At 66.0% G+C, this 43,078-nt stretch carries 43 protein-coding genes and 1 tRNA gene; 25 read left to right on the top strand and 19 right to left on the bottom strand.

Translation table 11 applies throughout. The features are described 5' to 3' along the window. Positions 1-159: 159 nt before the first annotated feature. Together dhaM and AC5RTT_RS08965 are read left to right on the top strand one after the other, a co-directional pair. Positions 160-855: a dihydroxyacetone kinase phosphoryl donor subunit DhaM gene (gene dhaM, locus AC5RTT_RS08970; RefSeq protein ID WP_494011862.1), complete on the top strand. Its 696-nt coding sequence runs from the start codon at positions 160-162 to the stop codon at positions 853-855. Between the two features lie 77 nt (positions 856-932). Further along, positions 933-1,094: a hypothetical protein gene (locus AC5RTT_RS08965; RefSeq protein ID WP_494144893.1), complete on the top strand. Its 162-nt coding sequence runs from the start codon at positions 933-935 to the stop codon at positions 1,092-1,094. 16 nt (positions 1,095-1,110) lie between these two features. On the opposite strand, the gene AC5RTT_RS08960 is transcribed toward AC5RTT_RS08965, so the two are convergent. From AC5RTT_RS08960 to AC5RTT_RS08950, 3 genes are all read right to left on the bottom strand, one after another. Next, positions 1,111-1,596, bottom strand: coding sequence for a hypothetical protein (locus AC5RTT_RS08960; protein ID WP_494144892.1), 486 nt, complete (start codon positions 1,594-1,596; stop codon positions 1,111-1,113). Positions 1,597-1,705: 109 nt separating this feature from the next. Beyond that, positions 1,706-2,137, bottom strand: coding sequence for a DUF3592 domain-containing protein (locus AC5RTT_RS08955; protein ID WP_494144891.1), 432 nt, complete (start codon positions 2,135-2,137; stop codon positions 1,706-1,708). Positions 2,138-2,210: 73 nt separating this feature from the next. Further along, on the bottom strand, positions 2,211-3,029 hold the full coding sequence (locus AC5RTT_RS08950; RefSeq protein WP_494144895.1) for an A/G-specific adenine glycosylase: 819 nt from the start codon (positions 3,027-3,029) through the stop codon (positions 2,211-2,213). A 283-nt stretch (positions 3,030-3,312) separates the two neighbouring features. On the opposite strand from AC5RTT_RS08950, the gene AC5RTT_RS08945 reads away from it, so the two are divergent. Beyond that, complete coding sequence (locus AC5RTT_RS08945) at positions 3,313-4,002, top strand: hypothetical protein (protein WP_494144890.1); 690 nt, start codon at positions 3,313-3,315, stop codon at positions 4,000-4,002. A 15-nt stretch (positions 4,003-4,017) separates the two neighbouring features. Here AC5RTT_RS08945 and disA read toward each other — a convergent pair whose 3' ends face one another. The 3 genes from disA to AC5RTT_RS08930 all read right to left on the bottom strand — a co-directional run bounded on the left by disA (position 4,018) and on the right by AC5RTT_RS08930 (position 6,078). After that, complete coding sequence (gene disA, locus AC5RTT_RS08940) at positions 4,018-5,094, bottom strand: DNA integrity scanning diadenylate cyclase DisA (RefSeq protein WP_009357808.1); 1,077 nt, start codon at positions 5,092-5,094, stop codon at positions 4,018-4,020. Positions 5,095-5,314: 220 nt separating this feature from the next. Next, entirely contained in the window at positions 5,315-5,845 is a 531-nt protein-coding gene (locus tag AC5RTT_RS08935) for a 2'-5' RNA ligase family protein (protein ID WP_494144889.1), read from the bottom strand. 26 nt (positions 5,846-5,871) lie between these two features. Continuing rightward, positions 5,872-6,078, bottom strand: a complete 207-nt coding sequence (locus AC5RTT_RS08930; RefSeq protein WP_494144888.1) for a hypothetical protein — start codon at positions 6,076-6,078, stop codon at positions 5,872-5,874. A 231-nt stretch (positions 6,079-6,309) separates the two neighbouring features. Between AC5RTT_RS08930 and AC5RTT_RS08925 the strand changes: the two genes are divergently transcribed. Together AC5RTT_RS08925 and AC5RTT_RS08920 are read left to right on the top strand one after the other, a co-directional pair. Next, positions 6,310-7,923, top strand: a complete 1,614-nt coding sequence (locus tag AC5RTT_RS08925) for a peptide chain release factor 3 (RefSeq protein WP_494144887.1) — start codon at positions 6,310-6,312, stop codon at positions 7,921-7,923. A 6-nt stretch (positions 7,924-7,929) separates the two neighbouring features. Beyond that, positions 7,930-9,165 carry a beta-ketoacyl-[acyl-carrier-protein] synthase family protein gene (locus AC5RTT_RS08920; RefSeq protein ID WP_494144886.1) on the top strand — a complete coding sequence of 412 codons (1,236 nt, stop codon included), beginning with the start codon at positions 7,930-7,932 and terminating at the stop codon, positions 9,163-9,165. Between the two features lie 98 nt (positions 9,166-9,263). On the opposite strand, the gene AC5RTT_RS08915 is transcribed toward AC5RTT_RS08920, so the two are convergent. The 5 genes from AC5RTT_RS08915 to AC5RTT_RS08895 all read right to left on the bottom strand — a co-directional run bounded on the left by AC5RTT_RS08915 (position 9,264) and on the right by AC5RTT_RS08895 (position 16,001). Next, positions 9,264-10,616: an MFS transporter gene (locus AC5RTT_RS08915; protein ID WP_494144885.1), complete on the bottom strand. Its 1,353-nt coding sequence runs from the start codon at positions 10,614-10,616 to the stop codon at positions 9,264-9,266. Positions 10,617-11,095: 479 nt separating this feature from the next. Continuing rightward, complete coding sequence (locus AC5RTT_RS08910; protein WP_494144884.1) at positions 11,096-12,424, bottom strand: enolase C-terminal domain-like protein; 1,329 nt, start codon at positions 12,422-12,424, stop codon at positions 11,096-11,098. After that, positions 12,421-14,025 (bottom strand): aldehyde dehydrogenase (NADP(+)), encoded by a 1,605-nt coding sequence (locus AC5RTT_RS08905; protein ID WP_494144883.1) that lies wholly within the window; start codon positions 14,023-14,025, stop codon positions 12,421-12,423. The genes AC5RTT_RS08910 and AC5RTT_RS08905 overlap by 4 nt, the downstream gene beginning before the upstream one ends. Positions 14,026-14,061: 36 nt before the next feature. Beyond that, a complete protein-coding gene (gene kdgD / locus AC5RTT_RS08900; protein WP_494144882.1) occupies positions 14,062-14,976 on the bottom strand; it encodes a 5-dehydro-4-deoxyglucarate dehydratase in 915 nt (304 codons plus the stop codon). A gap of 140 nt (positions 14,977-15,116) precedes the next feature. Then, the gene (locus tag AC5RTT_RS08895; RefSeq protein WP_494144881.1) at positions 15,117-16,001 is read right to left on the bottom strand and encodes a LysR family transcriptional regulator; all 885 of its coding nucleotides are present in this window, start codon (positions 15,999-16,001) and stop codon (positions 15,117-15,119) included. 139 nt (positions 16,002-16,140) lie between these two features. Between AC5RTT_RS08895 and AC5RTT_RS08890 the strand changes: the two genes are divergently transcribed. Genes AC5RTT_RS08890 through AC5RTT_RS08870 form a run of 5 tightly spaced genes read left to right on the top strand, consistent with a single transcriptional unit; the run spans position 16,141 to position 19,951 of the window. Beyond that, complete coding sequence (locus tag AC5RTT_RS08890) at positions 16,141-17,145, top strand: Bug family tripartite tricarboxylate transporter substrate binding protein (protein WP_494144880.1); 1,005 nt, start codon at positions 16,141-16,143, stop codon at positions 17,143-17,145. A gap of 5 nt (positions 17,146-17,150) precedes the next feature. After that, complete coding sequence (locus AC5RTT_RS08885; protein WP_494144879.1) at positions 17,151-17,726, top strand: tripartite tricarboxylate transporter TctB family protein; 576 nt, start codon at positions 17,151-17,153, stop codon at positions 17,724-17,726. Between the two features lie 9 nt (positions 17,727-17,735). Continuing rightward, a complete protein-coding gene (locus AC5RTT_RS08880; protein WP_494144878.1) occupies positions 17,736-19,265 on the top strand; it encodes a tripartite tricarboxylate transporter permease in 1,530 nt (509 codons plus the stop codon). Next, the gene (locus tag AC5RTT_RS08875) at positions 19,262-19,666 is read left to right on the top strand and encodes a universal stress protein (RefSeq protein ID WP_494144877.1); all 405 of its coding nucleotides are present in this window, start codon (positions 19,262-19,264) and stop codon (positions 19,664-19,666) included. Before AC5RTT_RS08880 ends, AC5RTT_RS08875 begins: the two co-directional genes overlap by 4 nt. A 21-nt stretch (positions 19,667-19,687) precedes the next feature. Further along, positions 19,688-19,951, top strand: coding sequence for a hypothetical protein (locus AC5RTT_RS08870; RefSeq protein WP_494144876.1), 264 nt, complete (start codon positions 19,688-19,690; stop codon positions 19,949-19,951). A 52-nt stretch (positions 19,952-20,003) separates the two neighbouring features. Here AC5RTT_RS08870 and AC5RTT_RS08865 read toward each other — a convergent pair whose 3' ends face one another. Next, positions 20,004-20,483 (bottom strand): NUDIX hydrolase, encoded by a 480-nt coding sequence (locus tag AC5RTT_RS08865; RefSeq protein WP_494144875.1) that lies wholly within the window; start codon positions 20,481-20,483, stop codon positions 20,004-20,006. Positions 20,484-20,609: 126 nt separating this feature from the next. On the opposite strand from AC5RTT_RS08865, the gene AC5RTT_RS08860 reads away from it, so the two are divergent. Continuing rightward, positions 20,610-20,876, top strand: a complete 267-nt coding sequence (locus AC5RTT_RS08860) for a hypothetical protein (protein ID WP_494144874.1) — start codon at positions 20,610-20,612, stop codon at positions 20,874-20,876. A gap of 32 nt (positions 20,877-20,908) precedes the next feature. Here AC5RTT_RS08860 and AC5RTT_RS08855 read toward each other — a convergent pair whose 3' ends face one another. Beyond that, positions 20,909-22,585, bottom strand: coding sequence for an ATP-binding protein (locus tag AC5RTT_RS08855; protein ID WP_494144873.1), 1,677 nt, complete (start codon positions 22,583-22,585; stop codon positions 20,909-20,911). A gap of 183 nt (positions 22,586-22,768) precedes the next feature. Further along, positions 22,769-24,142, bottom strand: a complete 1,374-nt coding sequence (gene radA, locus AC5RTT_RS08850; protein ID WP_494144872.1) for a DNA repair protein RadA — start codon at positions 24,140-24,142, stop codon at positions 22,769-22,771. A 250-nt stretch (positions 24,143-24,392) separates the two neighbouring features. On the opposite strand from radA, the gene AC5RTT_RS08845 reads away from it, so the two are divergent. Genes AC5RTT_RS08845 through AC5RTT_RS08820 form a run of 6 tightly spaced genes read left to right on the top strand, consistent with a single transcriptional unit; the run spans position 24,393 to position 31,217 of the window. Beyond that, positions 24,393-25,652, top strand: a complete 1,260-nt coding sequence (locus AC5RTT_RS08845) for an ABC transporter substrate-binding protein (protein ID WP_494144894.1) — start codon at positions 24,393-24,395, stop codon at positions 25,650-25,652. A gap of 57 nt (positions 25,653-25,709) precedes the next feature. Then, a complete protein-coding gene (locus AC5RTT_RS08840) occupies positions 25,710-26,714 on the top strand; it encodes a carbohydrate ABC transporter permease (RefSeq protein ID WP_494144871.1) in 1,005 nt (334 codons plus the stop codon). Next, complete coding sequence (locus tag AC5RTT_RS08835) at positions 26,711-27,625, top strand: carbohydrate ABC transporter permease (protein ID WP_494144870.1); 915 nt, start codon at positions 26,711-26,713, stop codon at positions 27,623-27,625. Before AC5RTT_RS08840 ends, AC5RTT_RS08835 begins: the two co-directional genes overlap by 4 nt. Then, on the top strand, positions 27,625-29,067 hold the full coding sequence (locus AC5RTT_RS08830) for a GH1 family beta-glucosidase (RefSeq protein ID WP_494144869.1): 1,443 nt from the start codon (positions 27,625-27,627) through the stop codon (positions 29,065-29,067). Before AC5RTT_RS08835 ends, AC5RTT_RS08830 begins: the two co-directional genes overlap by 1 nt. A 45-nt stretch (positions 29,068-29,112) precedes the next feature. After that, the gene (locus tag AC5RTT_RS08825; protein WP_494144868.1) at positions 29,113-30,129 is read left to right on the top strand and encodes a LacI family DNA-binding transcriptional regulator; all 1,017 of its coding nucleotides are present in this window, start codon (positions 29,113-29,115) and stop codon (positions 30,127-30,129) included. Continuing rightward, the gene (locus AC5RTT_RS08820) at positions 30,129-31,217 is read left to right on the top strand and encodes a Gfo/Idh/MocA family protein (RefSeq protein ID WP_494144867.1); all 1,089 of its coding nucleotides are present in this window, start codon (positions 30,129-30,131) and stop codon (positions 31,215-31,217) included. Before AC5RTT_RS08825 ends, AC5RTT_RS08820 begins: the two co-directional genes overlap by 1 nt. Before the next feature lie 7 nt (positions 31,218-31,224). On the opposite strand, the gene AC5RTT_RS08815 is transcribed toward AC5RTT_RS08820, so the two are convergent. Beyond that, on the bottom strand, positions 31,225-32,352 hold the full coding sequence (locus tag AC5RTT_RS08815) for an FUSC family protein (protein WP_494144866.1): 1,128 nt from the start codon (positions 32,350-32,352) through the stop codon (positions 31,225-31,227). 255 nt (positions 32,353-32,607) lie between these two features. Here AC5RTT_RS08815 and pstS point away from each other — a divergent pair, with 255 nt between their 5' ends. The 5 genes from pstS (at position 32,608) to AC5RTT_RS08790 (ending at position 37,258) form a co-directional block, all read left to right on the top strand. Next, the gene (pstS, locus tag AC5RTT_RS08810; RefSeq protein ID WP_494144865.1) at positions 32,608-33,726 is read left to right on the top strand and encodes a phosphate ABC transporter substrate-binding protein PstS; all 1,119 of its coding nucleotides are present in this window, start codon (positions 32,608-32,610) and stop codon (positions 33,724-33,726) included. Positions 33,727-33,832: 106 nt separating this feature from the next. Continuing rightward, positions 33,833-34,765 carry a phosphate ABC transporter permease subunit PstC gene (pstC, locus tag AC5RTT_RS08805; RefSeq protein WP_494144864.1) on the top strand — a complete coding sequence of 311 codons (933 nt, stop codon included), beginning with the start codon at positions 33,833-33,835 and terminating at the stop codon, positions 34,763-34,765. Continuing rightward, positions 34,766-35,878: a phosphate ABC transporter permease PstA gene (gene pstA, locus AC5RTT_RS08800; RefSeq protein WP_494144863.1), complete on the top strand. Its 1,113-nt coding sequence runs from the start codon at positions 34,766-34,768 to the stop codon at positions 35,876-35,878. It begins immediately after the preceding gene. A 71-nt stretch (positions 35,879-35,949) separates the two neighbouring features. Next, positions 35,950-36,729, top strand: coding sequence for a phosphate ABC transporter ATP-binding protein PstB (gene pstB, locus AC5RTT_RS08795; RefSeq protein WP_494011833.1), 780 nt, complete (start codon positions 35,950-35,952; stop codon positions 36,727-36,729). A gap of 133 nt (positions 36,730-36,862) precedes the next feature. Then, positions 36,863-37,258, top strand: coding sequence for a hypothetical protein (locus AC5RTT_RS08790; protein WP_494144862.1), 396 nt, complete (start codon positions 36,863-36,865; stop codon positions 37,256-37,258). 23 nt (positions 37,259-37,281) lie between these two features. Here the strand turns inward: AC5RTT_RS08790 and AC5RTT_RS08785 are convergent, their stop codons facing one another. From AC5RTT_RS08785 to AC5RTT_RS08770, 4 genes are all read right to left on the bottom strand, one after another. Further along, positions 37,282-37,689, bottom strand: a complete 408-nt coding sequence (locus AC5RTT_RS08785) for a hypothetical protein (protein WP_494144861.1) — start codon at positions 37,687-37,689, stop codon at positions 37,282-37,284. Positions 37,690-37,877: 188 nt separating this feature from the next. Then, the gene (locus tag AC5RTT_RS08780; protein ID WP_494144860.1) at positions 37,878-38,891 is read right to left on the bottom strand and encodes an inorganic phosphate transporter; all 1,014 of its coding nucleotides are present in this window, start codon (positions 38,889-38,891) and stop codon (positions 37,878-37,880) included. Between the two features lies 1 nt (position 38,892). Further along, positions 38,893-39,510 (bottom strand): DUF47 domain-containing protein, encoded by a 618-nt coding sequence (locus AC5RTT_RS08775; protein ID WP_494144859.1) that lies wholly within the window; start codon positions 39,508-39,510, stop codon positions 38,893-38,895. Positions 39,511-39,840: 330 nt separating this feature from the next. Continuing rightward, positions 39,841-40,500 carry a hypothetical protein gene (locus AC5RTT_RS08770; RefSeq protein WP_494144858.1) on the bottom strand — a complete coding sequence of 220 codons (660 nt, stop codon included), beginning with the start codon at positions 40,498-40,500 and terminating at the stop codon, positions 39,841-39,843. A gap of 177 nt (positions 40,501-40,677) precedes the next feature. On the opposite strand from AC5RTT_RS08770, the gene AC5RTT_RS08765 reads away from it, so the two are divergent. From AC5RTT_RS08765 to AC5RTT_RS08755, 3 genes are all read left to right on the top strand, one after another. Beyond that, positions 40,678-40,750: transfer RNA gene (locus tag AC5RTT_RS08765), tRNA-Lys, on the top strand. A 66-nt stretch (positions 40,751-40,816) separates the two neighbouring features. After that, positions 40,817-41,839, top strand: coding sequence for a LacI family DNA-binding transcriptional regulator (locus AC5RTT_RS08760; protein ID WP_494144857.1), 1,023 nt, complete (start codon positions 40,817-40,819; stop codon positions 41,837-41,839). Between the two features lie 132 nt (positions 41,840-41,971). Further along, entirely contained in the window at positions 41,972-42,817 is an 846-nt protein-coding gene (locus tag AC5RTT_RS08755) for a DUF4397 domain-containing protein (protein ID WP_494144856.1), read from the top strand. Positions 42,818-43,078: the final 261 nt, after the last annotated feature.

The following is a 43,078-nucleotide window of genomic DNA, read 5'->3' as shown; positions in this document are numbered from 1 at the left end:
GCTGTGCTGTCCATGGTGGACCTGTCCCGGGCGAGCTACCGGAAGATGTGGCAGAACCTGGTGTGGGCAACGGGCTACAACATCCTGTCCGTGCCCCCACCGGGACCCCGGGGCGGCATCCAGCGCTCTGATCCTCCGGGCTGCGGTGGGGGCTGCTGCGTGACGGTCAGCATTGTGGTGGTGTCCCATAGCGAAAAGATTGCCGACGGCGCCGCGGAGTTGGCCGCGCAGATGGCACCCGACGTGCTGGTTTTGACAGCCGGGGGCACCGCCGACGGCAGGATCGGCACCAGCCTGGAAAAAGTGCTTGCCGCCCTGGACAACGCCGCCGGAGGTGACGGTACCGTGATCCTCACGGATCTTGGATCGGCGGTGATGACCGCGGAATCCGCCCTGGAGTTCGCCGAGGATCCGGCCGGCGTGCTGCTGGCCGATGCCCCGCTGGTGGAGGGCCTGGTGGCCGCGTCTGTGGCCGCGCAGGGCGGGGCGGACGTGCAGGCGGTGAAGCGTGCGGCGGAAGCTGTCCGTGGGCCCTCGCAAAATTCCGGACCGCCGCCCCAGCGGGAGATCTTGGAAGGGTCTGTCACCGGGCAGGGCCCGGACTTCACCGGCGACTTCGAGCTCATCAACCAGGCAGGCATGCATGCCCGGCCCGCGGCAAAGATCGCCGGGGGGTTGTCCGCCCTGGACGCCGAAGTCACCGTCAACGGCGTAGACGGTGCATCCATGACGGCGCTCATGACGCTGGCAGCAGGCAAGGGATCCGTCCTGCATGTGGAGGCCCGCGGAGTGGATGCCGAACGGGCGGTGAACTACGTGGGCGGGCTGGTGCAGGCGGGCTTTGGCGAGCCGTAAGGCCCTTCGGGCCCAAAACTCCTCCACGCGGTGTGTTCCGAAAGGCTTCACCTGCTCGTGCGAATAAGCTCGATGGCATGGAACGGCAGGATCCCGAAGGCAGCTACCCGGCAATCGAAGTGCTGGACGGGCAGACGTCAGTGGAGGAACTGCTCGCGGACCTGGGCCTCGAATGGCGCGTCGAATGTCCGGATTCGGGAAGGGCAGGGGAGCCCTTCAGCCAGCCGGCGCTTTTCTAGTCGAGGGCACGCTACCTCAGCTGCGCTCGCGAAGGCCTGTCGCGTCCAGGATCACGGAGGCGGAAATGAATTTTCCGCACTGCACTCCGAACGGATAGTCGGCCTTCGGCCTGAACTCCAGGGTATGCACGGGCAACGGTGCCCCGTCAGCCGCGTGGCCGGAGGACGTCACCGTCATCAATGCTTCCGTCAGGGTGTCCAGCATGAGCATCCCCACCTTGGTCCCGTCCGGCGAGGCAGTGGCTGAACAGACGCCTTCCGGAGTGCAGCCCTGGTCGATAGAGGTGCTGCCAGGCTGGAGTTCGACGTCGGCCTCCTTGCAGCTGCCATCCTGGCAGGCTTTCACATGGAGGGCGCCGACGTGGCGTGCGTAGTCCGCGGTGACCGTAACCGAGACCACCGTGGCCTGGGCTATTGCCGGGCACGCAACTGCGCCGGGTCCGCAGCCGGAGGCGAGCCCCGCCGTCGTCACCAAAGCCAAAAGCAGTCCCTGCCTGCGCATACTTCAGGGTAGGACGGCGCGGGGCCGGGTGGGCCCGGAGGCGGCAAGTGGTACCGCCATTGTTATGGCCCGGATGCTGCTGACACCCAAAAGGAGACTGAGGAAGGCGTCAGTCGAGCGGGAAGATGCCGATGAACCAGAACAGTGCCAGTGCAAAGACGGCGAAGAACGGGATAAGGCAGCCGAGCGTGGTCCGGGGCGCCGAGGAGACCTGCAAGGATTCATGCGGATCGTCCGGGTTGTAGGCCACTTCGATAAGGGATCCGGGCACGGGCTCCGCCGCCCGGGAAATCTCTGACTTGCCCATGTACAGCGTGCCGGAGGAATCGCTGAACTGGTAGGTGGGGAAGAACCGCCGGCTGCGGCTTGAGCCGCCCCCGCCGCTGGTCCAGCCGGGAACGCTGCCGGTAACAGTTGCCTGGGCCTTGGGCCAGCGTGCCATCAGCTGCTCCTGTCGCCGGGTTTTCCGTGCGGCGTGGACCATGGCAAAGGCAGCTGCGGCAACGAAGAGCGCCCACACAACGTACAAGATGATTCGCAAGGCATCCCCCGGTTCCGGTCACCAGAAAGTATGCCATCCCGTGCATAGTTCGGCCGAGCGCCGCCGGCGGGGGTCAGGCTGGCAGGCGGTATCCGCCGTCATGCAGTTCAGCCAGCCCGTCCGCCAGCAGCCCTGCCAGTGACCGCTCCAGCTGTTCCGGGGGAGGGTTCAGCCGGTGCAGCGCCGCCAGCGGCACGCCGATACCGTCCGGTACGTAGCCCAGGTCCGCCGGGGCATGGTGGAACATCTCCGCCGGCACGGGCGCACCGGCCAGGCGCAGCACCGCCACCACGGCTCCCCGGACCTGGCGGTCGGTGCCGTGCCATGCCTGGCCCTTGGGAACGTACGACGGCGGGGGCTCGCCGGCCGCGAGCCAGGCACAGGAGTCCTTCACCGGGCACGCCGGACATTTGGGCACCCGGGCAGTGCAGACCAGGGCGCCCAGTTCCATGACTGCCGCGTTCCAGCGCACGGACGCGGCGTCGTCGTCCGGCAGGAGCGAGGCGGCCAGGCGCATCTCCGCAGCGGTCAGGGTGGGGGCAGGCAGCGCGGACCCCGTCACCAGGCGTGCGTGTACCCGGCGGATGTTGGTGTCCACCACGGTTTCGCGGCGGCCGTAGGCGAAAGCCGCGACGGCGGCGGCCGTGTAGCTTCCCACCCCGGGGAGTGCGAGCAGTTCCGGGTAGGTCTCCGGGACCTTGCCGGCATGCTCCCGGACTATTGCCGCGGCGGCGGCGTGCAGCCGCAGTGCACGGCGGGGATATCCGAGCCTGCCCCACGCTCGTACGGCTTCGCCGGCCGGTTCGCCCGCCAGTCCGGCGGGAGTGGGCCAGCGTTCAAGCCACTCGTGCCAGACAGGCAAAACCCGCACCACCGGCGTTTGCTGCAGCATGATCTCGCTGACCAGGACGCCCCAGGGGGAGCAGGAGGGGTTGCGCCAGGGAAGGTCGCGTGCGGTTTCGGCGAACCAGTCGGTAATGCTGGCGTGAAGCTGCTGGAGTCCGCCCGCGGTGCCTGGCACGGCGTCGGGGGCTGCTGGAGCGGAAGTCTTGGTGTCGATTCCAACACTGTAGTGGATGCGTTTTGCAGGCCGGAAACCGGATGTGACCGACTGCGTTGGCTGCCCGGCGGCGTGGTGGCGGGGCAGAACCCGGGCGGTTCCCTAGCCTAGAAGTATGGGCAAGCAGGGCACTTCATCAGCACGCGGCAAGGCATCGGCATCCGGATCCAGCAGCGTCCGGAAGCCCAGCCCTGCCGTGTACCGCCGGCGGCGGCTGATGGTTGGCGGTGCGCTGCTGATGGTCCTGGCTCTCGTCGTGGGCGGGTTGGCTTTGGCCGGGGCCTTCGGCGGGGCTTCCGAGCAGGCCTCGTCCACGGATCCGGCAAGCGGTTCCGCTTCCGCCGCTCCCTCCGCCTCGCCGTCCACGTCTGCGTCAGCCTCTGCCGCCCCCACGCCGACCGCCTCCGCAACGTTAACGTGCAACCAGAACCTCGTAACGGTCTCCGCGTCCACGGACAAGGCCGCCTACGGGCCCGACGAAAACCCGCTGCTGACCCTGAAGGTGACGAACGGGGGAGAGGTGCCGTGCCAGGTGAACATCGGAACCTCGCAGATGGAGTTCCTGGTGACCAGCGGCCCGGACAGGGTCTTCTCTTCCAGGGACTGCCAGGCGGCCAGCGAGGACCTGGTGAAGGTGATCGCTCCGGGAGCCAGCGAAACCGCCAACTTCCCATGGCCCCGGAACCGGAGCGTTGAGGGGTGCCAGGCGGTGGACGCCAAGCCCGGTGCCGGCGGGGCGTACTACATCTTCACCGCCAAGCTGGGTTCCAAGGCAAGCCCGAAAGCCGTCTTCCAGCTGAACTGACTTTCCGTGGGGTCTTTACAGGAACCGGTCCAGCAGGCTGGCCTCTGCCATCCGGCTGAGGCCCTCGCGGACCGTGCGTGCGCGCTGGTCGCCGATGCCGTCAACGGTCATGAGGTCGTCAATGGTGGCCGCCATCAGGAACTGCAGCCCGCCGAAGTGGTCCACCAGGCGGTCGGCAACAGCCTTGGGAACCGCCTTCAGGCCGGACAACAGCCGGTAGCCGCGGGGCTGGACCACGGCGTCGAGGTTCGCCTCCCCGCCGGCGAACCCCACGATGCCCGAAATCTTGCCGAGGTCAATCAGTTCGGTGGGACCGAGATTAACCAGCGCGCTGACGGCCTTTTCGATGTCCTCGGGCGAGGCGTCCGGGCTGGCGTAGTCGCGGATGATGACGTCGCTGCCCGGGCCCCGGCCCACTGTCAGTTCATCGAGCTGGAGTGACAGGAGCCGGCCGTCTTCGCCCAGCTCCAGGACGTACTGGGAGATTTCTTCAGAGATCCGGCGGACCATTTCCTGCCGCTGCAGGGTGACCGCCACGTCCCTGACAGTTACCATCGCCTCAATCTCGAGAGCCGACAGCGAACTGGTCACCTGGTCAAGGCGGGACCGGTAGCGTTCAAGGGTTGCAAGGGCCTGGTTGGCGCGGGCCAGGACCTTCTCCGAGCCCTCGAGCACATGCCGCAGGCCGTTCACGTACAGCGCGATGATCTGCATGGACTGGCTGACGGAGATGACCGGAACTCCGGTCTGGATGGCAACACGTTCGGCGGTGCGGTGACGGGTGCCGGACTCCTGGGTCTCAATGCTGGAATCGGGCACCAGCTGGACGGCCGCACGCAGGATGTTCCCGGCGTCCCGGTCGCAGATGATGGCGCCGTCCATCTTAGCGAGCTCACGGAGCCGGGTGGGGGAAAACTCGATGCCAATATCGAATCCGCCGGAGCAAATGGAGTCGACCGTCCGGTCCGAGCCCAGGACGATCAGCGCCCCGGTCCGGCCGCGGAGGATGCGCTCCAGTCCGTCACGAAGGGGAGTTCCGGGTGCCACTCTGCCCAGAGTCGCCCTAAGTGATTCCTCGGGGCTCCGCGCCATAGATATTCCCTTCAAAGGTGCGGACCGCCGCCCGCAAGATGCCGGCTTTTCACACTTGCCGGCAGGATAAAAAGTGCTCATTTTCCCGCAAGCTCAATGATAGGGGCAAGAAACTCCAACTTCCGCACGGGCAAGCCCCAAAGTGCCCCATTAGGGGGTTCCTGAAAGTACCGCCGAACCGGCCTGTCCTGCAGCCCTGAGTGGGCCACTTTGCCGCTGGTCAGCCCGGGACCCGGGGAAGCGCCTGGCCGCCAGGTCCCAGGGAAGTGATGGTCCTGGTGGTGCTGTCCCAGTGCCTGGCGGCGGTGCACTGGGCCTCCATGCGCAGCTCAAGCAGGTCCAGCGCCGTCGCTACGAGATGCCCGGGAACCCGGCGGGCGAGGGTGACATGCGGCGTCCAGGCATCTGGCCGGGTGAGCGGCAGTGCGCCTGCCGCCCGATCATGGAGGGCCCGGTGCAGGTCAAGGAGTGCCGTCGTTACCACAACCGAGCGGGCAAGGACATACCTGCCGGCCCCCGAAGCGAAAACCTGGACTCCGGAGAACCCGATGCCCAGCGGCAGTCCCTGCCAGAGGTCATCGGCGTTGTCCGGCACCGTCAGGTCCTGGCCGGCGGCAAGGGTGATATGCGGGCTGTTGCTGGCGGACGTATGGCCCGCCTGGCTGGGAACGCCGGCAGCGGCGAGCCTTGCCCAGTCGGCCCTGATGAGGGAATCGGAAGAGGCGTCCAGGACCAGCTCGATGCTGCGCATGAACACATCATGCCGTTACCGCAGCTTCATCCGGGAAAGGGCTGGCGTGCGCGCTCCCGGAGCATGCGCTCCAGATCCCTGCTGACGGCGGCCAGCGACGCCGCCCGCAGCGCCTTCAGCTCCACCGCCGTCTGGGTGCCGCGGCCCGCCGCGCCTGCATTGCGGTCCTGGTCCCGCGCGGAGTCCGGACCGGTAGTGATGGGATCGAAAAACACCTTGCCCTGCGTCGTCATGGTGCCAACCTAACCACCTGCCGTTTCCCGGTTTTGAACGGTTGGTTTCACGGGCGTTAAGCGGGCACGGAGCCGGTTTGCGGTGCTGCGATAAACTTGTACCTTGGCTGTCCGCCGGCCCGCCTACCGGCCCCGCGGCCCGCCGTTCCGTTAAGTGCAGTGCCTGGAGCGCAGTGCTTCGAAAGGCGCCGCCAGCGCCTGGGCAATCCCAACCGCAGCGAAAGTAGCACCGTGTCCCAAGATGTCCTGACCCCCGCCCGGATCTCCGCGATTCACAAAGAGGCCGGCCGCCGCAGGACCTTTGCTGTCATCTCGCACCCCGACGCCGGCAAGTCCACGCTCACGGAAGCGCTCGCCCTGCACGCCAAGGTCATCGGGACCGCCGGCGCCTCCAGCGGCAAGGCGAACCGCAAGGAAACGGTCTCCGACTGGATGCAGATGGAAAAGGACCGCGGCATCTCCATCAGTTCCGCCGCCCTGCAGTTTTCCTACCGGGACACGGTCATCAACCTGCTGGACACCCCCGGCCACGCCGACTTCTCGGAGGACACCTACCGCGTGCTCGCCGCCGTCGACTGCGCCGTGATGCTGGTGGACGCAGCCAAGGGCCTGGAAACCCAGACTATGAAGCTGTTCGAAGTCTGCAAGCAGCGCAACCTGCCCATCATCACGGTCATCAACAAGTGGGACAGGCCCGGCCTGGATGCGCTGGCCCTGATGGACGAAATCACCGAACGCACCGGCCTGCAGCCCATGCCACTGACCTGGGCCGTCGGCATCTCTGGCGACTTCCGCGGTGTCTGGGACCTCCGCAACGACCGCTTCGCCCGCTTCCAGCGCAACAACGCCGGCGCGCAGATCGCCATCACCGAATACTTCACCCCGGAGGAAGCCGCGGAAAGCCAGGGCAGCAACTGGTCCGACGCCGTGGACGAGGCCGGCCTGGTGATCGAATCGAACCTGGAATTCGACGTCGACGCCTTCCACGCCGGCAAGGCAACCCCCATCCTGTTCAGCTCCGCCGCCCTCAACTTCGGCGTCAAGGAGCTGCTGGACGCACTGGTGGACTTCGCCCCGCCGGCGGCGCCGCGCCCCGATGTGGACGGCCGCCCCCGCCCCGTCGAATCGCCGTTCTCCGGGTTTGTGTTCAAGGTGCAGGCCGGCATGAACAAGGCCCACCGCGACCACGTTGCCTTCATCCGCGTCTGCTCCGGTGTCTTCGAGCGCGGCATGGTGGTCACCCAGACCCGCACCGGCAAGTCCTTTGCCACCAAGTACGCCCAGCAGGTGTTCGGGCGGGAACGCGAAGTCATTGACGAGGCGTACCCGGGCGACGTGGTGGGACTGGTCAACGCTTCATCCCTGCGCGTTGGCGACAGTCTTTTCCTCGAGGAGCCGGTGGAGTATCCGGCCATCCCGCTGTTCGCCCCGGAACACTTCCAGGTGGCGCGTTCGAAGGACCCCAGCAAGTTCAAGCAGTTCCGCCGCGGCATCGAGCAGCTCGAGCACGAGGGCGTCATCCAGGTGCTCCGTTCCGACGTCCGTGGCGACCAGGCGCCGGTGCTTGCCGCCGTCGGACCCATGCAGTTCGAGGTGGTGGAGGACCGCATGGCGCACGACTTCAGCGCCCCCATGCGCCTGGAACGCCTGCCCTACTCGCTGGCCAGGATTTCGACGGCGGAGGCCATGCCCGCGCTGGCCAACGTGCCGGGCGCCGAGGTGCTGCTGCGGTCCGACGGCGAATACCTCGCCCTGTTCAACGACGTCTGGGCGCTGCGGCGGATCGAAAAGAACCACCCGGACCTCACCCTGGTGCCTATCGGCACGCACAACCCCGCGAAGTAAGGCACCATGACACTGAATCCATCACCTGTCCGCGCCGTGGTGACCGGCGCCGGTACCGTCAACCCGCTCGGCTCCTCGGTTGCCGAAACCTGGGCCGCCCTGGTGGCCGGAAAATCGGGCATTGCCCCGCTGGATGCAGAGTGGGCGGAGCAGCTTCCGGTGAAGATCGCCGGCCAGGCCCCAGCTGACCTTTCCGGCCACCTCAGCACCCGCGAGATCAAGCGGATGGACCGTTGCGGCCAGCTGGCGCTCATCGCAGCGCGCGAAGCATGGGCCCAGGCCGGCGCCCCTGAGGTGGACTCCGAACGCTTTGCCGTGGTGATCGGCTCCGCTTACGGCGGCCTGGGGTCCACTCTTGAACAGGACCGGACCCTGGCCGAGTCCGGCCCCCGCAAGGTGTCGCCCCACACACTGACCCGGCTCATGGTGAACGGCCCGGCCGCCTGGGTGTCCATCGACCTCGGCGCCCGCGGCGGCGCCCGCACGCCGGTCAGCGCCTGTGCCTCCGGGGCTGAGGCGATTGTGCAGGCGGCGGAGATGATCCGCTCCGGTGCGGCCGACGTCGTGATTGCCGGCGGCGTGGACGCGTCCGTCAACGACCTCGTGATTACCGGTTTTTCGCAGATCCGCGCTTTGTCCACCCGCTCCGATGAGCCGCAGCGCGCCTCCCGCCCGTTCGACGGCGGCCGGGACGGTTTTGTGCTGGCCGAGGGCGCCGGTGTGGTGGTGCTGGAGAGCGAGGACCACGCGCGAGCCCGCGGAGCGGCGGTGCTGGGTGCGGTGGCAGGTGGAGCCGTTACCTCCGACGCCAACGACATTGTGGCAGCGGACCCTGCCATGCAGCGGCGCGTGATGCAGAAGGCCCTGGAATCGGCCGGAATGCAGCCCGCGGACATCGGCTTCGTCCACGCCCACGCAACATCCACCCCCGTGGGGGACCGGCTGGAAGGCCAGGCCATCAACGCGATCTTTGGCGCGGACGTGCCGGTGACCTCCACCAAGGGGCACACCGGCCACCTGTTGGGCGGCGCCGGCGCGCTGGCCGCCGTCGTGGTCCTGGAGGCGCTGCGCACGGGCCAGCTTCCGGGGACCCTCAACGTCGAAGAGCTGGACCCGGAAGTGGACCTTAACGTCGTCACCGAAGACGTCCACACTCTCCGGGCAGGATATTCCCCGGCCGGGCTGGTGAACGCCTTCGGTTTTGGCGGGCACAGCGTCGCCCTGGTCATCACCGGCCGGTAGGCGCCGGAAACCCCCGCTGGAAATGCTGGAGCGGTGCCGGAACGCCGTATCGCTACAGCGCTCCGGCACCGCTCAGGCAATCCGGATGTAAAGGGGCGTCAGGCCCGGCTGGGAACCGGAGCCGCCAGCACGGGCTCCTCGTCCGGGGCAACCTCCCGGCCGTCAGTGCGCCTTTCCTTGAGGAAGTAGACCAGGCCGGCGGCGATGGTGGATGCGGCGGCCAGGGCGAACAGGCCGGGGATGACGCTGCCGGTCTGTTCCTTGATGATGCCGAAGCCGAAGGGGGCAACGAAGCCGCCCAGGTTGCCCAGCGAGTTGATGATGGCGATCGCGGGGGCGAGCACCAGCGGGTGCAGCCCGGACTGCGGGATGGTCCAGAACAGGGGCGAAGCGCTCTTGAAGCCCATGGCCGCGACGGCGAGGAACACCAGGGCCATGACCGGCGAAGCGACGGCGGCCGCGAAGGTGCCAACGGCCGCCACCAGGAGCGCCACCACCAGCAGAGGACGCTTGGACTTTGCCTTGTCCTGCAGCTTGGCGGCAAAATACATGGCAAACACGGCGCAGACCCACGGGATGGAGGAAAGGAATCCGACGGTGAGGTCCGTGGTCCCGGGAATCTGCTTGATGATGCTGGGAAGCCAGAAGGTGTTGGCGTAGATGGAAAGCTGCACCGAGAAGTAGATGCCGCACAGCAGCAGGATCTGTGGGTTCAGGAGCATCTTCCAGCGGTTGACTTTGCCCGCGCCGGCCTGGGAGTGCTGTGCATCCTCAGCGGCGATTGCCTCTGACAGTGCATCCTTCTCGGCTGCGGACAGCCACTTGGCGTCCTTGATTTTGGCATCCAGGACAAAGAACACTGCGAAGCCCACCACGACGGACAGAGCGCCTTCGAAGCCGAAAAGCCACTGCCAGCCCCGCAGGCCAAGAGCCCCGTGGAGGCTCAGCAGCATCCCGGCAATGGGGCCCGAAATTGCCGCGGCGATGGAGGACCCGGCGATGAAGATGGCCGTGGCCTTGCCGCGCTGGCCGGCCGGGACCCAGCGGGCGAAGTAGAAGATGACGGCGGGGAAGAACCCGGCCTCGGCGGCGCCCAGCAGGAAGCGCAGGACGTAGAACATGGTTTCGTTCTGCACGAAAGCCATGAGGAAAGAAACAGTGCCCCAGCTGATCATGATCCGGGTTAGCCACACTTTGGCGCCGTACTTTTCCATCATGACGTTGCTGGGGAGTTCGAAGATGGCATAGGCGATGAAGAACAGCCCGGCGCCGAAGCCGTAGGCGGCAGCGCCGATTCCAACATCAGCCTGGAGGTGGTCCTGGGCGTAGCCGATGTTGGATCGGTTCAGCTGGTTGCAGACCAGCATGACCAGCATGATGGGCAGCACGCGCTTGAAGAATTTTTTCGTGGCCGAGGCCACGTCCGTGACGGCATTGTCCACAGACATCATCGAATGTTTCCTTTGGGGGTTGGGTAGCGCAGGGCGGCTGCGGGGCGATGGGATGTGGGGCCCGCCACAGCGACTCCACTACTTTAGGTTGCCGATGTGATGCGCGTCCAACACGCAATCCGCATCGCTTCATGCCCTGTCGGCATGGTCACGCCGGAAGAGGCGACACCGGGACGCCCCTCCCGCGGCGGCGCGGGAGGGAAGCGCCAAGTGCGGGTCAGTCTGTTTCTGGTCCCTGGCAAAAGTGGCACTCGTCATCGCAGTCGGCGCCCACGGGTGCCGGGTTGTTGCCGGCGAGGGGACGCGGCTGTGCGGGAAGAGCAGACGCGCTTGCATGTGTGTGTTCGAGGAGGGCCGTTTGGGCATTCATGGGGGCTCCAAGGTGGAATTCCGCACGGCCGGCCTCTGTTGCGGGGAGGTTCCGGCCGTGCGGAAGTTGGTGCCGGCGTACTGCCGGGAAGGGCGCAGTGGATTGCGGCTTACCTGACCAGGCAGGGCCGCTTCGGGTCGAAGGACCAGCCTTCGATGTAGTACTGCATGCCGATGCTGTCATCGCGGGCGTCCAGGCCGTGCTCAAGGTACAGCTGGTGCGCCTTGTCCAGGGCATCCCGGTCCAGCTCAATGCCCAGCCCCGGGGCGTCAGGCACCTCGATGGCGCCGCCCTTGATCTGCAGCGGTTCCCTGGTGAGGCCCTGTCCGTCCTGCCAGATCCAGTGCGTGTCCAGCGCGGTGATTTCGCCCGGGGCAGCAGCGCCGGTGTGCGTGAACATGGCCAGCGAGATGTCGAAGTGGTTGTTCGAGTGCGAGCCCCAGGTGAGTCCGAACTCGTTGCACAGCTGTGCCACCCGGACCGAGCCATGCATGGTCCAGAAGTGCGGGTCCGCCAGCGGGATGTCCACGGCGTTGCTGCGGATGGCATGGGACATTTCCCGCCAGTCGGTGGCGATCATGTTGGTGGCCGTCTTCAGGCCCGTGGCCCGGCGGAACTCCGCCATCACCTCGCGGCCGGAGAACCGGCCTTCGGCGCCGCAGGGGTCCTCGGCGTAGGCCACGACGCCCTGCATGCGCTTGCCCAGGCGGATGGCGTCCTCGAGGAGCCAGCCGCCGTTCGGGTCCAGGGTGACCCGGGCCTCCGGAAAGCGCTTTGCGAGGGCCGTGACCACGTCCACTTCTTCGTCGCCGGACAGCACGCCGCCCTTGAGCTTGAAGTCACTGAAGCCGTAACGCTCCTGCGCGGCCTCGGCCAGGGCGACGACGGCGTCCGGAGTCATGGCCTCCTGGCGGCGGAGCTTTTCCCACCGGTCGGCGGGCGCGTCCTCCACCAGGTAGGGCAGGTCCGTGCGCGCGTGGTCGCCAACGAAGAACAGGTAGCCGAGCATCGGCACGGACGTGCGCTGCTGGCCGTCGCCAAGCAGTTCCGCCACCGGTACGCCGAGGTACTGGCCGTGCAGGTCCAGCAGGGCTGATTCGACGGCGGTGACGGCGTGGACCGTGGTGCGCAGGTCGAAGGTCTGCAGGCCGCGCCCGCCGGCGTCCCGGTCTGCGAACTCAGCCGCCACCTCGCGCAGGAGCGAGCGGTAGCGTGCAACCGGCTTCCCGTTGATGAGGGCACCGGCTTCCTCGATGGTGGTGCGGATTTTCTCGCCGCCGGGAACCTCGCCCAGGCCGGTGCGCCCGTCCGAATCGGTGATGATCACAACGTTGCGCGTGAAGAAGGGGCCGTGCGCGCCGCTGAGGTTCATCAGCATGCTGTCGTAGCCGGCAACCGGTACTACCTCGACTCCGGCGATGGTGGGCTGGCGGCTCATGCGCTGACCTCTGCTTTCTCTGCGGCGGGAACCACGTCGCCGTTGATGCGGCGGTTGAGGTGCCAGGGGTTGGCGTCCAGGAGGGCTTCGGGGAGCAGTTCCTGGGGGATGTTCTGGTAGGCGACCGGGCGGAGGAACCGGTTGATGGCGAGGGTGCCCACGGAGGTGGTGCGGGTGTCGGAGGTGGCGGGAAACGGGCCGCCATGGACCATCGCGTGGCCTACCTCGACGCCGGTGGGCCAGCCGTTGACGATGATGCGGCCCACCTTCTGTTCCAGGACGGGGATCAGGGGTGCCGCCATCGGGTAGTCCGCTTCGGTAAGGTGCAGGGATGCGGTGAGCTGGCCCTCGATGCGGCCGGCGGCCTGCAGCAGGTCCTGGACGTTCTTGTACCGGATGACCAAGGACGCGGCGCCGAAGATTTCCTCATGCAGGACGTGGTTGCTGATGAACTGGTCCACGCCGGTGCCGAAGATGGCGGGTGCGGGGGCGTTCTGCGTCGGGCCAGGGGTGCCCTGGCCAAGGAGTTCGACGCCGTCGGCCTTGCCAAGCGCTTCGGTTCCGGCGTTCCAGGACCCCGCGATGCCCTCGGTAAGCATGGTCTGTCCGGCGCAGGCTGCTACGGCGCGTGCGACGGCGGCGGCGAGTTTGTCGCCTGCCTCGCCTTCGGGGGCGAACAGCAGGCCGGGGGAGGTGCAGAGCTGGCCGGAGCTGCCGGTGACGGCGGTGACGTAGGCGGCAGCGAGGGCGTCGACGTCACCTGCGAGGGCGCCGTCGAACACGAAGACCGGGTTCAGGGAGGACATCTCGGCGTAGACCGGAATGGGCTCGGGCCGGGCGGCGGCGGTCTTCATGAGCGCGACGCCGGCAGCCTGGGAGCCGGTAAACCCGACGGCCTTAATGGCGGGATCGGCAACGAGGGCCTGGCCGATGCTGGCGCCGGGGCCGTAGATCAGGGAGAACACGCCCGGGTGCAGGCCGAAGTCCTTGACGGCCTTCGTGACTGCCTGGCCGACAAGTTCGCTGGTGCCGGGGTGGGCGTTGTGCGCTTTGAAGACCACGGGGCAGCCTGCGGCCAGGGCCGACGCAGTGTCGCCGCCGGCGGTGGAGAAGGCCAACGGGAAGTTGCTGGCGCCGAAGACGGCGACCGGACCGAGCGGGATCTGGCGCTGGCGGATATCCGGACGGGGGAGAGGGGTGCGGGCCGGGATGGCGGGGTCGATGCGGACGCCGCGGAAGTCGCCCTGGCGGACGACGTTCGCGAACAGGCGCAGCTGGCCGGTAGTGCGGGCGCGTTCGCCCTGGAGCCGGGCCGCGGGCAGCCCGGTTTCATGGCCGGCGCGGATGATCAGTTCGTCGCCGATGGCTTCGATGTTGTCAGCGATGGCGTCCAGGAACGCGGCGTGCGTTTCCGGGTCAAGGGTGCTGAAGGACGGGTAGGCCTCCTTCGCGGCGGTGGTGGCGGACTTGAGCTGCTCTTCGGTCAACAGCGTGTAAGCAGGCTCCAGCGCCTCGTTGGTGGCGGGGTTGAAGCCGAAGGTTGTCTTGCCGTCGCCGACGACGGTCTGTCCGGCGATCAGGGAGTGTCCGGTGAGGGTCACGTGGGTTCCTCCTGTGTAGCGGTGTGGCAGGGACGGTCAGGAAACGCGGGCGATGAGGTCTTTGAGGTCTGCCAGGTCCTTCTCGGCCATGTTCTGCAGCGGGGGACGGACGGGGCCTGCGGACCGGCCGATGGCGTCCAGGCCGCCCTTGACGATGGAGACGGCGTAGCCCTTCACACGGTCACGGATGTCCAGGTAGGGGATCACGAAGTCGTTGAGCTTCTGGTTGACGGCCGCACGGTCGTTGTTGCGGACATCCTGGTAAAAGTCCAGTGCGAACTGCGGGACGAAGTTGTACATGGCGCTGGAGTAGGTGCTCATGCCCAACTGCAGCAGCGGAAGGGCGAAGGTCTCTGCGGTGGGAAGGCCGCCGAGGTAGAACAGCCGGTCGCCGAGCTTGGCGTAGACGCGGGCGTCGTGTTCCAAGTCACCCACGCCGTCCTTGAAGCCGATCAGGTTCTCGTGGCGGTCCGCCAGGGTGGCCACGGTGGTGTCCTTGTAGATGGCGTTGGCGCGGTTGTAGATGATGACGCCAAGGGAGGTGGAGCTGCAGACGGCGCTGACGTGGTCGATGAGTCCGCCCTGGTCCGCTTCGGTCAGGTATGGCGGGAGCAGCAGAATGCCTTCGGCGCCCGCAGCTTCGGCAGCCTGGGCGTTCTCGATAGCCTGGGCGGTGGAGCCGCCTGCGGAGGCCAGCACGGGAACCTGTCCGCCCACCTCGTCGACGGCGGCACGGACCACGCGGGCGGATTCCGCCGGGGTCAGGGAGAACCCTTCGCCAGTGCCGCCTGCTGCGAAGAGGCCCGCAACGGGGAAGCTGGCCTGCCAGGCGAGGTGCTTGCGGTAGTTCTCCTCATCGAACTGCAGTGCGGCGTCAAAGGACGTTACCGGGAACGACAGCAGGCCGTCTTTCAGGGTGTTTGCCAGTTCCTGGGGGGTGTACTTTGCCACGATCTTGTCCTCTGGTTCGAGCGCCTTTTGGCCGCTGGTAATGAATTCCTGTTCAGGTTAGGCAGAGGATGTAATGCCTGTCTAAGTGCACTTTTGAATGCATTGATACCTTCAGCGCATTACGGCTGATTCTTCGGTGCTCACTCCATCGCAAACTCGAAGTCCCGCAAGAGGCGGGAGAGTGCTGGGTTGGTGATCCTGCGGTTCCAGATGGCGTGCAGTTCCACCTGCCCGCCCTGGTTGTCTGGCAACCGCAGGAACTCCACGCCTTTGATCCCCAGCAGGGTGGCGGAATGCGGCACGAAAGCGACGCCGCGTTTGGCTGCAACCAGGGAGACCATGGTCAGCACCTGGCTCACCGTGTGGACCACGTTGGCGTGGTGAATGGGAAAGGTCCTCACCACGAGGTCGTAGAAGTAGCGGGCCTGGATGGGGGAATGCATGATAAGCGGCTCGTCCTTGAAGTCCTCAGCCGTAATCTCCCGCGCCAGAAGCGTCAGGGGGTGTCCGGCGGGAACCGCAAGGACCAGCGACTCCTGGTACAACAGGTGGGAGTCGAACGTTTCCCGGTCGAATGGCGGCCGGGCGAGTCCGAGATCCAGTTCCCCGGACATCAGCCGGCTGATCTGCTCCCCGGTGACGAGCTCCTGCAAATCCACATCCACGTCCGGGATGACGGCCGCAATCTCTTCCAGCATCGGGCCAAGGATACTGAAGCCGCTGGCAGCGGTGAATCCGATGCGCAGGACGCCCGACCTTCCCGAAGCTATCCGGCGCGCCGAGACCGGGGCGCGTTCGGCCAGCGCCATGAGGCGGCGGGCTTCCTCAAGGAAGGTCTTGCCTGCGTTCGTCAGTTCGACTTTCCGGTTGTCCCGCTCCAGTAGTTCAGCCCCGATGATCTTTTCCAGCTTTTGGATCTGCCGGCTGAGCGGGGGCTGTGTCATGTTGAGGCGTTCGGCCGCCCGGCCGAAATGCAATTCCTCAGCAACAGCGATGAACCCTGCCAGTTGGTCGAATGTGAACATGATGCCTTCCCGGTATCACTTGATGCAGTTTTGGGCTTAGACAGGCATCATAACTCCTCCCTACACTCGACAAAGCGAACGGGGTGACCCGGTTCACAGATTGTCCGGACCCCGCCCGGAGACTTATCGAGGAGTTCCAATGAAGCACTTCCCCACACGCCGCGCCGTCCTCGGTGCGGCATCAGCCATCACCCTCCTGGCCATGACCGCCTGCGGCAACGTCGCCGGCGGCAGTGCCGCCAACACGTCGAAATACCCCAGCGGCCCCGTGACACTCACGGTCGGCCAGGCTGCGGGCGGCAGCACCGACCTCATCGCCCGGGCCCTTGCCGAAGGAGCCACCAAGACCCTCGGCGCCCCGATGCCCGTCGTGAACAAGCCCGGTGCCAACGGCGCCCTGGCCACCAAGGAAGTCGCAGGGAAGCCCGCCGACGGCCAGGAACTCGTCCTGCTGACAGCCTCCCTGGCTACCATCACCCCCCTTGCCGTTAGCGCGGACGAGGCCGTCAACATCGACGATCTGGATGTCATCGCCGGGCTTTCACAGGACGACTACGTGCTCGTCGCCAGCACGGACTCCGGCTTCAAGAGCTTCAAGGACGTCACCGACGCCGGGCGCAACGTCACGTTCGGCACCACCGGCGTCGGCACGGGCAGCCAGCTGGCCCAGACCGTTCTCTTCAAGCAGGCCAACGTCCAGGGCACCGACGTCCCGTTCGACAGCGGCAAGCCTGCCTTGACCGCCGTCATGGGCAACCAGGTTGAGCTGGCGACCATCCAGCTCGGCGAGGCAATGCCCCAGATCGAAGCAGGCAAGGTTTCACCGCTGCTCGTCTTCTCGGAAGGGCGCAACAGCTTCCTTCCCGATGTTCCCTCCGCAAAGGAAGCCGGATACGACGTTCCCGTGGCCCAATACCGGGCAGTGGCAGCGCCTAAGGGTACCCCGCAGGACGTGAAGGACAAGCTGCTCGCCGCGTTCCAGGAAACCTTCAAGTCGGACGCCTACAAGGAGTTCAACGAGAAGAACATGCTGACCCCCAAGGAAATTTCCGGTGAAGAAGTTGTCACCGAGTGGAAGGGCTATGCAGCGAAGTACAAGGAACTGGTGGAGAAGTACGACATCAGCCTGAACGGAAACAAGTAACAGCAATGGAGACCACTCCAGCAGTGTCCGCCGGACGGGACGGCAGCTCAGCTGTCCCGTCCGGCGGGGACGCCCGCAATGACCTGCCCGAAGCCCTGACCCCGGAGCAACTGGCCGCCCAGTGGGAGGCGGAAAAGCCCCCTGCGGCAGGCGCCCTCGCCAACGCCGGCTCATCCCTGGTGGTGCTCGGCGTCGGAACCGGTGCGCTCGTCCTGTCGGTAGCCATGGGCCTGGGCACCCCGTCAAGCCCGCAACCGGGCCTTTGGCCGTTCATGATCAGCTGCGTCATGGTGGCGCTGGGGCTTTTCCAGCTGATCCTGGGCCGGCACAACCGGGATGCGGAAAAGTTCACCCGGATGTCTGCCGCCCCGCTCACCGGACTGGTGACGCTCGCAGCCATGGTGGCGCTGATGCCACTTATCGGATTCGAGATCCCCGCCCTGATCCTCTGCATCATCTGGATGCGGTTCCTCGGCGGTGAGACCTGGCGGTCCACGCTCCTGGTCAGCGCGCTCGTCGTCGCAGCGTTCTACGGGATTTTCGTCCTGGCGCTCGGCACCTCCATTCCCCACCTCTTCTAGGAGACCACCATGGATTTCCTGAATCCTGTGATCAACGGATTTTCAGTCGTCCTGGAGCCGACGAACCTCCTATACTGCCTGGTCGGCGTCGTCATCGGCATGCTGATCGGCGTGCTGCCCGGATTGGGGCCGGCGGCAACCATCGCCATCCTGCTTCCGCTGACCTACGGCGTGGAACCTGTCACCGCCATCATCATGCTTGCCGGCATTTTCTACGGCGCCCAGTACGGTGGCACCATCACCTCGGTCCTGCTGCGCCTTCCCGGCGAGGCGTCCTCCGTGGTTACCGTTTTCGACGGCTACCAGATGGCCCGGCAGGGCCGTGCCGGCACTGCCCTTGGCCTCGCCGCCATCGGGTCCTTCCTAGGCGGTACGGCAGCGATCGTCGGCCTGACCTTCCTGGCCCCCCTCGTTGCCAGCTTCGCGCTGGACTTTGGCCCGCCCGAGTACTCCGCGCTGGCCTTGCTGGGCATCCTGCTGGTTGCCACCATCAGCAGCGGCGCAAAGGCCAAGGCGCTGATTGCCGCAGCCGTCGGCCTCCTGCTGGCCACGGTAGGCCGTGACATGTTCACCGGCGAAAGCCGCTTCACCTTCGGCAGCCTCCAGCTTGCCGACGGCATCGACTTCGTTCCGATCGCCATGGGCATCTTTGGCCTCGGCGAGATCCTCTACAACCTGGAGGAACGGCACCGCGCTGCCAAAGCGCCGTCGAAGGTCTCCAACGTCTGGCCCTCGAAGGGGGACCTGAAGCAGGCCTCCGGAGCAATCGGACGCGGTTCAGTGCTGGGGTTTTTCCTGGGCATCCTGCCCGGCGGCGGAGCCACCATCGCCTCCATGGCCTCCTACGCCATGGAGAAGAAGCGCGCCAAGCAGCCGGAGCGATTCGGCAAGGGCGCCCCCGAGGGTGTCGCCGGACCGGAAACCGCGAACAACGCGGCAGCGACGTCGTCGTTCATTCCGCTCCTGACCCTCGGTATTCCCGCAAACGCCACCATGGCCTTGATGTTCGGCGCACTGCTGATCCAGGGCGTCACGCCCGGTCCGCAGCTCGTAGAGCAGAACCCGGAGCTGTTCTGGGGCGTGGTGAACTCGATGTACATCGGCAACATCCTGCTCCTGATCATGAGCCTGCCGCTGGTGGGAATCTTCGTGCGGATCCTTCGGGTCAGGGCGGCCATCCTGGCTCCGATCACCGCGCTGATCACGCTGCTGGGCGCGTACACGATCAACAACAGCATGTTCGATGTCACGCTGGTGGTGTTCTTCGGGGTCGTGGGCTACCTGATGAAGAAGTTTGGCTTTGAGCCCGGACCGCTGGTCCTGGCCTTCGTTCTTGGCGAACTGCTGGAAAACTCGCTGCGGCGCTCGCTGCTCGTCTTCGGCGGTGACCCCACCGGATTCCTCACCCGCCCCATCTCGGCAACCTTGCTGATGGTCTTCGTCCTGGTGGCCGTGCTGCCGGGAATTCGGAGCCTGATCGCCAAGCGCAAGGGCACCGCGGCTTCGGCCGGCACCAACAAGATCAAGGAGAAGGTATGAGCATCATCGTTGGATTCGTTCCCACGCCGTCAGGTGAAGCAGCTCTCGCCGCAGGCATTTCCGAGGCGAAGCTCCGCAACCAGGAGCTCATCATCGTGAATTCGGCCCGCCAAGGCGCGCTCGTGGACAAGTCCGTGGCCGCTGAGGGCGTTCTGGCCGATGCCGCGAAGAGGGCAGCGGACGCGGGCGTGGCGGCGAGGGTTATCCAGCCGCCCTATCAGCACGACCTCGCCGACGAGTTCCTTGACGTTGCCAGGCAGGAGGACGCCTCGCTGATCGTCATCGGCCTGCGGCACCGCACCCAGGTGGGCAAATTCATCCTGGGCAGCCACGCGCAGCAAATCCTGATGCAGGCGGACCGGCCGGTGCTCGCTGTCAAGGCCGACGGCGGAAACTTCTAGCAGCGGGAGGACGGAAGCAGCATGTACAGGCACAATCCGGTCCGGCGGGCGGCAGCACATCCCCAGGCGCCGGTGCCCGACTGGTCAAAACTCGCCAGGGACGATTACGTGGAGGTACGCACCTCCCGCGGGGAGGTGATCGCCGGAACCATTGACATGATCGCCGCCAACCGGAGTGTCTTCTGGGTGGTCCGCAGCGAAGGTGCCGGCCGGACCATGGTGTATTCGGGCGACGACGTCTCGGTCACCAAGGTGGCCAGGCAGCGGGAGTTTGCCGCTGCCTAGCTGCGCGCGGGTGGAGGAAAAGCCGGTGTTCCCAGCAGGGGCCGCCGGCTTTTTACGTTCGACGGCGGACCTGTTCCGCAAGTGCGTCGAGGGCCGGGACCTGCCCCTTGACGAGCTTCAGCCGGGCCTCGTGCTCGGGGAACCAGCGGGCGTCGTCGATTTCAGGGTAGTGCTGGATCCGGCCGGAGCCCTTGGGCCATTCCAGCGGGAAGGTGTTGCTGGTGATGGGCCCAGGCTGGAAGTCCTGCTCAGCCGTGTACACGGTGATGATCTTGCCGGAGGGCTGCCTGAAGTCACCAAGATGGTGGTAGTCAGCGTCCGGCGCCGCGGTGCCCATCTCCTCGGCAAATTCGCGCTGGGCGGCCACCAGCGGGTCCTCATCATCCGTGTACTCGCCCTTGGGGATGGACCAGGCATGAGTGTCCTTGCGGGCCCAGAACGGCCCGCCCATGTGCGCGATCCACACCTCCAGTCCCGCGGGCCCGCCGGGAGCCCTTCTGTACAACAGGATTCCTGCGCTTCGTACCAGCATATCTCCTCCAGTGGTGCGGCCTGGTGCGGCCAAAAACGTCCCGGATCCGCCGTCCGGTGTTAACCCGCAGTTCACGGTGCTGCTTTAGGTTATTCCTTCAAGCACTCTGCTCGAAGGGGACCCGTCATGGCCAATATTGCTGAAGTGTTGGGTCGGCTGACGCCGGAAGAACTTGATGAGCTCCGCAGCCTGGGCCCGCAGGGCCATTTGCCGCGGCATCTCCGGGACGCCTTGGACCGGGCTGCGGGCGGCCCCGGTTCAGGACGGGGCTATTACGTCCCCACCGGCAACGTCAGCGCCACGGGCGGTCCGTTGCTGGCGCTGCGAAGCGACGTGTCCGGCTGGCTTTTCAATTCCCGCCGCGACGATACGGACCAGCTTCCACAGCACTAGGCGGTAGGCAGCGCCCCTCCTGTTGTCCGTGGTCAGGATGCCGCCGGCAGGGTGAATGTAACGGTGGTGCCTTTCCCGGGTTCGCTGGCAAGGGTGATGGAGCCGCCATGCCCTTCCACAATGGTCTTGCTCACCGGCAGTCCCAGGCCGGCCCCGGGGATGGCCGTTGCCCGCGACCGGGCGGAACGGAAGAACTTGGTGAAGGCCTGCTCCTGCTCGTCGGCATCCATCCCCACGCCGGAATCGGAGATGGAACAGGTGAGCTGACTGCCGCTTTTACGTGCACAAACGGTGATGCGGCCTCCGCCCGGCGAGTACTTGACCGCATTGGAGAGCAGGTTCCGGACAACCTGCCGGATCCGTCCCGGGTCAATCCGGGCCGGCAGCGGTTGTTCGACGTCAAGGTCGAGCTGGAGTCCGTTCAGGGAGGCCTTGGGAACCGACGCGCCCACCACTTCGGTCACCAGTTGCGCCAGGTCTGCCTCTTCCAGTGAAAGGTCCACCCGTCCCGACGCAACGGCTATCAGGTCGTTGACCAGGGCCAGCAGGTGCCCGGCGTTCCGGTGGACCACCAGGAGTTCCTCCCGGATGTCATCGTGGCCGGGCTCCTCCAGGACCAACTCGAGGTAGCCCAGGATTGACGTCAGCGGTGTCCGCAGCTCATGGGAAACAGTTGAAACAAAGTCGTCCTTGGCGGCCAGGGCGCGGATCAGGGTTGTCACATCCACAAACGTGACAACTGCGCCGCCGTCCTTCCCATGGTGGGCAGGGATGCCGTGGGCGCTGACGGAGTAGGCGTGCTGTTCCTGCGGGCCGCCCGCCCAGTACAGCTCGTCCCGGAACTCGTCGCCGGCGGCGGCGCGGGCAATGGGCGACGCGTCAGCAGGTACGGCAGAAGCGCGGTCCGGCAGAAGAAGTCCGTTGCCGGCATTTTTGCGGAGGGTGGCCAGCGCCGGGTCCGCCTGAAGTGCCTTGTTGGTCAGGACGGTGCAGCCGTTCCGGTCCACCACCCAGACGCCGATGCCAACGGCCCCCAGCACTGCGTCCAACAGCCGCTGCTTCCGGACGCTTTCGGCGAGTGTCACTTCCAGTACATGCTCTTTGTCCACCAGCTTTTGGCGCTGGTGGCGGATGGTCCGTGACACCACGTGTGCTGTCACCGCGACAGCGGACAGGATAAGGGGCAGGACCAGGGTGCGGATCATGGAAGCTGACGTGGGGGGTGAACCGGCGACGGCGGAAGGCACCAGAGTGCTGAGTACCGTGCCAAGGATGGCCAGGACGACCATGTACCGGCGCGGTTGGGCAGCCAGCCAGACCACTGGGAACACAAGCATCAGGCTGAGGACGTTGAACGGCGGTCCTCCCGCCTCCCGGGTGAACCCGATGGCCAGGCAGTCCAGGACCGGTATCGCTGCAAAGGCGCCGGCTGGCAGCAGCCTCCACGGCAGAACCAGACAGGCGGCGAAGAGCAATGTGTGGGCCAAAAGGGCCAGTTGGAACTGGTTGGTGGCCAAGGTTGCGGGGCTGAAAACCGCTGCGGCCACTGCCACAAGGACAACCGTCACCGTCAGGGGAAGCTGGCCCAGCACAATGCGGCTGCGGATTCCGAGGCCGTCGAACAGCCCGTCGAGATGGCCGATCACGGGCATATCCGCCGGCAGAGCCCCGGCACTGCCGGCACGGGCCGCCTCGACAGTGGATTCCACGGCTTGTTTCATTTCGGCCCCCCAAAGCAAATACAGAGACCCCCGGTCTGCATGAAGGCGCTTTTCTCAGGCTACCCGTGAACCGGGGTGCGGTGAACAAGGAACTGCTTTTGTGTCCTGGACCCCCCGCGGGCCGCCACCGCCAGGCACAGTGGAAGAGCTGGCCCGGACGGACGGGAGGGCCTATCCGATCAGGAGACTGAGTGCCTCCGTCAGATGGGATACCTCGCGCACAGAGAACCCCGCAGGCACCGGACCCGGACCTGTATGGCTGGCGGGGACCACCGCGTGGGTGAACCCCAGCCGGTGCGCCTCCTGGATGCGCTGGTTGATCCCGGGCACGGGCCGGACCTCGCCCGCGAGCCCCACCTCGCCAAACGCGATCAGGCGGACCGGCAGGGGCTTGCGTGCCTTCGCTGATGCGACGGCCAGGGCAACGGCAAGGTCGGTGGCCGGCTCGCTGAGTTTCACCCCGCCCACAGTGGCCACGTAGGAGTCGTCCTTGTGCAGCAGGGTGCCGGCGCGCTGCTGCAGCACGGCCAGCAGCATGGAAACGCGCGAACTGTCCAGCCCGCTGGTGGCCCGGCGCGGCTGCGAGGTGGGGCTTTCGGCGAGCAGCGACTGCACCTCCGCGAGCAGCGGACGGCGGCCTTCCATGGTGACCGTGATGCACGTGCCGGAGACCGGGTCCTTGGTGCGGCTGACGAAGAGCCCGCTGGGATCGGCAAGGCCTTCAATGCCGTTCTCATTCAGGTCGAAGCAGCCGACGTCGTCGGTGGGCCCGTACCGGTTCTTGACCGCGCGGAGCAGCCGCAGCCGGGAGTGCCGTTCGCCTTCGAACTGGCACACCACATCCACCAGGTGCTCCAGCAGCCGGGGCCCGGCGATGGAACCGTCCTTGGTCACGTGGCCCACCAGCAGTGTGGTCATGTTGCGGCGCTTGGCGGCGGCGATAATGGACGCCGCAACTTCCCGGACCTGGGACACTCCGCCCGCGCTGCCATCCACGTCCGCGCTGCTGAGGGTCTGCACCGAGTCCACGATCAGAAGCCGCGGTTCGATCTTCTCTACCTGGCCCAGTGCCTGGCCAAGGTCCGTTTCCGCGGAAAGGTACAGGGATTCCGCGACGGCGTCGATCCGTTCGGCGCGAAGCTTCACCTGCGCAGCGGATTCCTCGCCGGTGACATAGAGGACGTCCTGGGCTGTCCGGGCGAACTTGGCCGCGACGTCGAGCAACAGGGTTGATTTGCCCACGCCGGGTTCGCCGGCCAGCAGGATGACGGCGCCGGGAACCAGCCCGCCGCCCAGTACCCGGTCCAGCTCATCCATTCCGGTGGGCATGAAGGCAGCTGTGGTGGCGTCCACCTCGGCAATGGGGCGGGCCGGCTCAACAACTGTTGTGGCCGCCGTCGTACGCGCTACCGCTGTCCCGGTTTCCTCAACGGTGCCCCACGCCTGGCACTCGCCGCAGCGCCCCACCCATTTGACGGTGGTCCAGCCGCACTCAGCGCATTTGTAGCCGGGCGCCTTGGACGCCCGGGAAGTCTTTGTTGCCATGCGTTCAACCCTAAAGGCGGCCACCGACATTCCATGCGAGGCGCCGGGACGGGCCCGCATCCCTCCGGAGGAAGCGGCGGACGGACCGTCGAGAGAGCGCTCTCTTGACAGTGATCTGCGCCACCCTTACAGTTGAGGAACTTGCCAGAGAGCGCTCTCTCAGCGCTGGTAGTTCCCCCACAAAGGAGTGTTCGTGAAATTTGCACGTCGATACACCGCGCCCGTTGCAGCGGGCATTGCAGCCTTTGCCATGCTGGCCACCGGCTGCAGCAACAGTACGGAAAAGGCAGCCAGCGCAGACAACCCCGTGGAACTCACGGTGACCACTTTCGGCACGTTCGGCTACGACGATCTCTACGGTGAGTACGAGGCAGCCAACCCGGGCGTGAAGATCAAAGCCACCAACATCGACCGTGGAGCCAACGCCCGCACGGACGCCTTCACCAAACTCGCCGCCGGCTCCGGCCTCAGCGACGTCGTCGCCATCGAGGAAGGCTGGCTCGGATCCATCATGGAGGTCTCGGACCAGTTCGTGGACCTGAACGAGCATGGAGCGGCGGACATCAAGGACAACTGGGTGGACTGGAAGTTCAAGCAGGGCACCGATCCGGACGGCCGCGTCATCGGGTACGGAACTGATATCGGACCCCAGGGGCTCTGCTACAACGGCAAGCTGTTCGAAGCTGCCGGCCTGCCGAAGGACCGCGAATCGGTGGCGAAGCTCTTCGGCGGTGACGATGCAACGTGGGAGACCTACTTCAAACTTGGCGAGCAGTACAAGGCAGCCACCGGCAAGGCCTGGTACGACCAGTCCGGCTTTGTGTGGAACTCCATGGTGAACCAGATGGAGGAGGGCTACTACACCAGGGACGGCGAGCTGAACATTGACGGAAACTCCGAGATGAAGGCCAAGTTCGACATGCTGGCAGCCGGAACTGCCGCCGGACTGTCCGCCAACCAGACCCAGTGGGACTGGGGCAACGGCAAGGCGTTCACTGACGGCTCCTTCGCGACCTTCGTCTGCCCCGGCTGGATGCTGGGCACCATCAAGGGCCAGTTGGAATCGGCCGGCGGCGGCACAGACAGCGGCTGGGACTTCGCGGACGTCTTCCCCGGCGGGGCATCCAACTGGGGCGGCGCTTTCCTGTCAGTCCCCAAGACCTCCGAGCACCCGGCCGAAGCTGCCAAGCTGGCAGCGTGGCTGACCGCCCCGGAGCAGCAGGTCAAGCAGTCGGCTGCGGCCAACAACTTCCCCAGCACGCTCAAGGCGCAGGAGAAGCTCGTGGCCGACGCCACCCCCAACGTGGTGTTCAACAACGCCCCCACCGGCGTAATCCTGGCAAACCGGGCCAAGGGTGTGGTGGCCCAGTTCAAGGGGCCGGATGACTCCGTAATCCAGGAGAACGTGTTCGGCCCCGCGCTGAAAATGCTCGACGCCGGCACGGCAGACGCAGGCAAGGCGTGGTCTGAAGCGCTCAACCTCCTCAACGACCTGGTCGTAAACAATTAGCAACACCCGCTGTGGGGCCTTCCGGAAGGGAGGCCCCCCGATGGAGGGCAAGAGCCCATGACAACCACCCTGAACCGGCCCGCCAGTCCGGCGGCAATGAAACTGAAACCCACGTTTAAACAGCGCCTGAACGTCTTCGACGTAAAGGCTTCCCCTTACCTCTACATCGCCCCGTTCTTTGTCCTCTTCGCCCTGGTGGGACTCTTTCCGCTGGTTTACACCTTCGTGGTGAGCCTTTACGACTGGCACCTGCTCAAGGGCCAGGGCGACTTCGTGGGGCTGCAGAACTTTGCCGAGGTCCTGCAGGATCGCTTCTTCTGGAACTCCCTGTTCAACACAGTGAGCATTTTCCTGCTGTCCGCCATTCCGCAGCTGGCCGTCGCGCTTTTCCTGGCTGCCGTGCTGGACCAGAACCTGAGGGCAAAGACCTTCTGGCGCATGAGCATCCTGCTGCCGTACGTCGTCACGCCGGTGGCCGTGGCCATGATCTTCACCAACATGTTCGGTGAGCAGTACGGCCTGATCAACAACATCCTGGGCAACTTCGGCCTCGATCCGGTGATGTGGAAGAACGAAACCTTCCCCAGCCATGTCGCGATCGCCACGATGGTCAACTGGCGCTGGACCGGCTATAACGCCCTGATCCTGCTGGCAGCAATGCAGGCGGTACCCCGGGATCTCTACGAATCAGCTGCGCTCGACGGCGCCGGCGCGGTACGCCGGTTCTTCAGCATCACACTGCCCAGCATCCGGCCCACCATGGTCTTCGTGGTCATCACGGCCACCATCGGCGGACTCCAGATCTTCACCGAACCCCGGCTGTTTGATCCCGCCAGCGCCGGCGGATCCCAGCGCCAGTTCCAGACCACCGTCCTGTACCTGTGGGAAATGGCCTTCCAGCGCCAGAACTTCGGCAAGGCATCCACCATCGCCTGGCTGCTCTTCCTGATCATCGTCCTGTTCGGCGTCATCAACTACCTCATTTCCCGGCGGATTGCCACGGCAGAGGCCGCCAAACCCAACCGGGCTGCCCGGAAACGCGCCGAAAGGACCAGACGATGAGCATCATTGAAGGGGCAGCGCCCACACCTGCTGAGACCCGCGCTCCCGGGCGGCCCACACCGGTCCAAAACGCCCGCAAGCGGTTCGGCGGTTCGGTGGGGAAGCCCGGATTCCTTACCTACGGCCTGCTGGTGGCGTTCCTGATCTCCTCGGCCTACCCGCTGTGGTGGTCCGTCGTGATCGGCAGCCGGTCCAATGAAGCCCTCGGTGAAACCTGGCCCCCGCTGCTTCCCGGCGGCAACTTCTGGAAGAACGCCGGCGAAGTCTTTGACACCGTGCCGTTCTGGCTGGCCCTTGGCAACAGCGTCCTGATTTCCTGCATCATCACCGTTTCCGTGGTGGGATTCTCAACGCTCGCCGGCTATGCCTTCGCCAAACTGCGCTTCCGGGGCCGGAACGGGCTCATGCTCATGGTGGTGGCCACCATGGCCATCCCCACGCAACTGGGCATCATCCCGCTGTTCATGGTGATGCGCACCCTTGGCTGGACGGGTGAGATCGGCGCGGTTGTGGTGCCCACGCTGGTGACGGCCTTCGGCGTCTTCTTCATGCGGCAGTACCTGGTGGACGTGATTCCGGACGAGCTCATCGAGTCCGCCAGGATGGACGGGGCCAGCATGATCTCCACCTTCTGGCATGTGGCGATCCCGGCCGCCCGGCCCGCCATGGCAATCCTGGGACTCTTCACGTTCATGACGGCCTGGACCGATTTCCTCTGGCCCCTGCTGGTGCTCGACGCCGGCAACCCCACCCTGCAAACGGCACTCAGCCAGTTGCAGTCTGCCCGCTACGTGGACTACTCCGTAGTCCTCGCAGGAGCGGTGCTCGCAACCCTCCCGCTGCTGGTGCTCTTCGTGCTGGCCGGCAAACAACTCATTTCAGGAATCATGCAAGGAGCAGTGAAGGGCTAATGGAGCATTCGACGTACATGAGGCAGTGGCCCGAGGGCTTTTTGTGGGGATCGGCGACGGCGGCCGCGCAGATAGAGGGCGCAGGCCAGGAAGGAGGCAAGGAAGATTCCGTCTGGGACCACTTTGCCCGGATTCCCGGCACCATCGCCAACGGCGAGAACCTCGACCAGGCAGCGGACCACTATCACCGGATGCCGCAGGACGTGCGGCTGATGAAGGAGCTGGGACTGGACTCCTACCGGTTTTCCACCAGCTGGGCCCGCGTGCGTCCGGGGGACAGGGCAGTCAACCGCGAAGGCCTGGATTTCTACTCACGGCTGGTGGATGAGCTGCTGGAAGCAGGCATCCTGCCGTGGCTCACCCTCTACCACTGGGACCTGCCGCAGGCGCTTGAGGAAAAGGGCGGCTGGGCCAACCGGGACACCGCCTACCGGTTCGAGGAGTATGCCAACGATGTGTACTCGGTGCTGGGGGACAGGGTCCGCCACTGGACGACGTTCAACGAGCCGTTCTGCTCGTCACTCCTCGGCTACGGGTCCGGTGTCCATGCTCCCGGCCGGCAGGAACCCGACGCTGCCATCGCGGCCGTGCACCACCAGCACCTGGCCCACGGGCTGGCTGTAAACGCCCTGCGGAGCCGCGGAGCAGAGCAGCTCGGCATCACCCTCAACCTGAGCAATTCGATTCCGCGGGACAGCCAGGATCCGGTGGACCTCGATGCGGCACGCCGGTTCGATTCCCTGCAGAACAGGATCTTCCTCGACCCCATCCTCCGCGGAAGCTACCCGGAAGACTCGATGCGCGACCTGGCCGCCTTTGGCCTGCAGGACGTCATTCTCCCTGGCGACCTCGGCATCATCAGCGCGCCGCTGGACTTCCTTGGGGTGAACCACTACCACGACGACCTCATCAGCGGCCACGCCGACGAGGCCGGAAGCGACGGCCACTCCGGTGGAGCCGAACGGCCACCAGCATCACCCTGGATCGGTTCAGAGCACATCGCGTTTCCAAGCCGCGGCCTGCCGCGGACGGCGATGGGCTGGGAGGTTAACCCGGACGGGCTGCGAACCCTGCTGGTCAGGCTGGGGGAGGAGTATCCCCAGCTGCCGCCGCTGTACATCACCGAAAACGGTGCGGCCTACGAGGACACCGTCAGCCCCGACGGCGGCGTTCACGATGGGGAGCGGACCCGGTTCATCCTGGACCACGTCGCCGCTGTTGGTGACGCACTGGACCAGGGCGCAGATGTCCGCGGCTACTTTGTCTGGTCCCTGCTGGACAACTTCGAATGGTCATGGGGGTATGGCAAGCGTTTCGGGATTGTGCGCGTGGATTACGGCACGTTCCAGCGCACCATCAAGGACAGCGGCAAGGCCTACGCCGGGCTGATTGCCGCCGCGAAGCGGGTTGCTTTAGAGCCTGCCGCATCCCTGCCCGCCTAAACTGAAATCCCGGCCCAGTGCCAGCTAGATCACGGAGCGAAGATTGTGAAGCCAGACCACAGCGGAAGCCGGCCAGCGCCCACCCTTGAAATGGTGGCAGCACTGGCGGGCGTTTCCCGTGCCACCGTCTCCCGGGTGGTCAACGACGTACCCAGCGTGGACGAGGACATCGCTGCCAAGGTGCGCCAGGCCATCCTTGCCGTGAACTACACCCCCAACAGGGCAGCCCGTTCCCTGGCCAGCAGGCGGCCCAACTCCGTCTCGCTCATCGTGCCGGAGTCCACGTCCAAGGTGTTCGCGGACCCGTTCTTCGCGTCGGTAGTGCAGGGCGTGGCGCTGTACCTTGCAGACACCGACTACACCTTGAACATGGTGATCGCCTCGGAGGCCAAACCGGAAAAGACCAGGGCCTTCCTGCTGGGCGGCAACGTAGCAGGCGCCCTGGTGGTGTCCCACCATGCGGGGGACAGGTCCTGGACCCACCTGAGCGACTACATCCCGATGGTGTTCGCCGGCAGGCCGCTGCGGGAGAGCGCCAGCTACTACGTGGATGTGGACAATGAGGCTGCAGCGGCCGGCGCCACGAGGTTGCTGATCGAGCGTGGCCGGAGCAACATCGCCACCATCGCCGGTCCCCAGGACATGCCGCCGGGCATCGACCGGGTCAACGGCTGGAAAAAAGCCATGGCGGCGGCGGGACTTGATGATTCCCTGATCGAGTACGGGGACTTCACGCTCGCGTCCGGAGCCAAGGCCATGCGGCGGCTGCTGGGAAGCGGGCGGCCGGTGGACGGCCTGTTCGTTGCCAACGACCAGATGGCTGCCGGTGCCTACACGGTGCTCCAGGAACGCGGGCTGCGCATACCGCAGGACGTCGCCGTGGTGGGGTTCGACGACGATTCCTTCGCTACCTCTGTAACACCCCAGCTGACCACGGTGCACCACCCGATTATCGAGATGGGAAAAAAGATGGCCGAGATCCTGGTGAATTTGATCGAGGGGAAGGACACCGACCGCGTGACGCAGATTCCCACGTCGCTTGTGGTCCGCGAGTCCGCCTGATGGGAGGGTCCAACAACAACCCGGCGGGCAGGGATGCGCGCACCTTGCGCTGGGGCATCGTTGCCACCGGCCGGATCGCGCACCGGGTCACCCGGGACCTGGCCTGCCTCGAAGATGCTGAGCTGCACGCGGTAAGTTCGCGGAGCGCAGGTTCCGCCGATTCCTTCGCCGGGCAGTACGGCTTTGCAGCCAGCTACCACGACATGCCCTCCGCAACCGGCTATCAGCAGTTGTTTGCGGACCCCGACGTTGACGTGGTCTACATCGCCACTCCGCACGCCCAACACTTCGAGGTTGCCCGCGCAGCCCTGGAGTCCGGGAAACACGTCCTGTGCGAGAAGCCGCTCACCATCAATGCCCGTGAGGCCATGGACCTGGTGGCGCTCGCGGACGAGCGGGGACTATTCCTGATGGAGGCGGTGTGGACCCGCTTCCTGCCGGCCACCCGCCGCGCCCTGGAACTGGTCCGCGACGGGGAGATCGGAGCGGTCCGCTGGGTGCAGGCGGACCTTGGGTTCCCCGCCGTGTACAACCCCGCGGACAGGCTGTGGGATCCGGCAGCCGGCGGCGGCGCCCTCCTGGATCTCGCGGTGTACCCGCTGACCTGGGCGGTGGCGGCCCTCGGGCTTCCCGCAAAAATCAGAGCCAACGGCCACCTGAACCAGGACGGCGTGGACGTGCAGAACACGCTCACCCTCGAGTACCCGGAAGGCGGCTCAGCCCAGCTCTCATCATCGCTGCAGGCTTCCGGCCCCGGCACCGCCACCCTGGGCGGCTCGGCCGGCTGGATCCGGACCGGTGCGCCCCTGTACAACCCGCGGATGCTGGAAATCTGCGGCCCCGACGGATGTATAAGGATCGAGGAATTCCCCGAGGAGACCGAAGGGTTCATCCATGCACTGCGGGAGGCGGGCCGCTGCATCCGGGCGGGGCTGCAGGAGAGCCCGTTGATGCCGTGGGCCGAAACTGTGCAGATCATGGGCTTGCTGGATGAAGCAAGGAACCAGCTGGGTCTCCACTATCCGAATGACGACCGACAGTTTTCCGCAAGGCCAGCCGCGGTGGTACCAACCGCTGGAGCTTCCTAGTGCCGCCTTAGAGGGCAGGCAGGATGTCCCTGGCCTCGCGGGCGTCCATGCCGGTGGCCTCCAGCAGGTCCACCATCAAGGGCCGGTACAGCATCACCACTGTCTCGCCCTCCAGGCGCTGGACTTCCAGGAGCTTCGGATGCAGCCGAAGCGCAATTTCGCTCAGCTCCCGGCGGGCCGTGCGCAGGTGGGCGCGGCGGACGCCGTCGTGCGTTTCCGCCAGCCCCAGCGACAGCTCGTCAATCGCGGCAGCGGTCTCCTGGAGCACCTCCGCGATGCTTTCGGTGGCCTCGTCCGACAACGCCGCGTGGTTGATGGCGCTGGTGAGCCGCCGCGCGAACACCCTGCTGTTGCGGAGGGCGAGGTCAATGAAGTCCAGCGACTGCTTCAGCTGGTCAAGTTCATCCCGGTGCCGGCGGTACGCTGGCGCCAGCCTCGCCACCTCGCCCGAAGCCCGTAGGGAATGCCGCATGCCGTCCACCAGCGGCTGGCAGTTCCGGCCCCGCACCAGCGCGTGCCATGCCCGGGTGGAATCACTGTCCGACAGCGCCTCAGCGCATTCGCGCAGCACCTCCGCAAGCTCGTGCAGCAGGTTCCGGACGTCCTTGCGGGGCTCCCGGCGCGGGTCCTTGGGTGCCACGATGGTTACCAGCAGGGCAAACAGGCCTCCTATGACGGCGTCGATGCTCCGGGTGAACGGCCCGCCGGACGGCGCCGGCAGCAGCACCACCAGCAGGGACTGCAGCGCCAGTTGGGTGGTAAAGATGTTGCCGCTGTCCAGGAAGCGGGCCAGCAGGATGGAGAACAAAAGGACGACGGCGGCCTGCCAGATCCCGCCGCCCAGCCAGTGCAGGAGCAGGTCGCCCACCGCGATCCCGATCGTGCAGCCCAGGCCCACCTCCAGCACCCGCCGCAGCCGCGGCTCACGGGAGAAGCCCAGGGCAATCAATGAGGAGGTGGCGGCGAACAGGGGGCCCGAGTGCCCCAGCACATACTCCGCAAAGGCATAGGCGCCAACCGCGCATACCGTCATCTGGATGGCCGGAACCAATGAATTGCGGCTGCGGATCAGCCCGGTACGGACCCTGCCGCGCAGGAACCGCCTGCCTGCTGAGAGTCCTGCTGCGGGGGCCATGCCGTCCAGTCTATTTGCTGCCCGTGGCCTTCCAGTTTGCAGTTTGCCCCTACGACCGCAGATGTGATCTGCGCAATGGGAACCCGGCAGTTTTAAGTCAATATCCCGTCGTCGTTAATCTTCCGTTTACCTTGGGCAGGGCATCCCTTTACCTGCGGCCCTTAACTTCGATGAAGGTACAAAACGTACGCATCGCGCTGCAGGGTTCTCCGTCCCTGTCCCGCACCTGAATAACCCTGGAAGGGGTACATCTAAGTGAAGGCACTCCGCATCGGCCGCCACGCGGCTATCGCTGTTATCGCAGCCGGCGCACTCGCGCTCACCTCCTGCGGTTCAGACAACGCCACCAACACCGCACCTGCCGGTGGCCAGACCTCGGGCACCAAGGTCACCGGCACCCTGACCGGGATTGGCTCATCCGCACAGGGCGCTGCAATGGACGCATGGAAGACCGGTTTTGCTTCCGCCAACCAGGGCGCCACCATTCAGTACTCCCCGGATGGCTCCGGCGCAGGACGTAAGGCCCTCCTCGATGGGTCGGCACAGTTCGCGGGAACGGATGCCTACCTGAAGGATGACGAGTACGAGAGCTCCAAGGCCGTCTGCGGCCCCGACGGCGCCATCAACATCCCGGTCTACATCTCCCCGATTGCTGTCGCGTTCAACCTGCCCGGCATCACGGAGCTCAAGCTTGACGCCGCCACCGTTGCCAAGATTTTCCGCGGCGAGATTGCCACCTGGAACGATCCCGCGATCGCCGCCCTGAACGAAGGCGTCAATCTTCCGGATCTGAAGGTCACCCCGGTGAACCGTTCGGACGACTCCGGCACCACCACCAACTTCACCGACTACCTGGCCTCCGCTGCCCCCGAGGTCTGGACGGACAAGTCCTCCGGCGTGTGGCCCGCGGGCCTGCAGGGTGAGAACGCCAAGGGCACCTCCGGTGTGGTCAAGACCGTCACCGACACCCCGGGCGCCGTGACCTACGCTGACGACTCCGCCGTTGGTGGCGACCTCGGCGTTGCGCAGATCAAGGTTGGCGAGTCCTTCACCACCATCTCCGCTGAGGCCGCAGCCAAGGCTGTGGACGCAGGTTCGCCGGTTGAAGGCCGTTCCGCCAACGACCTGTCCATCAAGCTGGACCGCAAGACCACTGCGGAGGGCGCGTACCCGATCGTGCTCGTTTCCTTCCACACTGTCTGCTCCACCTACGACAGCCAGGAGACCGTTGACCTGGTCAAGGCTTTCGAGAGCTACGTAGTTTCCGAGGAAGGCCAGCAGACCGCAGCGGATTCCGCCAAGTCGGCACCGCTGTCCTCCACTCTGGCCGAGAAGGCTGCCACGGCCATCGAGTCCATCAAGGTCAAGTCCTAACCAGCGCGCCACTAACCGGGTTCCCCGCCTGCCGAAAGGCAGTGCGGGGAACTTCGGTTTAGACGCACCAATATTCAGTGTCAGTAAACGATCGAAGGGCCGTCGAATGACCGCCACCTCCCTGAGCAGCACCCAGGGCGCCGGCCGTGCCGGTGACAAAGTCTTTTCCGGAGCCGCGCTGGCCGCCGGTTGCCTCATCCTCGCTGTCCTGTTTGGCGTGGCGCTCTTCCTGGTGGTCCAGGCCATTCCGGCGCTGACCGCCCCGGCCACGGAAATCCAAGGCGGCGAAGGGTTCTTCGCCTACATCTGGCCAATCGTCATCGGCACCATCATTGCGGCTGCCATCGCCCTGGTCATCGCCACCCCGATCGCCATTGGGGTTGCACTGTTCATTTCGCACTTCGCCCCGCGCCGCCTCGCGTCCGGCCTGGGCTACGTGGTGGACCTGCTCGCAGCCATCCCCTCAGTCATCTACGGCGCCTGGGGCGCGGCGTTCCTGGCCAAGGAAATCTCACCGGCCTACAACTGGCTCGCCGCGAACATGGGCTGGCTGCCCATCTTCCAGGGACCGGCCTCCGCCACCGGCAAGACCATCCTCACCGCCGGCATTGTTCTCTCAGTCATGGTGCTGCCCATCATCACCTCGCTGTCCCGCGAAATCTTCCTGCAGACCCCCAAACTGCACGAGGAAGCCGCGCTGGCGCTCGGCGCCACCCGCTGGGAAATGATCAAAATGTCCGTGTTCCCCTTCGCGCGCCCGGGCATCATCAGCGCCGTCATGCTGGGCCTGGGTCGTGCACTGGGCGAGACCATGGCAGTGGCCCTGGTGCTCTCCTCCGGCGCCCTGACCGCCAGCCTGATCCAGTCCGGCAACCAGACCATCGCCGCGGAGATCGCCCTGAACTTTCCAGAGGCAAGCGGCCTCAAGGTCAGCACGCTGATCGCCGCCGGCCTGGTCCTGTTCATCATCACCCTGGCCGTGAACATGATCGCCCGCTGGATCATCAGCCGGCACAAAGAATTCTCGGGAGCCAACTAAATGACCTCCACGCTTACCCCGGTCCGCAGCAAGCGCTCCGCACTCACCAAGGGCCAACTGCCCAAGTACGCCCCCTACGTGGTCCTGGCCGGCGCGCTCATCATTGGCGCGGCCATCCTGGCCCTGGTGGGCTTCAATGCCTTCGGCTGGGGCATCGTCTCGGCGCTGCTGTTCGCCGTCGGGCTGGTGTCCTGGAGCGCGGTGGTGGAAGGATCCCGCAAAGCCAAGGACAAGCTGGCCACCTGCCTGGTGGTCGGGTCCTTCCTGGTGGCGCTGCTTCCGCTGGTCTCGGTGATCTGGACCGTCCTGGCCAACGGCGTACCCGGACTGCTGACCCCCGGCTTCCTCAGCACCTCGATGAACGGCGTCACCGGCGTCTTCGACAACAAGGCGGTGGAGGAGGGCGCGCCGGTGGTAGGCGGTATCTACCATGCCCTGCTGGGCACCGTGCAGATCACCCTGCTGGCAACCCTCATCTCCGTTCCGGTCGGCCTGCTCACCGCCATCTACCTGGTGGAATACGGTAACGACGGCCGTCTGGCCCGGGCCATCACCTTCTTCGTCGACGTCATGACCGGTATCCCGTCCATTGTGGCCGGCCTGTTCGCCGCGGCCTTCTTCTTCGCCATAGTGGGCCCGGGCACCAAGACCGGCGCAGTGGCGGCCGTCGCCCTGTCGGTTCTGATGATCCCCGTGGTGGTCCGCTCCAGTGAGGAAATGCTGAAGATCGTACCCAACGAGCTGCGGGAAGCGGCTTACGCCCTGGGTGTCCGCAAGTGGCGCACAATCATCAAGGTGGTTATCCCGACGGCGATCTCAGGCATCGCATCCGGCGTCACCCTGGCTATCGCCCGGGTCATCGGCGAGACGGCACCTATCCTGGTCACCGCCGGCTTTGCCACCAGCATCAACTCGAACGTTTTTGGCGGCTGGATGGCTTCACTGCCCACGTTCATCTACACCCAGATCCTGAACCCCACCTCGCCGGCCAACCCGGACCCGTCCTCCCAGCGCGCCTGGGGCGCAGCCCTGGTGCTGATCATCCTGGTGATGGTCCTCAACCTGGCCGCACGGCTCATCGCCCGCTTCTTCGCGCCCAAGACTGGCCGCTGACGCACGTTTCCCTACCGCCCTGCCGGGCGGAAACCTAGACTCATTACATACCCAGCAAGTGAAGGAACACCATGTCTAAGCGCATCGACGTCAAGGACCTGAACGTGTACTACGGCGACTTCCTCGCCGTGGAGGACGTCACCATCAACATCGAGGCCAAGTCCGTCACCGCTTTCATCGGCCCGTCCGGCTGCGGCAAGTCCACTTTCCTGCGGACCCTGAACCGCATGCACGAGGTCCTTCCCGGCGCCCGCGTTGAAGGCGAGGTCCTGCTCGACGGCGACAACCTGTACGGCCCCGGTGTTGACCCGGTCACCGTCCGTTCGCAGATCGGCATGGTGTTCCAGCGCCCCAACCCGTTCCCCACCATGTCCATCCGGGACAACGTGCTGGCCGGCGTCAAGCTGAACAACAAGAAGATCTCCAAGGGTGAGGCCGACGTCCTGGTGGAACGTTCCCTGAAGGGCGCCAACCTGTGGAACGAGGTCAAGGACCGCCTCGAAAAGCCCGGCTCCGGCCTGTCCGGCGGCCAGCAGCAGCGTCTCTGCATCGCCCGTGCCATCGCCGTGGAGCCGCAGGTGATTCTCATGGACGAGCCGTGTTCCGCCCTTGACCCCATCTCCACCCTGGCCATTGAGGACCTCATCAACGAGCTCAAGGACCAGTACACCGTTGTGATCGTGACCCACAACATGCAGCAGGCCGCACGTGTCTCGGACAGGACGGCGTTCTTCAACATCGCCGGCACCGGAAAGCCCGGCAAGCTGATTGAGTATGGTGACACGCACACCATCTTCAGCAACCCCGTGCAGAAGGCTACTGAGGACTACGTCTCCGGCCGCTTCGGATAACCCCCGGCTACTGCTGCGCACGCCGCCGGCGTCTTTCGCAGGGTTTCAACCGTGAAGCTAGCCAGCTCGAAAAGTATTTAGTACGCTGAACTAGATACTTTCCGAGCTAGTAATAAGACGCCTAGGAGTTTGCATGACCCAGATCGCCAGCAATCCCAGGACCCATCAGCTTTACGGCTCAGCCCACGGTCCGGCCTTTAACCCCCAGCCGGTGGACGCCTTCGCCCTTGGGTTTCCCATGCTGCAGGACGTGGCGGCCGAGCCTTTGGCGCCGGCGGGGCAGGCCGTCCCGGACTCCGGAGACAGTGGAGACAGTGACCTGCTGGCGGCCGTCTGGCGGACCAGCTCTCATCTCGAAAGCATGCAGTGGGAGCTCGATGCGGCGCAAGCGGCCCTGATGCAGGCACTGCGGCAGGCCGCGGGCGCCGGTGTGGGGCAGGACCAGCTGTGCAAGGCGGCGAATCTGACAACCGGGGAGCTGGCGGAGGTCCTCGAGGAACTGCCGCCCGCCTTTCCGGCAGCGCTATAGCGCATGCGGCGGAAGCCGCGGGGCTATTCCGGAACTTCCAGCTGGAAGCCGCAGCGGCAGCGCAGGACCCGGGTGGGCAGGCATACGGCGCTGAGGCCGCTTCCGCTGTTGCTGCTGCGGTAGCAAAGCCGCTCAATTTCGAACTCGGCCTCTTCCATGGGGAAGCCGCAATGGATGTAGTCGTCGCCGAACATGATCACCTGCGCCATCCATCGCACCTGGTGCAGGGCAGCGGCTACGTCGGACGCATAGGCGAGGTGCTCCTGGAACAGGCTGCAGTCGTTGCAAGTGTAGGAGACCGTGACGAGGTCGCCGCCCCCCGCCCCGAGAGCCGTGATGGCGTGGATGGTGAGTTGGTGTTCGGTTCCGCAGGTCTCGCATCGGAGCTGCCGCGGCTGGGGCGCAGGGCGGCGCGAATCCGGGAAGGACATGGTGCCTGCTCTTTTCCGCAATGTGCATCCAAGCCGCCGATTGGCTGCAGCGGCGAACGCCCGCGGGGCCTGCACACGGCGGCGGGCGGCTGTCCCCGGCATTGCCAAGGGACGTACTTTTGAATCTACGTCACCCGCGGCGGGCTGTACAGGGCTGCAAGGTACCGCCCGGGACGGCTGGCCGCCGCTCAGCCGGCCAGCGGCGACATGGCCAGTGCCAACACGAACGCAGTGGCGGCCGTGGCGGCGGGGGTCAGGGCCCAGAGCCCCAGGATCCGGATGACCAGCTTCCGGTTGGTCACCGAAAAGTGCTGGTTCTCGCCCGCGCCAATGACCGCCGAAGTGACGGTGTGGGTGGTGGACAGTGGCCAATGCAGGGCGATGGCGCCCACAAAAAGCATGATTGAACTCCAGATCTGGGCCGTTGAGCCCCGCAACGGATCAACGCGCGTGACCTTGTAGCCGATGGTGTGCGAGATCCGCCACCCGCCGCCCAAGGTCCCGGCCGTAATCATCACCGCGGACACCAGTGCAACCCACAGGGGGATGGTCCCGCCGTCGGTATAGCCGGCGGCCAGCAGGGCAAGCAGCAGCACCGCGCTGACCCGCTGGCCGTCCTGCAGGCCGTGGCCGAATGCCACAGCCCCCGCAGCGATGGCCTGGCTGCGGCGGAACCGCTGGTTCACCACATTGGGCTGGGTGTACCGCGCCGCCCAGGTGGCCGGAAAAACCATCAGGAACGCCCCGCTGTAGGCCACCAGCGGGGACAGGACCAGGGGGAGGACCACCTGGAACAGCAGCGACTGGTCCACGCCGCCCACGCCTGCCCCGCCCACGGCGAGGCTGGCCAGCCCGGCACCCGCAAGGCCGCCCACCAGGGCATGGGTGGAGGAAGCGGGAATGCCACGCCACCACATCAGCAACCCCCATGCGGAAGCGCTGAGTAGCCCGGCAACCAGGATGCTCAGGCCATCCGTTCCAGGCGGCAGCGTGATCCAGTGCTGGCTCACCGCGACAGCCAGGGTGGCGCTCAGCAGGGCGCCAATGAAGTTGAAGAAGGCGGCCAGCAGTACTGCCACACTGGGGGTGAGCGCCCGGGTGCGCGTAGCCAGTGCCACGGCATTGGAGACATCCCGGAAGCCGTTGAGGAAGGCAAACCCGGCGGTCAGCAGGACCACAACGCCGAAGATGGCTGCCACCACCTCAGGATTCCTTGACGATGATGCTGCCCACTTGCGTGGCGATCCGCCGCATATCCTTGGTGACTTCCACCAGCTGGTTGGCGACGTCCCGGTTGCGGGAGTACTGCGCCCATTTCATGTCGGTGATTATGTCCGCCACCCATAGGCGGTGGGTCCTTTCGGCCCGCTTCGCCAGGCGGAGGATCTCGATCCAGTAGTCCTCGAGGTCGTCCAGGTTGTCCAGCCGGCGCATGGCATCCACGGTCAGCTCAGCCTGCCTGCTGATGATCTCCAGCTGGTCCGCTGCGCGCCGGGGCAGCCGGTCAAGCTTGTACAGGGCCACCAGTTCCGCGGCGGCGTCCATCTTTTCCATCGCTTCATTGAGGTAGCGGGAGAGCGCGTACATGTCCTCGCGGGGGAGGGGGTTCACGAAGCTGGTGCGCATGTGGGTCAGGAGGGCGAACTGCAGTTCGGAGCATTTGGCCTCGTGGTTGTGCATGTCCTCGACCAGCTTGGAATGATCGGCTGCGGGAACGCCGAGGATCTCGGCCAGCGTGCCCCCGGCCAGCACAATCTGCTGCGCCATCTGCGAGAGAAGGTTCAGCCCGGCGGGCTCCTGGGGAAAAAGGCGCAGCTTCACGTGGTTCCGTCTCCGGGGAAAGTACAGGGCGGGGATTGCTGCCGTGTGACTTGACCCCGGCAGGCAACTGACGCTAACTCTACCGGGCCGTAACTGCACCCTTGAAATGGGAAAACAGGAAAAGGGCAGAAAAATGGTGCCGAACCGGATACGCCTCTCGGCGGTAGGCCGCTCTAGGCGGCTGAGTTTTGAAGCCCGGGGGTTTCGCGGTCCGACACCAGTTTCAGTGTTCTACGATGCCGCTCCCAAGTCAATCTTGACAGTTGGGCCGTGATGGCGATCCGGCCAAAATGGCAGGCCGGCGGGCCAGCAGGGTGCGACTTGACGGAATCAGTCCAGCTCGCCCAGCCGCCACGCGTTGGCGGCGTGCTCCAGGTCCTCCGCGGTCTTGACCAGCTGGTGCGAATTGCGGGTCAGCTTGCTGGCGTGGGCCTCGTTGGCGTGCTCGGCGCCGTCGGCGATGGTCGCCTGGCCCAGTGCCACTACGCGGCAGAAGGCGGCGGACCGTTCCAGTGCGACGTCGAACTCGCCGTCGAACGCTCCGGAGAGGATGGCGTCGGCCATGGCGGTCATCTCGTCCGCGCCGGGAGGCTCGGCTGCTCCGGCCACCACGTTGGAGACCTGCGCCGTGTCCCTGCCCGCCCGGAAGTACACGGAAATGCGCTCGGGGTCCTGGACCGTGGCCGCCCGCAGCGCGTACAAGCGCCAAAGCGCGCCGGGAAGTGAACGTGCCGGGCTTTCGGCCCACATCTCTGCGATGGCCTCCAAGCCCTGTTCATCGGCGAGCTTGACCAGGCGCTGGGTGACTACGGGGTCGTCGCTGTCCCGGCCGTGGCGGACCAGCGCCTGGGCGGCAAGGTGTGCGGCCTCTGAAACCCGGGCGGGATCGGCGCCGCCGGCGAAGGGCTCAAAGTCGATGGGAGCGAAGGGTTTGGGCTTGTGGTGCCGGTGCGCGCCACCGTAGGGACTTGGTCCTGCTTGCTCACTCATGCCCCCACGCTACTCCTGTGCCGTGCCGGATACGAGCGTCCCCGGCCCTTCCGGAAAAAGCCCGACGGCGGTGTTCGGCAGGCGTGCGAAGGGGCCGGAACCATGCGTTAGAGTATTAACGTCCAGAAATGGATTGGGCTGGGCGGTACGACACAAACATGTTGAACCGGCCGGCAGGGGCCTTTAGCTCAGTTGGTAGAGCATCGGACTTTTAATCCGTGGGTCGTGGGTTCGAGCCCCACAGGGCCCACCCGCACGGCAGGCCGGAGGCGATTCGCCTCCGGCCTGCCGTTTGTATTGCAGGGACAATAGGCTCATGGCAAAAAGCAGCAAGGGCAGGATGCCGCGTCTGGAAGATGTGGCGGACGTGGCGGGTGTCTCCCACCAGACAGTTTCGCGCGTGGTCAACAACCACCCCAACGTCAGCAAGGCCACCCGCGAAAAAGTGGAGGCGGCCATCGCGGAACTGGGCTACCGGCGGAACACTGCGGCCCGGAGCCTGGTGACCCGGCGCTCGCAAACCATCGGGGTCCTGGCCAACGAGCTGTCCCAGTACGGTCCGGCCAATACCCTCCTCGGCGTGGAGCACGCCGCCCGCGACGCCGGCTACTTTGTCAGCATCGCCGCGCTGCGCGAGATCAGCCGGGAGGCGATCGCGGACGCCATCAGCCACTTCATGGACCAGGCAGTGGACGGGATCGCGGTGCTGGTCCCGCACTCGGACACCTTGAAGGCCCTCGACGAGATGACGCTTTCCGTGCCCGTGGTGGCCGTCGGATCCCTCGGCAACAGCAACGTCAGCGGTGCCATGGTGGACCAGCGGCGGGGCGCCCAGCTCGCCGTCGAACACCTCATCGGGCAGGGGCACCGGCAGATCGGCCACCTATCCGGGCCGCCGGACTGGACGGACGGCGCCGAACGGGCCGAGGGCTGGCGCAACGCGCTCCGCACCGCCGGCCTGCCGGACGCGCTCCTGGTGGAAGGCGACTGGAGCGCTGGCAGCGGCTATCGGATCGGCCGGAGACTGGCGGAAACGCGCAGCGCCACGGCAATCTTCGTGGGCAACGACCAGATGGCCCTGGGCCTGCTGCGGGCGTTCGCAGAGGCGGGCGTCCGCGTGCCCGACGACGTCTCCGTGGTGGGTTTCGACGACCAGCCGGAATCGGGGTACTTCACCCCGCCCCTCACTACCGTGCGGCAGGACTTCGAGGAGCTCGGCCGGCGCTGCATGGACATTATGCTGAAAGAAATCGAGGCGGGGGCGGCCGTCAGCTCCACCATCGTCACCCCGGAGCTGGTGCTGCGGGCCAGCACGGCGCCGCCGGCAGCGGCGGGGTAGAGCCGGCGCACCCCGTCCGAAAAATTTGCCCGAAGATTTTTCCATGAATCTGCATCCAACTCCCGGCCTGCACCAGTAGTAGGGGTGTAAGCAAAAAACGCCCGCAAACGCGGGCCGATGAAGGAGAAGGACATGCGCAACAGAATCTTCACAGCAGGTGCCGGTGCAGCGGCAATTGCGGCAGCAATCGCTCTCGCCGGCCCCGCCCAGGCAGCCGAAGGGGACGCCCAGCTCTCCGTGCTGCACGGCGTTCCCGAACTCACCGTAGACGTCTGGGTCAACGGCGAACGGACCCTGGATGATTTCACCCCCGGCACCCTGGCCGGACCCCTGGCACTTCCGGCCGGCGCCTACGAGCTCGCCATCACTGCCTCGGATGCCGCCGATGCCAGCGCAGCAGTGATCGGGCCCGTCAGCGTCAACCTGGCGGCCAACGGCAACTACACCGCCGTGGCCAACCTCGACGCCGGCGGCAACCCCACCGCCAACCTCTACACCAACGACGTTTCGCAGATCGCGGCAGGCAAGGGCAAACTCACCGTCCGGCACGCAGCGGCAGCACCCGCCGTCGACGTCCTGGCCGGTGGTACGGCGGTCATCTCCAACCTGGCCAACCCGAACGAGCAGACCCTGACCCTTGACCCCGGCACCATCCCGGCAGCCGTCGCGGCCGCCGGCACCACAACCCCGGTCATCGGACCTGCGGACGTCACCGTCGCAGAGGGCACGCACACCATCGTCTACGCATGGGGCAGCCTGGCCAACAACAACCTGCAGCTGGCCGTCCAGACCATCGAAGGCATGCACTCCTCGCCGGGTTCGGTCCCGGGTGCACTTGACGGCTCCGCCAATGCTGCTTCAGCAGCACCGGCAGAACCTGCCGCACTCGCCCTGGGCTTCGGCGCAGCAGCCCTGGCCCTCGTGTTCGCCGGCATGGGCGCGGCCCGGGCCATCGGAGCAGCCCGCGCACAGCGGTAACCAGGAGCAACAACCAGTCACACAACATTGCAGCAGGAAGCAGGCCGCCCGGTTCCAGCCGGGCGGCCGGCGCCTGATTCAACAGCGGCAATCCTTCGGCGGCCGCGGGAAGGCGAAGAAATGAACAGCACCACGACGACGGCAGGGGAGTCCCGCCGTCGTTCCTCCGGTTTCGCCAGCGCTGCCTTCCTCGCTGCGGCTTTGCTTCTCCCGGCCTGCGCGCCGGCGGGGCAGGCGCAGGATCCTGCGCCGGCCGCTGCC

It is taken from the genome of Arthrobacter sp. Y3221157, from assembly GCF_059089865.1.
The sequence above is the reverse complement of the archived record's forward strand: the minus strand, read 5'-3'. Positions and strand labels throughout refer to the sequence as shown.

What these genes read in the sequence shown, in the direction of transcription:
- AC5RTT_RS08875 (WP_494144877.1), top strand. Translation starts at nt 19,262, where the DNA reads ATGAGCATCATCGTTGGATTCGTTCCCACGCCGTCAGGTGAAGCAGCT.
- AC5RTT_RS08760 (WP_494144857.1), top strand. Translation starts at nt 40,817, where the DNA reads ATGGCAAAAAGCAGCAAGGGCAGGATGCCGCGTCTGGAAGATGTGGCG.
- AC5RTT_RS08885 (WP_494144879.1), top strand. Translation starts at nt 17,151, where the DNA reads ATGGAGACCACTCCAGCAGTGTCCGCCGGACGGGACGGCAGCTCAGCT.
- AC5RTT_RS08930 (WP_494144888.1), bottom strand. Translation starts at nt 6,078, where the DNA reads ATGACGACGCAGGGCAAGGTGTTTTTCGATCCCATCACTACCGGTCCG.
- pstC (WP_494144864.1), top strand. Translation starts at nt 33,833, where the DNA reads ATGACCGCCACCTCCCTGAGCAGCACCCAGGGCGCCGGCCGTGCCGGT.
- AC5RTT_RS08830 (WP_494144869.1), top strand. Translation starts at nt 27,625, where the DNA reads ATGGAGCATTCGACGTACATGAGGCAGTGGCCCGAGGGCTTTTTGTGG.
- disA (WP_009357808.1), bottom strand. Translation starts at nt 5,094, where the DNA reads ATGGCGCGGAGCCCCGAGGAATCACTTAGGGCGACTCTGGGCAGAGTG.
- radA (WP_494144872.1), bottom strand. Translation starts at nt 24,142, where the DNA reads ATGGCAACAAAGACTTCCCGGGCGTCCAAGGCGCCCGGCTACAAATGC.
- AC5RTT_RS08845 (WP_494144894.1), top strand. Translation starts at nt 24,393, where the DNA reads ATGCTGGCCACCGGCTGCAGCAACAGTACGGAAAAGGCAGCCAGCGCA.
- AC5RTT_RS08815 (WP_494144866.1), bottom strand. Translation starts at nt 32,352, where the DNA reads ATGGCCCCCGCAGCAGGACTCTCAGCAGGCAGGCGGTTCCTGCGCGGC.
- AC5RTT_RS08960 (WP_494144892.1), bottom strand. Translation starts at nt 1,596, where the DNA reads ATGCGCAGGCAGGGACTGCTTTTGGCTTTGGTGACGACGGCGGGGCTC.
- AC5RTT_RS08865 (WP_494144875.1), bottom strand. Translation starts at nt 20,483, where the DNA reads ATGCTGGTACGAAGCGCAGGAATCCTGTTGTACAGAAGGGCTCCCGGC.
- AC5RTT_RS08880 (WP_494144878.1), top strand. Translation starts at nt 17,736, where the DNA reads ATGGATTTCCTGAATCCTGTGATCAACGGATTTTCAGTCGTCCTGGAG.
- AC5RTT_RS08755 (WP_494144856.1), top strand. Translation starts at nt 41,972, where the DNA reads ATGCGCAACAGAATCTTCACAGCAGGTGCCGGTGCAGCGGCAATTGCG.
- AC5RTT_RS08870 (WP_494144876.1), top strand. Translation starts at nt 19,688, where the DNA reads ATGTACAGGCACAATCCGGTCCGGCGGGCGGCAGCACATCCCCAGGCG.
- AC5RTT_RS08835 (WP_494144870.1), top strand. Translation starts at nt 26,711, where the DNA reads ATGAGCATCATTGAAGGGGCAGCGCCCACACCTGCTGAGACCCGCGCT.
- AC5RTT_RS08950 (WP_494144895.1), bottom strand. Translation starts at nt 3,029, where the DNA reads ATGCTGCAGCAAACGCCGGTGGTGCGGGTTTTGCCTGTCTGGCACGAG.
- AC5RTT_RS08935 (WP_494144889.1), bottom strand. Translation starts at nt 5,845, where the DNA reads ATGCGCAGCATCGAGCTGGTCCTGGACGCCTCTTCCGATTCCCTCATC.
- AC5RTT_RS08965 (WP_494144893.1), top strand. Translation starts at nt 933, where the DNA reads ATGGAACGGCAGGATCCCGAAGGCAGCTACCCGGCAATCGAAGTGCTG.
- AC5RTT_RS08790 (WP_494144862.1), top strand. Translation starts at nt 36,863, where the DNA reads ATGACCCAGATCGCCAGCAATCCCAGGACCCATCAGCTTTACGGCTCA.
- AC5RTT_RS08920 (WP_494144886.1), top strand. Translation starts at nt 7,930, where the DNA reads ATGACACTGAATCCATCACCTGTCCGCGCCGTGGTGACCGGCGCCGGT.
- AC5RTT_RS08890 (WP_494144880.1), top strand. Translation starts at nt 16,141, where the DNA reads ATGAAGCACTTCCCCACACGCCGCGCCGTCCTCGGTGCGGCATCAGCC.
- AC5RTT_RS08895 (WP_494144881.1), bottom strand. Translation starts at nt 16,001, where the DNA reads ATGTTCACATTCGACCAACTGGCAGGGTTCATCGCTGTTGCTGAGGAA.
- pstA (WP_494144863.1), top strand. Translation starts at nt 34,766, where the DNA reads ATGACCTCCACGCTTACCCCGGTCCGCAGCAAGCGCTCCGCACTCACC.
- AC5RTT_RS08860 (WP_494144874.1), top strand. Translation starts at nt 20,610, where the DNA reads ATGGCCAATATTGCTGAAGTGTTGGGTCGGCTGACGCCGGAAGAACTT.
- AC5RTT_RS08840 (WP_494144871.1), top strand. Translation starts at nt 25,710, where the DNA reads ATGACAACCACCCTGAACCGGCCCGCCAGTCCGGCGGCAATGAAACTG.
- AC5RTT_RS08770 (WP_494144858.1), bottom strand. Translation starts at nt 40,500, where the DNA reads ATGAGTGAGCAAGCAGGACCAAGTCCCTACGGTGGCGCGCACCGGCAC.
- AC5RTT_RS08820 (WP_494144867.1), top strand. Translation starts at nt 30,129, where the DNA reads ATGGGAGGGTCCAACAACAACCCGGCGGGCAGGGATGCGCGCACCTTG.
- AC5RTT_RS08915 (WP_494144885.1), bottom strand. Translation starts at nt 10,616, where the DNA reads ATGATGTCTGTGGACAATGCCGTCACGGACGTGGCCTCGGCCACGAAA.
- AC5RTT_RS08945 (WP_494144890.1), top strand. Translation starts at nt 3,313, where the DNA reads ATGGGCAAGCAGGGCACTTCATCAGCACGCGGCAAGGCATCGGCATCC.
- AC5RTT_RS08910 (WP_494144884.1), bottom strand. Translation starts at nt 12,424, where the DNA reads ATGAGCCGCCAGCCCACCATCGCCGGAGTCGAGGTAGTACCGGTTGCC.
- AC5RTT_RS08785 (WP_494144861.1), bottom strand. Translation starts at nt 37,689, where the DNA reads ATGTCCTTCCCGGATTCGCGCCGCCCTGCGCCCCAGCCGCGGCAGCTC.
- pstB (WP_494011833.1), top strand. Translation starts at nt 35,950, where the DNA reads ATGTCTAAGCGCATCGACGTCAAGGACCTGAACGTGTACTACGGCGAC.